This is a genomic window from Pseudoduganella buxea, from assembly GCF_009720835.1.
GTDB classification, from domain to species: Bacteria; Pseudomonadota; Gammaproteobacteria; order Burkholderiales; family Burkholderiaceae_D; genus Rugamonas; species Rugamonas buxea.
In genome coordinates this window covers 55,798-113,283 of record NZ_WNKZ01000008.1, presented here as the reverse complement: position 1 = coordinate 113,283, position 57,486 = coordinate 55,798, and the positions used below count along the sequence as shown (strand labels likewise).

At 64.7% G+C, this 57,486-nt stretch carries 47 protein-coding genes, 1 tRNA gene and 1 pseudogene (1 of these 49 only partly in view); 34 read left to right on the top strand and 15 right to left on the bottom strand.

What is annotated here, in order from left to right; all coding sequences use genetic code 11:
- A pseudogene (locus tag GM672_RS29130) lies at positions 1 to 417 on the bottom strand (flagellar biosynthesis protein FlhF); the annotation flags it as partial.
- A gap of 237 nt (positions 418 to 654) precedes the next feature.
- Here GM672_RS29130 and GM672_RS05230 point away from each other — a divergent pair.
- Together GM672_RS05230 and GM672_RS05225 are read left to right on the top strand one after the other, a co-directional pair.
- Positions 655 to 2,763, top strand: coding sequence for a TonB-dependent receptor (locus GM672_RS05230; RefSeq protein WP_155469462.1), 2,109 nt, complete (start codon positions 655 to 657; stop codon positions 2,761 to 2,763).
- Between the two features lie 64 nt (positions 2,764 to 2,827).
- Entirely contained in the window at positions 2,828 to 3,520 is a 693-nt protein-coding gene (locus GM672_RS05225) for a hypothetical protein (protein ID WP_155469461.1), read from the top strand.
- A gap of 107 nt (positions 3,521 to 3,627) precedes the next feature.
- Here the strand turns inward: GM672_RS05225 and flhA are convergent, their stop codons facing one another.
- From flhA to GM672_RS05205, 4 genes are all read right to left on the bottom strand, one after another.
- The gene (flhA, locus tag GM672_RS05220) at positions 3,628 to 5,778 is read right to left on the bottom strand and encodes a flagellar biosynthesis protein FlhA (RefSeq protein WP_155469460.1); all 2,151 of its coding nucleotides are present in this window, start codon (positions 5,776 to 5,778) and stop codon (positions 3,628 to 3,630) included.
- Positions 5,779 to 5,958: 180 nt separating this feature from the next.
- Positions 5,959 to 7,113 (bottom strand): flagellar biosynthesis protein FlhB, encoded by a 1,155-nt coding sequence (gene flhB / locus GM672_RS05215; protein WP_155469459.1) that lies wholly within the window; start codon positions 7,111 to 7,113, stop codon positions 5,959 to 5,961.
- A gap of 88 nt (positions 7,114 to 7,201) precedes the next feature.
- The gene (locus GM672_RS05210) at positions 7,202 to 8,173 is read right to left on the bottom strand and encodes a fumarylacetoacetate hydrolase family protein (protein WP_155469458.1); all 972 of its coding nucleotides are present in this window, start codon (positions 8,171 to 8,173) and stop codon (positions 7,202 to 7,204) included.
- Positions 8,173 to 8,898 (bottom strand): pseudouridine synthase, encoded by a 726-nt coding sequence (locus tag GM672_RS05205; RefSeq protein ID WP_155469457.1) that lies wholly within the window; start codon positions 8,896 to 8,898, stop codon positions 8,173 to 8,175. Before GM672_RS05205 ends, GM672_RS05210 begins: the two co-directional genes overlap by 1 nt.
- Positions 8,899 to 9,150: 252 nt before the next feature.
- Between GM672_RS05205 and GM672_RS05200 the strand changes: the two genes are divergently transcribed.
- Positions 9,151 to 9,417, top strand: coding sequence for a hypothetical protein (locus GM672_RS05200; protein WP_155469456.1), 267 nt, complete (start codon positions 9,151 to 9,153; stop codon positions 9,415 to 9,417).
- Between the two features lie 286 nt (positions 9,418 to 9,703).
- Here the strand turns inward: GM672_RS05200 and GM672_RS05195 are convergent, their stop codons facing one another.
- The 4 genes from GM672_RS05195 to GM672_RS05180 all read right to left on the bottom strand — a co-directional run bounded on the left by GM672_RS05195 (position 9,704) and on the right by GM672_RS05180 (position 12,978).
- Entirely contained in the window at positions 9,704 to 10,714 is a 1,011-nt protein-coding gene (locus GM672_RS05195; protein WP_155469455.1) for a S49 family peptidase, read from the bottom strand.
- Positions 10,715 to 10,802: 88 nt separating this feature from the next.
- On the bottom strand, positions 10,803 to 11,195 hold the full coding sequence (locus tag GM672_RS05190) for a Rieske (2Fe-2S) protein (protein WP_371867033.1): 393 nt from the start codon (positions 11,193 to 11,195) through the stop codon (positions 10,803 to 10,805).
- Positions 11,192 to 11,854 (bottom strand): HAD-IIIA family hydrolase, encoded by a 663-nt coding sequence (locus tag GM672_RS05185; protein WP_155469454.1) that lies wholly within the window; start codon positions 11,852 to 11,854, stop codon positions 11,192 to 11,194. Before GM672_RS05185 ends, GM672_RS05190 begins: the two co-directional genes overlap by 4 nt.
- Before the next feature lie 92 nt (positions 11,855 to 11,946).
- Positions 11,947 to 12,978, bottom strand: coding sequence for an RluA family pseudouridine synthase (locus tag GM672_RS05180; RefSeq protein WP_155469453.1), 1,032 nt, complete (start codon positions 12,976 to 12,978; stop codon positions 11,947 to 11,949).
- Between the two features lie 696 nt (positions 12,979 to 13,674).
- Here GM672_RS05180 and GM672_RS05175 point away from each other — a divergent pair.
- From GM672_RS05175 to moeA, 4 genes are all read left to right on the top strand, one after another.
- On the top strand, positions 13,675 to 16,902 hold the full coding sequence (locus GM672_RS05175) for an Rne/Rng family ribonuclease (protein ID WP_155469452.1): 3,228 nt from the start codon (positions 13,675 to 13,677) through the stop codon (positions 16,900 to 16,902).
- A 76-nt stretch (positions 16,903 to 16,978) separates the two neighbouring features.
- Positions 16,979 to 18,313 carry a chromate efflux transporter gene (chrA, locus tag GM672_RS05170; protein WP_155469451.1) on the top strand — a complete coding sequence of 445 codons (1,335 nt, stop codon included), beginning with the start codon at positions 16,979 to 16,981 and terminating at the stop codon, positions 18,311 to 18,313.
- Positions 18,310 to 19,422, top strand: a complete 1,113-nt coding sequence (moaA, locus tag GM672_RS05165) for a GTP 3',8-cyclase MoaA (RefSeq protein ID WP_155469450.1) — start codon at positions 18,310 to 18,312, stop codon at positions 19,420 to 19,422. The genes chrA and moaA overlap by 4 nt, the downstream gene beginning before the upstream one ends.
- Position 19,423: 1 nt before the next feature.
- On the top strand, positions 19,424 to 21,328 hold the full coding sequence (gene moeA, locus GM672_RS05160; RefSeq protein WP_260098580.1) for a molybdopterin molybdotransferase MoeA: 1,905 nt from the start codon (positions 19,424 to 19,426) through the stop codon (positions 21,326 to 21,328).
- Positions 21,329 to 21,382: 54 nt separating this feature from the next.
- Here the strand turns inward: moeA and GM672_RS05155 are convergent, their stop codons facing one another.
- On the bottom strand, positions 21,383 to 22,627 hold the full coding sequence (locus GM672_RS05155) for a DNA recombination protein RmuC (RefSeq protein ID WP_371867032.1): 1,245 nt from the start codon (positions 22,625 to 22,627) through the stop codon (positions 21,383 to 21,385).
- Positions 22,628 to 22,745: 118 nt separating this feature from the next.
- Entirely contained in the window at positions 22,746 to 23,144 is a 399-nt protein-coding gene (locus GM672_RS05150) for a group II truncated hemoglobin (protein ID WP_155469448.1), read from the bottom strand.
- Positions 23,145 to 23,264: 120 nt separating this feature from the next.
- On the opposite strand from GM672_RS05150, the gene GM672_RS05145 reads away from it, so the two are divergent.
- A complete protein-coding gene (locus GM672_RS05145) occupies positions 23,265 to 24,542 on the top strand; it encodes a sensor histidine kinase (protein ID WP_155469447.1) in 1,278 nt (425 codons plus the stop codon).
- 7 nt (positions 24,543 to 24,549) lie between these two features.
- Positions 24,550 to 25,563 (top strand): response regulator, encoded by a 1,014-nt coding sequence (locus tag GM672_RS05140; RefSeq protein ID WP_155469446.1) that lies wholly within the window; start codon positions 24,550 to 24,552, stop codon positions 25,561 to 25,563.
- Between the two features lie 78 nt (positions 25,564 to 25,641).
- On the opposite strand, the gene GM672_RS05135 is transcribed toward GM672_RS05140, so the two are convergent.
- On the bottom strand, positions 25,642 to 28,173 hold the full coding sequence (locus GM672_RS05135; protein ID WP_155469445.1) for an ABC transporter permease: 2,532 nt from the start codon (positions 28,171 to 28,173) through the stop codon (positions 25,642 to 25,644).
- An 18-nt stretch (positions 28,174 to 28,191) separates the two neighbouring features.
- Complete coding sequence (locus tag GM672_RS05130) at positions 28,192 to 29,205, bottom strand: adenosine deaminase (RefSeq protein ID WP_155469444.1); 1,014 nt, start codon at positions 29,203 to 29,205, stop codon at positions 28,192 to 28,194.
- A gap of 645 nt (positions 29,206 to 29,850) precedes the next feature.
- On the opposite strand from GM672_RS05130, the gene GM672_RS05125 reads away from it, so the two are divergent.
- The 19 genes from GM672_RS05125 to GM672_RS05035 all read left to right on the top strand — a co-directional run bounded on the left by GM672_RS05125 (position 29,851) and on the right by GM672_RS05035 (position 51,582).
- Entirely contained in the window at positions 29,851 to 31,773 is a 1,923-nt protein-coding gene (locus tag GM672_RS05125; RefSeq protein WP_155469443.1) for a PrkA family serine protein kinase, read from the top strand.
- A gap of 89 nt (positions 31,774 to 31,862) precedes the next feature.
- Positions 31,863 to 33,131 (top strand): YeaH/YhbH family protein, encoded by a 1,269-nt coding sequence (locus GM672_RS05120; protein ID WP_155469442.1) that lies wholly within the window; start codon positions 31,863 to 31,865, stop codon positions 33,129 to 33,131.
- A complete protein-coding gene (locus GM672_RS05115; RefSeq protein ID WP_371867030.1) occupies positions 33,128 to 34,669 on the top strand; it encodes a SpoVR family protein in 1,542 nt (513 codons plus the stop codon). The genes GM672_RS05120 and GM672_RS05115 overlap by 4 nt, the downstream gene beginning before the upstream one ends.
- A gap of 663 nt (positions 34,670 to 35,332) precedes the next feature.
- On the top strand, positions 35,333 to 35,995 hold the full coding sequence (locus tag GM672_RS05110) for an energy transducer TonB (RefSeq protein WP_155469441.1): 663 nt from the start codon (positions 35,333 to 35,335) through the stop codon (positions 35,993 to 35,995).
- Between the two features lie 81 nt (positions 35,996 to 36,076).
- A complete protein-coding gene (locus tag GM672_RS05105; RefSeq protein WP_155469440.1) occupies positions 36,077 to 37,018 on the top strand; it encodes a MotA/TolQ/ExbB proton channel family protein in 942 nt (313 codons plus the stop codon).
- A gap of 4 nt (positions 37,019 to 37,022) precedes the next feature.
- Complete coding sequence (locus tag GM672_RS05100) at positions 37,023 to 37,451, top strand: ExbD/TolR family protein (protein ID WP_155469439.1); 429 nt, start codon at positions 37,023 to 37,025, stop codon at positions 37,449 to 37,451.
- Positions 37,452 to 37,505: 54 nt separating this feature from the next.
- A complete protein-coding gene (locus tag GM672_RS05095; RefSeq protein ID WP_188915915.1) occupies positions 37,506 to 37,940 on the top strand; it encodes an ExbD/TolR family protein in 435 nt (144 codons plus the stop codon).
- A 190-nt stretch (positions 37,941 to 38,130) separates the two neighbouring features.
- Positions 38,131 to 39,360, top strand: coding sequence for a tetratricopeptide repeat protein (locus GM672_RS05090; protein WP_229417559.1), 1,230 nt, complete (start codon positions 38,131 to 38,133; stop codon positions 39,358 to 39,360).
- A gap of 210 nt (positions 39,361 to 39,570) precedes the next feature.
- Positions 39,571 to 40,542, top strand: a complete 972-nt coding sequence (locus GM672_RS05085; RefSeq protein WP_155469438.1) for a bifunctional riboflavin kinase/FAD synthetase — start codon at positions 39,571 to 39,573, stop codon at positions 40,540 to 40,542.
- A 72-nt stretch (positions 40,543 to 40,614) separates the two neighbouring features.
- A complete protein-coding gene (gene ileS, locus GM672_RS05080) occupies positions 40,615 to 43,497 on the top strand; it encodes an isoleucine--tRNA ligase (protein ID WP_155469437.1) in 2,883 nt (960 codons plus the stop codon).
- Between the two features lie 74 nt (positions 43,498 to 43,571).
- Positions 43,572 to 44,078, top strand: coding sequence for a signal peptidase II (lspA, locus tag GM672_RS05075; RefSeq protein ID WP_155469436.1), 507 nt, complete (start codon positions 43,572 to 43,574; stop codon positions 44,076 to 44,078).
- 16 nt (positions 44,079 to 44,094) lie between these two features.
- Positions 44,095 to 45,312, top strand: a complete 1,218-nt coding sequence (gene coaBC / locus GM672_RS05070) for a bifunctional phosphopantothenoylcysteine decarboxylase/phosphopantothenate--cysteine ligase CoaBC (RefSeq protein WP_155469435.1) — start codon at positions 44,095 to 44,097, stop codon at positions 45,310 to 45,312.
- The gene (dut, locus tag GM672_RS05065) at positions 45,313 to 45,762 is read left to right on the top strand and encodes a dUTP diphosphatase (protein WP_155469434.1); all 450 of its coding nucleotides are present in this window, start codon (positions 45,313 to 45,315) and stop codon (positions 45,760 to 45,762) included.
- Positions 45,763 to 45,795: 33 nt separating this feature from the next.
- A complete protein-coding gene (locus tag GM672_RS05060) occupies positions 45,796 to 46,881 on the top strand; it encodes a M48 family metallopeptidase (RefSeq protein WP_155469433.1) in 1,086 nt (361 codons plus the stop codon).
- Positions 46,882 to 46,884: 3 nt separating this feature from the next.
- Positions 46,885 to 47,280: a surface-adhesin E family protein gene (locus GM672_RS05055; protein WP_155469432.1), complete on the top strand. Its 396-nt coding sequence runs from the start codon at positions 46,885 to 46,887 to the stop codon at positions 47,278 to 47,280.
- Between the two features lie 84 nt (positions 47,281 to 47,364).
- Positions 47,365 to 48,387, top strand: a complete 1,023-nt coding sequence (locus tag GM672_RS05050) for an XdhC family protein (protein ID WP_155469431.1) — start codon at positions 47,365 to 47,367, stop codon at positions 48,385 to 48,387.
- A gap of 337 nt (positions 48,388 to 48,724) precedes the next feature.
- Complete coding sequence (locus tag GM672_RS05045; RefSeq protein WP_155469430.1) at positions 48,725 to 49,609, top strand: DMT family transporter; 885 nt, start codon at positions 48,725 to 48,727, stop codon at positions 49,607 to 49,609.
- Complete coding sequence (locus tag GM672_RS05040; RefSeq protein WP_155469429.1) at positions 49,606 to 50,517, top strand: DNA-3-methyladenine glycosylase family protein; 912 nt, start codon at positions 49,606 to 49,608, stop codon at positions 50,515 to 50,517. Before GM672_RS05045 ends, GM672_RS05040 begins: the two co-directional genes overlap by 4 nt.
- Positions 50,518 to 50,550: 33 nt before the next feature.
- Entirely contained in the window at positions 50,551 to 51,582 is a 1,032-nt protein-coding gene (locus GM672_RS05035; RefSeq protein WP_229417558.1) for a MerR family transcriptional regulator, read from the top strand.
- Between the two features lie 99 nt (positions 51,583 to 51,681).
- On the opposite strand, the gene GM672_RS05030 is transcribed toward GM672_RS05035, so the two are convergent.
- Positions 51,682 to 52,380 carry a hypothetical protein gene (locus tag GM672_RS05030; protein ID WP_155469428.1) on the bottom strand — a complete coding sequence of 233 codons (699 nt, stop codon included), beginning with the start codon at positions 52,378 to 52,380 and terminating at the stop codon, positions 51,682 to 51,684.
- A gap of 240 nt (positions 52,381 to 52,620) precedes the next feature.
- Positions 52,621 to 52,697, bottom strand: a tRNA-Met gene (locus GM672_RS05025).
- A gap of 221 nt (positions 52,698 to 52,918) precedes the next feature.
- Between GM672_RS05025 and GM672_RS05020 the strand changes: the two genes are divergently transcribed.
- The 6 genes from GM672_RS05020 to GM672_RS04995 form a co-directional block, all read left to right on the top strand.
- Positions 52,919 to 53,500 (top strand): NUDIX hydrolase, encoded by a 582-nt coding sequence (locus tag GM672_RS05020; RefSeq protein ID WP_155469427.1) that lies wholly within the window; start codon positions 52,919 to 52,921, stop codon positions 53,498 to 53,500.
- Positions 53,497 to 54,225: a leucyl/phenylalanyl-tRNA--protein transferase gene (gene aat / locus GM672_RS05015; RefSeq protein ID WP_155469426.1), complete on the top strand. Its 729-nt coding sequence runs from the start codon at positions 53,497 to 53,499 to the stop codon at positions 54,223 to 54,225. The genes GM672_RS05020 and aat overlap by 4 nt, the downstream gene beginning before the upstream one ends.
- A gap of 139 nt (positions 54,226 to 54,364) precedes the next feature.
- Positions 54,365 to 55,093, top strand: a complete 729-nt coding sequence (locus GM672_RS05010) for an arginyltransferase (RefSeq protein WP_155469425.1) — start codon at positions 54,365 to 54,367, stop codon at positions 55,091 to 55,093.
- 55 nt (positions 55,094 to 55,148) lie between these two features.
- Entirely contained in the window at positions 55,149 to 56,186 is a 1,038-nt protein-coding gene (locus tag GM672_RS05005) for a quinone-dependent dihydroorotate dehydrogenase (protein WP_155469424.1), read from the top strand.
- Between the two features lie 22 nt (positions 56,187 to 56,208).
- Positions 56,209 to 57,255, top strand: a complete 1,047-nt coding sequence (locus GM672_RS05000) for an aldo/keto reductase (RefSeq protein ID WP_155469423.1) — start codon at positions 56,209 to 56,211, stop codon at positions 57,253 to 57,255.
- 153 nt (positions 57,256 to 57,408) lie between these two features.
- Positions 57,409 to 57,486: the 5' portion of a TonB-dependent receptor plug domain-containing protein gene (locus tag GM672_RS04995; protein WP_229417557.1), read on the top strand. The gene runs 2,310 nt beyond the window's last position; only the first 78 of its 2,388 coding nucleotides appear in the window; its start codon is at positions 57,409 to 57,411; the stop codon falls past the right edge of the window.

Below are 57,486 nucleotides of genomic sequence, written 5' to 3'. Positions count from 1 at the left end.
GGCGGGACGGGCTGGCGGACGGGCGGGGGCCGCGGCTTGCAGCCGGGCCTGCATGTCGGCCTGGGCCTGCTCTTCCAGCTGCGCTTCCATTTGCGCCTGCATGCGCGCCTGCATGGCTTCCTGCATGCGCTGCTGCATCGCATCCTGCTGCGACGGGCGCGGCGCCGGACGGGCGGCGGGCGGCGTCATCATCGGCGCCGGGGTGTAGGTGTCTTCGATGTCCAGGTCGGGCGCGCCCAGCGGCGCGTCGTCGACGGGCAGCGCCAGCGAAGCGGCATCGTCATTGGCCAGGGCCAGGATCTCGACCACGCCATCCATCGGACGGTTGGACAAGATCACCGCATCCGGGCCGAGGGCTTCACGCACTTTGCGCAGCGCCTCACGCGACGTTGGCGCGGTAAATTTTTTGACGTTCATCAGCTGCTCCTGCAGGGGGTTTTGCTCGAATGATGCAATTATTGACGATGCCGCGAGGAAACCATCCTTTGAGAAGGGCGGGAAAAACCCTGCAATTCGCGGGCGGTCTCTTCAGTGCCTGAAATGCGGGCAGCCCGGCGTTGCGTGTTGATATGGAACATGCAATAATTCTAATGATAATAATTCGCATTTGCATGTAGCCACGGCCGCGGCAAAGCCCTTCCCGAGAGAACCCACATGTCCATCGCTACCCGCGGCGCCCTGCTGGCGCTGCTCGCGCCCCCGCTCGCCTTCGCCACCCCCATCGACAGCAGCGCCGACGCGCCCGTCAGCGTCGTCACCGTCAGCGGTTCCCGGGGCGACGGCTACAACCCGCAATCGGCCGGCAGCGCCACCAAGACGGACGCGCCGCTGCGCGACATCCCGCAAACCGTCAACGTCATTCCGCAACAGCTGCTGCGCGACCAGGCCGTGGCGTCGATGGAAGATGCGATGGCCTCCGTGCCCGGCGTGGGCCTGTCGCATGGCGACGGCCAGCGCGACCAGGTGACGTTACGGGGCTTTTCCGCCATCGCCGACCAGTTCGTGGACGGCCTGCGCGACGACGCCCTGTATTTCCGCGACCTGTCCAATATCGAGCGCATCGAGGTGCTGAAGGGCCCCGCAGCCGTGCTGTACGGCCGCGGCTCGTCCGGCGGGCTGATCAACCGCATCACGAAGAAGCCGGGCGCGAACCGGCGCGAGCTGGCAGCCAAGGTGGGCAGCGACAACAGGCGCCGTGGCGAACTGGACCTGGCGGCCACGGACGGCAGCATGGCGTTTCGCGTGACGGGCGCCGTCGAGCGCGCGGACAGCTACCGCGACCAGCAGTTCCTGAAACGGGACGCCATCGCGCCGTCGCTGCAGTTCCAGCTGGGCGAGGCGACCACCCTGCTGCTGCAGGCCGAGCACCTGTCGGACCGCCGCGTCACCGACTTCGGCATTCCGTCGTACCGGGGCCGGCCCGTGGATGTGCCGGCAGGCGCCTACTACGGCGCCGCCAACGCCCGCGACGTGGATTATTCGCACGCGGAAGTGACGGCGTTGGGCTTCACCCTGGAGCACCGCTTCAACGACAGCGTCAAGCTGCGCAACGCCTTCCGGCACTATGACTACACCCTGGCGCGCTACAACACGCTGGTAGGCAGCGTCAACGAGACGGCGCTGACGGCCGCGCTGAACCGCACCAACCTGCGCCGCGAGGAAGACGGCTGGTTCAACCAGACCGAACTGACGCAGGTGGCGACCGTGGCCGGCATGACGCACCAGCTGCTGTACGGCATCGAGGTGGGCAAGCAGCACAAGGACCAGGTCACCCGCTCGCAGAACGGCATCGCCACGGTGGCGCTGTTCGCCCCCGTGCTGCCCGTGTTGCCGAAATACCTGGCCGTGGCGCCGTCGACGGACAACCTGGGCATCATGAAGACGGCCAGCGCCTACGTGCAGGACCTGGTCAGCCTGGCGCCCCGGTGGAAGGCCCTGGCCGGCGTGCGCTACGACCGCTTCGACCAGCAAACGCGCGAACGCCGCGCCGGCCAGCCGAACCTGGGCCGGGTCGACGTGGCCTGGAGCCCCCGCGCCGGCCTCGTTTGGCAGCCATCAAGCACGCAGTCGTACTACGCCTCCGTCAGCAAGTCCTTCCAGCCATCGGCCGAGAACTTCGCGCTGGCGGCCAACAACGCCCAGATCGAGCCGGAAGAGACGACAAACAAGGAAGTGGGCGGCAAGTTCGATTTCCTGGGCGGCGCCCTGTCCGCCACGGCCTCGCTGTTCCGGCTGGAGCGCACAAACATCAAGTCGCTTGACCCCGTGACGAACCGCCTGATCCCCATCGGCGAACAGCGCACGGACGGCCTGGAAGTGACGTTGACGGGCCAGTTGCCGCGCGGCTGGCAGGTGGTTGCGGGCTACAGCTTCCTGGACGCGACGATCACGTCCTCGCCCGCGCTGGACAACAGCGACAACGTCGTCAAGCGTGTGCCCGTGCAGGGCAAGCGCGCCACCCTGACGCCGCGCCACGGCGGCAACGTATGGCTGGCGAAAACCTTCGGTAGCGGCCTGCGCGTGGGCGCCGGCGTCAACGCCTTCAGCGCCCGCTTCGCCAATCCGGGCAACACCGTCACCCTGCCCGGCTTCGCCACCGTCAACGCGATGGCGGCGTACCGCCTCGGCGCGGTGGATCTGCAACTGAACGTGCGCAACCTGCTGGACCGCGACTACCTCGTCTCCGGCCACGGCAGCGCCCCCAACCTGAACATGCCCGGCGCCCCGCGCTCGGCTTCCGTGACGGCGCGCTACCAGTTCTGAGCGCTGCCGACCGATCCAAAGCGGTTAATTCCATGTCGCCAAACTCATTCGATTCGTTTATTCCATGACTGCCCCACCCAGCAAACTGACCCGCTTTTTCACGATCGTCAATCGGCTGATCAGCCTGGTCGTCCTCCTGGCCTTGCTTGCCCTGGGCGCGTCGATGGTCCACACCGCGTGGTTGCGCATGCCGGAGCAGGAACCGGGCTCGGTCAAGGTAAAGGTCGAGGATGCGACGAAGGCGACGAGCAGCGCCGTCGCACTGAGTTTCTCCAAGCCCGAGTCGGTCACGTCGGCCGATGTCGAGATCGTTGAACTGCTGGCCGGGAATGACGCCGGCGGCGGCTACGGATCACGCGACAGCAGCGAAGTTCGCAACGCGCTGTTCGTGAGCAATGCGGGCAAGCCGGCGCGCTGGCTGTTCAAGGATCACAAGAACAAGGTGCCGACACTGCAGCAACTGAAGTACGTCCCGACCGGCCAGGACACCGAACATACGGCAGCGATCTATGTGGAATTCATCGCGCCACAGTCCACCTCCCAAAACCTGACCGTCGCGCTGGCCAAGCCTGATGGCAGCGGCATCAGGAGCGTGCTGCCGGACGTGACGCGGGTATTGTCCTACCGGCTCGCCGACACGCGAACGTTGACGGTGCTGTTCCAGCGCGGAGCGGTACTGCGGCAGGCCAGCATTTCGCTGGACGACTTCACCGTCATCAGCGAACGCCAGATCGAAAAGCTGCCGGCCGCGCTGTGACAGATCGGCCGCGGCCGGTGGCGCAGGTCGGTGTCTGGCACTGAATCCGAGGCACCTGCTTGGATTCAGGTGCCTGACCGCTGCGGCGGACCGACCGGATCGACGTTTCAGGTATTGCCCACCAGCGCCGTGACGCGGATGGTCTTCGATTCCGGGATCTCCGCGTGCGACAGCACCTTCAGCTGGGGCAGCGCGCGGCGCAGGAAGCGCGACAGCAGCGGGCGCAGCGGGCCGGGCACCAGCAGCACGGGGGTCACGCCCAGCGCCTCCTGCTGCTGGGATGCCTGCGCGGCCTGCTGGGCGATGGTGTCGGCCAGGCCCGGTTCGATGCCGGCGCCGTCGGCGCCGCCCGTGGCCAGGGCCTGCATCAGCAGGCGTTCCAGGCGGTTGTCCAGGGTCATCACGGACAGTTCGCCGTTGCCCGGGAACAGTTGCTGGACGATGGCGCGGCCCAGCGCGATACGTACCAGCGCCGTCAGCTCGTTCGGGTCCTGCGTGTGGGCCGTGTGCTCGGCCAGCGCTTCGATAATGCTGCGCATGTCGCGGATGTGCACGCCTTCGCCCAGCAGGTTCTGCAGCACTTTCTGCAGGGCCGCCAGGGACAGCATCTTCGGCACCAGGTCTTCGATCAGCTTCGGTGCTTCCTTGCCCAGGTGGTCCAGCAGCGCCTGCACTTCCGTGCGGCCCAGCAGTTCGGACGCATGCGTCGTGATCAGGTGGTTCAGGTGGGTGGCGACGACGGTGCCGGCGTCGACCACGGTATAGCCCATGCCCTGGGCCTGGTCGCGCAGGCCGGCGTCGATCCACGTGGCCGGCAGGCCGAAGGCGGGGTCGGTGGTGGCCAGGCCCGGCAGCGAGCCGCTGGCCATGCCCGGGTTGATCGCCAGGAACTGGCCGTTGAAGGCTTCGCCGGCGCCCACTTCAACACCCTTCAGGGTGATGCGGTAGGCCGACGGCTTCAGTTCCAGGTTGTCGCGGATGTGCACGGGCGGGGCCAGGAAGCCCACTTCCTGGGCAAACTTCTTGCGGATGCCTTTGATACGCTTGAGCAGTTCGCCGCTTTGCGCCTTGTCCACCAGGGGAATCAGGCGGTAGCCCACTTCCAGGCCCAGGGTGTCGACGGCCTGCACGTCGGACCAGCTGGCTTCTTCGTTTTCCGATGGCGCCGCGCCCTGGCCGCCGGCGCCGGCATTGCCGCCCGCCGCCTGACCGCCACCACCGCCACCGCCCGTGGCGCCTCCAGCCGTGCCGTTGGCTTCCTCTTCCTTGCGCTTCTTGGCCAGCATGTAACCGGTGCCGCCCAGCGCCGCGCCCAGCGACAGGAACATCAGGTTCGGCATGCCGGGAATCAGGCCCATGCCGCCGATGATGCCGCCCGTGATGTACATGACCTGGGGCTTGGCGAACAGCTGGCCCACCATCTGGGTGCCCACGTCCGTGTCGCTGGCCACGCGGGAAACGATGATACCGGCCGCGACCGAAATCACCAGCGACGGGATCTGGGCCACCAGGCCGTCACCGATGGCCAGCAAGGTGTAGACCTTCGCCGCTTCACCCACGGGCATGTTGTGCGACAGGACACCGATCAGGAGGCCGCCGACGACGTTGATAACGGTGACCATGATGCCGGCCACGGCGTCGCCGCGCACGTATTTCGACGCACCGTCCATCGCGCCGTAGAATTCCGCTTCCATCGACACTTCGCTGCGGCGCTTGCGCGCATCCGCTTCGCCGATCAGGCCCGCGTTCAGGTCGGCGTCGATGGCCATCTGCTTGCCGGGCAAGGCGTCCAGCGCGAAGCGGGCACCCACCTCGGCGATACGGCCCGCGCCTTTCGTCACGACGACGAAGTTAATGATGGTCAGGATGATGAACACCACGATACCGATGGTGTAATTGCCGCCGATCAGGAAGTGGCCGAAGGCCTCGATGACCTTGCCGGCGGCGGCGCCGCCCGTGTGGCCTTCCGTCAGCACGATACGGGTCGATGCCACGTTCAGCGACAGTCGCAGCATCGTCGACACCAGCAGCACGGCGGGGAACGCCATGAAGTCGAGCGGCTTGACCGTGTACAGCGCCGTCAGCAGCACGATGATGGACAGGGCGATATTGAAGCTGAAGAACAGGTCCAGCACGATGGCCGGCAGCGGCAGGATCATCATCGCCAGCAGCATGATGATCAGGATCGGCGCGGCCAGGCTCTTCGTGTTGGTCCCGCCTATTCCGCTCATCCATGCTGGCAATCGTATGCTGTTCATCAGTTTTCCTTCGGCAGACGGGAGTGTTCCCGGATGTTGAGATTATTGATGATGCAGTGAGGAAATCATGCGGCGAGCAGGACGGGAAATACCCTGCAATTCCGGTGCTGCAACGCGGCTGCAAGGCGCGGCCGGAACCACAACGGCGCCAGGCGGCGCCGTTGTGGTGACAAAAACATCTTACTGTGGCGGTTTCTGCGACGCCGGGTTGTTCGGGTCCATGTCGGCCGGCACGTCGAGCTTGACGGGGCGGTCCGGGTAGCGCCCGCCCGGGCGATAGGCGCGCAGCTGGTAGACATAGGCCAGCACTTCGGCCACGGCCGCGTACAGCCGGGCCGGGATTTCGTCGCCGATGTCCGTGTGCTTGTGCAGCGCACGGGCCAGGGCCGGCGCTTCAAGGATGGCAACCTTGTGCTCCTTGGCCAGTTCGCGGATCTTCGCGGCCACTTCGTCGGTGCCCTTGGCCACCACTTTCGGCGCGCCCTTGGAACCGTCCGCGTACTTCAACGCCACGGCATAGTGGGTCGGGTTGGTGACGACGACGTCGGCCGTCGGCACGTCCTGCATCATGCGGCCGCGGGCCATCTCGCGCTGCATCTGGCGGATCTTGCCCTTGATCTGCGGGTTACCGTCGTTTTCCTTCGATTCCTGTACGGTTTCCTGGCGCGTCATCTTCAGCTTGTTGGCGTAGTGCCACATCTGGTACGGCGCGTCGATGGCGGCAATAAAGCCCAGCGCGCCCACCAGGTAGAAGAAGCTCATGGCCATCATGTCGAGCATGTGGGCGCTGCTTTCGCGCAGGGGCTCGTTGGCCAGGCCGAACATGGCATCCTTGTACTTCATGATGACGATGTAGGCGACGGAGCCGACGACGATGGTCTTGACGATGGCCTTGAGCAGTTCCACCAGCGAGTTCTTCGACACCATATTGGTGATGCCGCTGATGGGATTGAGCTTGCTGAACTTCGGCATGAAGGCCTTCGCGCTGAACAGCCAGCCGCCGACGAACAGGGGCGAGGCGAGCGCGACGAACATGACGGCAATGCCGACGGGCAGGAAGGTGATCAGGACATTGACGATGTCGACGAGGATGCGGGTGATCAGGATATCGGGGTTGTAGACCTGCTCGCGCGTCAGCGACAGGCCGGAGACGAGCGAGGCGCTCAAGGTACGCACCATGCTGCCGCCCATCACCCACAGGCCGGCGCCGGCGGCGATCAGGACGGTAAAAGTGGCAACTTCACGCGAACGGGGAACGTCGCCTTCATCACGCGCCTGCTGGAGGCGCCTCTCTGAGGCGGCTTCTGTCTTTTCTGCATCGCTGTCTTCCGACATTCCCTGCCCCGTTCATCCTGATCGACAGCCGTCATTATCGGACGTGACGGCGCCCGGCCATCGCTCGAAATAAGGGACGAACCCCCGCCTATTCAGGTTTCTCGGCAGAAACTACGGGTGGCGGCACATAGCCCGTCGGCCGCACCGTCTGTTCGATGGCGCCGAACACGGCTTTGCCGTCGGCGTCGAGCATCTCGATGCGCAGGCTGTCGCCGAAGGCCAGGAAGGGCGTGACGGCCTGGCCGTCGACCGCCGTTTCCACGGCGCGCTGGTGGGCGATGGCGCAGTAGCCCTTCTTGCCCGTGCGATTGGCCACCGCACCGGCGCCGACAATCGTACCGGCGCGCAGCCGGCGTGGCGCGGCGGCGCGGGCCACCAGCTGGGCGAAGTTGCAGACCATGTCGCGCGCCGCATCGGGCTGGCCGACATTCCGGCCGTTGCGGGCCACGCGCAAGGCCAGGTGCACCTTGGCGTCGCGCCACGCTTCGCCCAGTTCGTCGGGGGTCACGGCCACGGGGGCGAAGGCGGTGGCCGGGCTGGCATCGAAGGCGGGCAACGGCCGGCGCAAGGCGATGTCGTTGGCCAGGGTGAGCAGGCGGATCTGCTGGAAGGCTTCGTCCGGCGCCGCTCCCTGGGGTACATCGTCCGTGATGACGGCCAGTTGGGCGGCGAAGTCGATGTCGTCTGCCTCGCTGGCCAGTTCGATGGTGGCGCAGGGTCCCAGCAGGTCGCCGCCGCCGCCGTGGATGAGGCGCGGGTCCTTGCGGGCCGGGCCGTCCGGTTCGGCCGGGTCGCGGTAGGCCTGCGCGGCAATCCACGCGAACGCCCGCGGCAGCGGCGCCAGGCAACGGGCCGGCAAAAACTCGAAGCTGCGGCGGGCCTTGCCGTCGTTCAGCTGGCGCGACAGCGCATCCAGCTGGGGCGCGATAAAGGCCCAGTCGTCCAGCGCCCGCTGCAGGGTGGCGGCAATGCCGTCGGCCACCACGGCCGTCTTCAGGTCACGCGCGACGACGATCAGCTGGCCGTCGCGGGTGCCGTCATCCAGGGTGGCCAGCTTCATCAGGCGCCTGTCGAGCCAGCCAGCAATGCCAGTTGCGCCGCATCCAGGAAGCACCACTCGCCCTCTTCCAGGCCCAGTGCACTCAGTTCCAGGCCGCCGATGGCGGAACGGTGCAGGGCGCTGCAGTGGTTGCCGGCGGCGGCCAGCATGCGCTTGACCTGGTGGTACTTGCCCTGCTCCAGCACGATTTCCAGCTGGTGCTCGCCGCGGCGGATGCACACCTGGGCCGCCAGCGGCGCCGGTTCGTCATGCAGCTGGACGCCGGCCAGCAGCTGGGCCACCAGCTCGTCCGTGACGGGCTCGGCGGTGGTGGCCTGGTACACCTTCGGCACGTGCCGCTTGGGCGACGACTGGGCATGGATGAAGGGGCCGTCGTCGGACATCAGCAGCATGCCCGTCGTGTCATGGTCGAGCCGGCCGACAGGCTGGACATCGCGCCACGTGAATTGCTCGGGCAGCAAGGTCAGCACGCCGGGATGGTGGCTGGGTTTGCGCGAACACTCGAAATTGGCGGGCTTGTGCAGGGCGATATAGACGTGCTCGCGATACACCCACTCCTCGTCGAACACCGTCAGCACCAAACTTTCTGTGTCGACCGGCGTCTTATAGCTGTCGTGGACAACGCCGTTGACGGCCACTTCGCCGTCCTCGACGAGAGTGCGGCAGTACTTGCGGGTACCGAAGCCTTGCGATTGGAGGATGCGGTCCAGGGATAATTTGCTCATGGGACAGCATTTTACCGGATTCGGCCGGACCGCCTGCCAACTGATTGATGCATATCAAGCTGCATGGGAGGGTCGTTGATAGACTGAAATTGTCGTAGGAATCTACTGAATGTTACTGGTGACTTCCTAGCTCAACTGTTATGAATTCCTAGCAAGCTTCGTTTCCATGCATCACGAACCGCATGGTCCGATAGCGCAACCGCCACCATCAGTGGCCCCGACCGCGGGAGATGAACGATGAAGCACATACCGATGGAAACGAACACCGACTTGGCCCGCAGCCGGCAGGCTCGTAACGCCGCTGCCCGGCTCGGCGCGACAATCGTGCTGAACCGGGCCCGCGAACGGGCTGCCGTGTGCGCGGACGCCCGCGCCTTTGCAACGATGCCGCAAACGGATTGGCTGACGGCGATGGAGCACGATCTGCTCGCATGGCTGCAGCAAGGCGGATTCGCGGCGAATGAAGGCAAGCAGAACAGGCGCAGCGGCGTGGCAGCAGTGACGAAAACAGCGGCATGAAGCCGCCGTTTTCTTGCCCCATCACGGGACATGAGCGAGGAATTGAAATTCTCTCTGTCCGCATTCACGATGCGGTTAAGTAGTTCCACGGACCCGGCGCATGCAGGATCAACTCCGGCCGAGCATAAGACCGGTTTGCAGTGACGGGCTGTTGCGGATCATTTTTGGATTGACTGACTGCGCCCTCCCTTGGAATGAACTACACGGTAACTATAGTCCAATCTCGATTTAAATCAAGGAATTTGCCGGTTGTTCGCACGACCGCCGTCCACTCTGTTTCCCGGCCCTACTTTACCGACAGCCGCGCCGACTCGCCGATGGCGGCCTTCATCGCGCCGCTGCCCATGGCGGCGCCGAATTTCTTCAGGACCCGCTCCGGCAGGCCTTCGTGCTGGGTGTAGTCGATGATGTCCTCGGCCTTGACGACGTCGCGGGCGACGCTGTCGACGCTGCCCAGGTCGTCCGCCAGGCCCATCTTGATGGCACGCGTGCCGGTCCAGAACAGGCCGGAGAACATTTCCGGCGTTTCATGCAGGCGCTTGCCGCGGCCGGCCCGCACGACGTCGATGAACTGCTCGTGGATTTCGTTCAGCATCACCTGAGCGTGTTCCTTGTGTTTGGCCGACTGGGGGCTGAACGGGTCCATGAAACCCTTGTTCTCGCCGGCCGTCAGCAGGCGGCGCTCGACGCCCAGCTTGTCCATGGCACCCGTGAAGCCGAAGCCGTCCATCAGCACGCCGATGGAGCCGATGATGCTGGCCTTGTTGACATAGATTTCGTCGGCCGAGGCGGCGATGTAATACCCGCCGGAGGCGCAGATTTCATCGACGACGGCATACAGGGGCTTGTCCGGATAGCCCTTGCGCAGGCGCTGGATCTCGTCGACGATCATGCCGGCCTGGACGGGGCTGCCGCCGGGGCTGTTGATGTGCAGAACGACGGCCACCGAGCCCTCGTCGGCAAAGGCCTTGTTCAGCGCGGGAATGACGACATCGGCTGCGCCGCTGCCTTCGGATTCGATATTGCCTTCGATTTCGATCAGGGCCGTGTGGCGCCCCACTTCCGACTCGCCGCCCAGGAAGCTGAGGTTGAAATAGCTGGCGATGGCCAGGAACAGGGCCAGCAGCAGGAAGATCTTGAAGAAGATGCTCCAGCGGCGGTTGGCGCGCTGTTCCTTGATGGTGGCAAAGACGAGCTTTTCCAGCACCTCGCGTTCCCAGTTGATGGGCAGCTTGCCCGCCTCCGGCGGCGGCAGCGGCGATGGGGACGGCGGTGGCGTTTGCAGATTGTCGCTCATGGGCACTCTTGAATAGGCGCGGATTGTGGGTCTGGCAGTGGATGGAACGAAAAAGCGGGGTCGGCGCCGGCCGGCGCCGGCACTCGCATTATGCGCGTGGCGGGCGGACGTATTCGTCCGGTTGCCACCACAGCTTGTCGTCGCGCTCGGTAACGGCGATGGGGCGCAACTTGCCGCCGCGGCACGGCCCGCCCGCGCACTGGCCGGTGGCGGGAATATACACGGCGCCGTGGGTCGAGCACATCAGGTACATCTTGCTGGACTCGAAGAACTCGCCTTCGGCCCAGTCCAGCTCGATCGGCACGTGGGCACACCGGTTCAGGTAGCCGAAGGCCTTGCCGTCGTGGCGGATGACGAAGCCGGTGGCGTCCTCGCCGCCGGCCGTCACGGGAAAGCGCACGCCCCGGCCGCCGTCCTCGACGGCGGCGGCGTCGCAGATCAGGATCTCGTCTGTCATCGCGGTCTCGCTCATCGCCGTCATGCGTTCTCGTTCAGCCACCGGTGCAGCTCCGGCACGGTCTTCGCCGAGAACACGGGCCGGCAAGCCGTCAGCTGGTCGACGGGATGGGCGCCGTACTCGACGGCAATGCCGGCCGAGCCCGCGTTCTGGGCCATCAGCAGGTCGTGTGTCGTGTCGCCGATCATCACGGTGCGTTTCAAGTCCTGGCCCAGTTCGCGGGTCAGTTCCTGCAACATGGCCGGGTGCGGCTTGGAGAAGGTTTCGTCGGCGCAGCGGGTGGCGTCGAAGGTGCTCAGCAGCTTGGCCGCGTTCAGGGCGCGGTTCAGGCCGACCCGGCTCTTGCCGGTGGCCACGGCCAGGAAATAGCCCTGCTGCGACAGCTCATGCAGCATTTCCTCGACGCCGTCGAACAGGGTCAGTTCCTGGTCCTTCGTCAGGTAATGGTGGCGGTAGCGCTCCACCATGCGCTGGTAGATCTTCGGTTCCAGGCCAGGGCCCAGCACGGCCTGCATTGCCTCCGTCAGGCCCAGGCCAATGACGTGCGAGGCCGCTTCGCGGCTGGGAATGGGCAGGCCGATATCGCGGGCCGCGGCCTGGATCGACTTGACGATGGTTGCCGTGCTGTCCATCAGGGTGCCATCCCAATCGAACACGATCAGGTCAAATTGCTTTCTTGCCATGTAGTCCGGCTTGGCCGGCTCCTGTCAGGATGAAATACGGCATCGCGGCCGGGGGCCGGTGCGCGATGCCGCGGAAATGCATTGCCAATTGTTTAACTTTGCGCCGGCCCCAAGCTTACCAAGAAACGCTCGCACTCGGGGGCGAGCGGCGCGTTCAGGGTCAGCATCTTGCCCGTTTCGGGATGGGAAAAGCTGATCTGGTGCGCATGCAGGAACATGCGCTTCAAGGCGCCGCGCGTGGCGTCACCCTTCTGTAACGCTTTGTTCAGCGCGAAATCGCCGTACTTGTCGTCACCTGCGATGGGAAAGCCCGACGATGCCAGGTGAACCCGGATCTGGTGGGTGCGTCCCGTTTTCAGCTCCGCTTCCAGCAGCGCGAACTTGTCATATTTCCTTAACAATGTAAACACCGTGTGCGAGGCCATGCCGTCGGCCTGCACGGACACGCGCCGTTCGCCGTCGGCCGTCGTGTACTTGTGCAGCGGCAGCTTGACGTGCTGGCGTTTGTTTTTCCAGTCGCCCACGGCCAGGGCCAGGTAGCGCTTGTCCGTCAGGCCGTCACGCATCTGTTCGTGCAGCGACGTCAGGGCCGAGCGCTTCTTGGCAAGCAGCAGCAGGCCCGACGTTTCACGGTCGAGCCGGTGCACCAGTTCCAGGAACTTGGCATCCGGCCGCGACGCCCGCAACTGCTCGATGACGCCGAAGGACACGCCCGAGCCGCCATGCACGGCCACGCCGGCCGGCTTGTCGATGACGAGCATGTGGGCATCCTCGTAGATGACGGGAAACTCGGCAGCCGGCACATTGTTCTCGGCCTTTTCGGCCACCCGCACGGGGGGAATACGGACCACGTCGCCTTCGATCAGGCGGTACAACTGGTCGATGCGGCCCTTGTTGACCCGCACCTCGCCGGAGCGCAGGATGCGGTAGATGTGGCTTTTCGGTACACCTTTGCATACCCGCAACAAGTAGTTATCTATCCTCTGTCCGGCCTCTTCTTCGCCGATCGTGACGAATTGCGCTTGCGGCAGGACTGTCCTGGGGGAAGAATCAACGGGTTGCGAGGTGTCCCCCGAGTGGCCCTTTTGCGTTGTCTTCCCAGAAAATCTCTCTAAGTCCTTCATTTTGAATATATAATCGTTTTGCCGTAGCGAAGCTGTACTCGAAGTAGTACTTCAAGCTGCTGCAGTGTAAGAAGAAAACCACAATTCTACACAGGGGCGCATCCGCTGGCCTCGCCTAATTGCAAATTCAGCGGAAATAAATGTATACGCACATTCGGCGCGCGGATCAGGGTTACGACCTCTGTCGTCATCGGATTATGGGGCCTCGATAAACCGCAGTGCGTCGCATTTGCCGTCCGCGACCTGCCGTAGCGATTTTACGGCCGTGCTCGCGGCGACATCTGGCGCCGCCCGGAGGTTTGTTCGACGCTCCTGACGTGCTCGGATGCTGGATTAGATTGGCTGAATTTTAGGATAAGTCCGGCGAGCAAGCACTACAGTCGTTGCTCGCTGGTTGATGGAACCGATAACGCTTGCCGTTTCCGCCAGGCACCATACAAGATGCCCTGGCTCGACGATTTGCGCACGCCCGCACCCTCCCGTCCCGACCTTTCGGTAGACAGGATGCGTTCCAGGTGGTGCGAACTCGGCAGGACGATCGGCCCCATGCGCCCTGCTGCGGCAGCCGCGCCACCGCGCGCTGCCGCACGACGAGGCATTTCCCCGCAGCCTCCTTAATTCTCGCGTATATCCTGTATGGTTGCCGTTTTCACCAGACGGCATTACATGGCCCATGGGTCGCGGAGTTAAATAAAAATGAAACGCATGTTGTTCAACGCCACGCAGCAGGAAGAGCTGCGCGTGGCAATTGTCGACGGTCAGAAACTGATCGACATCGACATCGAGACCGCCGGACGCGAGCAGCGCAAGTCCAATATCTACAAAGGCGTCATCACCCGCATCGAACCGTCGCTGGAAGCATGCTTCGTCAGCTACGGCGAAGATCGCCACGGTTTCCTCCCATTCAAAGAAGTTGCCCGCAGTTATTTCCGTGAAGGCGTCGACGTGCGCAATGCTTCCGTCAAGGAAGCGCTGCGCGAAGGCCAGGAAATCATGGTCCAGGTCGAGAAGGAAGAGCGCGGCAACAAGGGCGCGGCCCTGACCTCGTTCATTTCGCTGGCCGGCCGTTATCTGGTCCTGATGCCGAACAACCCGCGCGGCGGCGGCGTGTCGCGCCGTGTCGAAGGCGAGGAACGCCAGGAACTGCGCGAGACGATGGACAAGCTGGACCTGCCGCAAGGCATGTCGGTGATTGCCCGCACCGCCGGCATCGGCCGCAATGTCGAAGAGCTGCAGTGGGACTTGAACTACCTGATGCAACTGTGGCGCGCCATCGAGGGCGCCTCGAAGGCCGCCTCGGGCGCCTTCCTGATCTACCAGGAATCGTCGCTGGTCATCCGCGCGATCCGCGATTACTACCAGCCCGACATCGGCGAGATCCTCATCGATACGGACGAGATCTACGACCAGGCCCACCAGTTCATGAGCCACGTGATGCCCGACATGGTGCACCGCGTGAAGCGCTACAGCGACGACGTGCCCCTGTTCTCGCGTTTCCAGATCGAACACCAGATCGAGACGGCCTACAGCCGCACCGTGCCACTGCCATCGGGCGGCGCCATCGTCATCGACCACACCGAGGCCCTGGTCTCGGTCGACGTCAACTCGGCCCGTGCCACGCGCGGTTCCGACATCGAAACGACGGCCTTCCATACCAACTGCGAAGCGGCCGAGGAAGTGGCCCGCCAGCTGCGCCTGCGCGACCTGGGCGGCCTGATCGTCATCGACTTCATCGACATGGAAGTGGCGAAGAACCAGCGCGAAGTAGAACAGCGCCTGAAGGACGCCCTGCACCATGACCGTGCCCGCGTCCAGATGGGCAAGATTTCCCGCTTCGGCCTGATGGAACTGTCGCGCCAGCGCCTGCGCCCTTCGCTGTCCGAAGGCTCGCACGTGACGTGCCCGCGCTGCTCCGGCACGGGCCATATCCGCGATACGGAATCGTCCGCCCTGCAGGTGCTGCGCATCATCCAGGAAGAGGCGATGAAGGAAAACTCCGCCGCAATCCACGTGCAGGTGCCGGTCGACGTGGCCGCCTTCCTGCTCAACGAAAAGCGCGGCGAAGTCCTGAAGATCGAGAACCGCCACCGCATCACCGTCATCCTCGTGCCGAACAAGCACCTGGACACGCCGCACTACAAGCTCGAGCGCATCAAGCACGACGATCCGCGCCTGGAAGACACGGCCGCCAGCTACACGATGGCCGAGCAGGCCGATACGGACATGGCATTCGCCAAGCGCCAGAAGGACGAAGCCAAGCCGCGCCAGGAAGCCGTCGTGAAGACCATCACGCCAAGCCAGCCGGCCCCGATGGTGGACCGCAAGCCTGCGGCGGAAGCCGTCGCGCCCGTCGCGCCGCCCGTGGCCCCCGTCGTGGCACCGGCCGAAAAAGGCTTCTTCGCCAAGCTGGTGTCCTTCTTCACCGGCAAGGAAGAGCAGCCGGTGGCACCGCCGACGCCGGCCATCGTGGCCAAGCCTGTCGTTCCCGCCGAGCGCGGCGACAAGAATGCCCGTGGCCCCCGCGGCCGTGGCCGCAACGGCAAGGGTCCCCGCGAGGAACGTGAACCGGGTGCGCGCGAGGAAGGCGTCAAGCCGGCCGTCGGCGCCGAAGGCCGCCCACCGCGTCCACCCCGCCCACCGCGCGAGCCCCGTGAAGTGCGTGAACCGGTCGAAGGCCAGGCCGCCCCGGCAGCCCGCGCCGAACGGCCGGAGCGTGCCGAGCGCCCTGAACGTGCCGAACGTCCCGAGCGCGCCGAGCGTCCGGAACGCGCCGAGCGCCCACCCCGTCCGCCACGCGAGCCGCGTGAGCCGCGCGAACTGAAAGTCGATGTGAAGGCCGAGCCGAAAGCCGTGCCGGTCGAAGCGAAGGCGGAAGAGCTGGCCCTGGCCGCGGCCGGTGTCGGTCCCGTCGGCACGGGCAGCGCGCCGGTGGTGGAAACGCCGGTGCTGGTCAAGGCCGGCAATGCCGGTCCGGAAGGCGAAGAGTTCGAAGGCGAAGGCGACGAGCCGCGCCGCCGCCGCCGTCGTGGCGGTCGCAACCGTAACCGCCGTGAACGCGAAGGCGGCGAAGCCGAAGGCATCGACGGCGCCGATGGCGAAACCGTCAACGAAGCGTCGTTCACCGTGGCCCCGGCCGACGGCGAAACCGCCGCTGCACCAGCCGCCGTGGCAGCCATTGCGCCGGCAGCGGCCATGGTCGCGGAGACGCTGGCCGTCGCACCGGCCGTGGAGTCCGCTGAACCGGTGGCCCAGCAGGAACAGCCCGTGGCCGAAGCGGCACCGGTGGCAGTTGCCGCCGGGCCAGCGCCGGTGAGCGAGCCGGCCGAAGCAGAGATCGTCGATGCGCCGGCCGCCGAACCGCTGCCGCCTGTCGCCGACACGGCGCCCGCAGTGGCTGCAACCCCGGCTGAAACGCGTGACGAAGTGACGGCACCGGTCGTTGCCGAACCACAGGTGTCGCCGGCGCCGGCGCCCATCTTCGCCGAAGCGCCGGTCGCGGCCGAGCCCGTGATCAGCGCACCGGCAGTGGTCGAGCCCGTCGTTGTCGAGCCGGCTGTGGTCGAGCCCGTCGTTGCCGAGCCTGTCGTTGCCGAGCCTGTCGTTGCCGAGCCCGTCGTTGCCGAGCCCGTCGTTGCCGCGCCGGTCGTTGCCGAGGAAAAAGCCGTGGAAGCGCCTGTCGCTGCCGTAGCCGAGACCGCGCCTGCGCCGGCCCCTGCACCAGCCCCGGCCCCGGCACCTGCCGCGGACCTGGACTCGCTGCTGGCCTCGGCCGGCCTGGTGATGGCCTCGACCGATCCGGCCAAGCTGCGTGCCGCCCAGGAAGCGGCTGCCCAGGAGGCGGCACCCGTGGTCGTGCGCCGCCAGCGCAAGCCGGCCCCGGTGATTGCCGACGAACCGCTGGAGCAGGTCTCCACCCGCCACTGATCCGGCGAGCGGCATCGAAAAGGGAAGCCTCGCGCTTCCCTTTTTTTCGCCCGCGCCCCGAGCCCACGAATCGCTCATGTCCCCTGCCCCATCCATTCCCCTGGCAACGGCCCTGCGCTACTGGCTGAAACTGGGCTTCATCAGCTTCGGCGGCCCGGCCGGCCAGATCGCCATGATGCATGCCGAGCTGGTCGAGCGGCGCCGCTGGATTTCCGAGCGGCGCTTCCTGCACGCGCTGAACTACTGCATGCTGCTGCCGGGGCCGGAGGCGACCCAGCTGGCCATCTACATCGGCTGGCTGCTGCACCGTACGTGGGGCGGCATCGTTGCCGGCCTGCTGTTCCTGCTGCCTTCCTTGCTGCTGCTGACAGGGCTGGGCTGGGTCTACATGGCCTACGGCCACCTGCCCGTCATTGCCGCCCTGCTGTACGGGCTGAAGCCGGCCGTCGTCGCCATCGTGCTGGCAGCGGCCTGGCGCATCGGCCGACGCACCCTGCGCAACGGCCTGCTGGCCGGCATTGCCGCGGCCGGCTTCGCGGCCATCCTGCTGGGCCTGCCGTTTCCCCTGCTGGTGCTGGGGGCAGGCCTCATCGGCTGGCTGGGCGGGCGCTTCACGCCCCATCAGTTTACCGTCAAGGCCCCGCCGGCCACGGCCCAGCATCACGGCCCGGCCCTGATCGACGACGACACGCCGACACCCGGGCACGCCCGCTTCAGCCGGCGCCGGCTGCTGGCGGGCGCCGCCGTCGGTGTGCTGGCCGTGGCCGCCAGCTGGGCCCTGCTGGCGGCAGCCACCGGCACCGACGGCCCGCTGGCCAGCATGGGCTGGTTCTTCACCAAGATGGCGCTGCTGACCTTCGGCGGCGCCTATGCCGTGCTGCCCTACGTCGTCGATGGCGCCGTCCACCAGTTCGGCTGGCTCACGCCCGCGCAGATGATCGACGGCCTGGCGCTGGGCGAAACGACACCCGGCCCCCTGATCATGATCGTGGCCTTTATCGGCTTCGTGGGCGGCTGGGCCCAGCAGATGGCGGGCAGCGCGTTGCTGTCCGGCATTGCCGGCGCCTGCGTGGCGGCGTGGTTCACCTTCCTGCCGTCGTTCGTGTTCATCCTGGCCGGCGGCCCGCTGGTGGAGGCGACGCGTGGCAATATCCGGCTGACGGCACCGCTGACGGCGATTTCGGCCGCCGTCGTCGGTGTCATCGCCAGCCTGGCCGTGTTCCTCGCATCCCATGTGTTGTTCGCGGCGGGCAGCGTGCAGTGGCCGGCCGTTGCCATCGCCGTGGCGGCCGCCGTGGCCTTGCTGCGCTATGAGGTCGGCACGGTCAAGCTGCTGCTGGGCTGTGCAATCGCGGGCCTCGTGCTATCTTATCCGGGTGGAACCACTCAAATACTGCAGCAAGCGTCATGACTGAAAAGATCATCATCCTGTCCGACGGGCGTTCGCGCCCGCCGCTCATCCCCGCCACCCTGGTGCCCGCGACGGGCGAGCTGCGCGACGGGCTGGCCCGGCCCCTGCACGACCTGCGCATTTCCATCACGGACCGCTGCAACTTCCGCTGCGTCTACTGCATGCCGAAGGATGTGTTCGACAAGGATTACCAGTACCTGCCGCACTCGTCGCTGCTGACCTTCGAGGAAATTACCCGCATCGCGCGCCAGTTCGTCGCCCACGGTGTCGAGAAGATCCGGCTGACGGGGGGCGAGCCGCTGCTGCGCAAGAATATCGAAAAACTCATTGCCATGCTGGCCGAGCTGCGCACGGTGCACGGCAAGCCCCTCGACCTGACCTTGACGACCAACGGCTCGCTGCTGGCACGCAAGGCCCAGTCCTTGAAGGATGCCGGCCTGAACCGGGTAACGGTGTCGCTCGACGCGATGGACGACGCGACCTTCCGCGCCATGAACGACGTCGACTTCGCCGTCGCCGACGTGCTGCACGGTATCGACACAGCCCATGCCGTGGGGCTGGGGCCGATCAAGGTCAATATGGTCGTCAAGGCCGGTACCAACGAACAGGAAATCCTGCCGATGGCGCGCCATTTCAAGGGCACGCCCCATATCCTGCGCTTCATCGAATTCATGGACGTGGGCGCCTCGAACGGCTGGAACATGCAGGACGTGATTCCGTCGGCCGAGATCGTGCGCCGCATCGGCGCGGAATTGCCGCTGGTGCCCGTCGATCCGAACTACACGGGCGAGACGGCGGCGCGCTGGCGCTATGTGGACGGCGGCGGCGAGATCGGCGCCATTTCCAGCGTCACGCAGGCCTTCTGCAAGGACTGCTCGCGGGCCCGGCTGTCCACCGAAGGCAAGCTGTACACGTGTCTGTTCGCCACCCGTGGCCACGACCTGCGCGCGCTGCTGCGGGCCGGGCACAACGATGCGGAACTGTCCGGCGCCATCGCCGCCATCTGGCAAGGCCGGAGCGACCGCTACTCGGAACTGCGCACCGTCAATACCGACGGCCTGGCGCGCGCCGGCGAGCGCCGGGTCGAGATGTCTTATATTGGAGGGTGATTTGACCAGCAGCATTGCGTATGACGACGTATCGGGCCTGATCCTGGCTGGCGGACGCGGCACCCGGATGGGTCGCGTGGACAAGGGCCTGCAACCGTTCCGGGGCACCACCATGGCGGCCCACGTGCTGCGCCGGCTGGCGCCGCAGGTGGCGGGCGTGACGATCAATGCCAACCGCAACCTGGAAGCCTACGGGGCGCTGGGCGCGCCCGTGCTGCCGGACGAGCTGACCGGCTTCGAAGGCCCGCTGGCCGGCTTGCAGACGGGTCTGCGCCACTGCTCGACCGAGCTGATGGTCACGGCCCCGTGCGATTCGCCGTTCCTGCCGCAGGACCTGGTGCAACGCCTGCGCGAAGCGCTGCTGGCCCAGGAAGCGGACCTGGCGCTGGCCGTGACGATGGAGGCGGACGACGCCGGGGCGGCCCACAAGCAGCCCCATCCCGTGTTCTGCCTCGTGCGGCGCAGCGCCCTGCCCCACCTGGATGCCTACCTGGCCGGCGGCGGGCGCCGCATGGACGGCTGGCACAAGGCCATCAAAGTGGCCGAAGTGCTGTTCAACGATGCCGCCGCCTTCCGCAATATCAATACGCTGGCCGAGCTGCAGCAGGAAGAGGTGGTCCACGGCGAGCCCACCTTGCAGGACGTGGTCGGCTGCCTGTCCGGCTACGACCCCCATGCCGTGCCCGTCAGCCAGGCCCAGCACATCATCCGCGAATTCATCCAGCCAGTGCGGGCCGTGGAAAAACTGGCGCTGCGTGCCGCGCTGGGGCGGGTGCTGGCGGCCGACATCGTCTCGCCCATCAGCGTGCCCGCGCACGACAATTCGGCCATGGACGGCTTTGCCTTCGCCGGCGACGCCCTGGACGGCGAGCACCCCACCACCTTGGCCGTCATCGGCACGGTCTATGCGGGGCGGCCGTCGACCATCGTGCCCGGCCCCGGCCAGTGCGTGCGCATCATGACGGGGGGCGTGATGCCGGCCGGCTGCGACACGGTGCTGCCGCAGGAAATCGCTGCCGGCATCACGGACGACAGCGTCACGGTGGCGCCGCGCTCGGTGCGCACGGGCGACAACCGCCGCTTCAAGGGTGAGGACCTGCTGGAAGGCAGCCCGGCCCTGCAGGCGGGCAAGATCGTCCGCCCGGCCGACCTGGGCCTGCTCGCCTCGCTGGGCATTGCCGAAGTGCCCGTGCGGCGGCGCCTGCGGGTGGCCTTCTTCTCCACCGGCGACGAACTGCGCTCGATCGGCGAACCGCTGGACCAGGGCTGCGTCTACGACAGCAACCGCTACACCCTGCACGGCATGCTGACGCGCCTGGGCGTGGACATCGTCGACATGGGCATCGTCAAGGACGACCCGGCCGCGCTGGAAGCTGCACTGCGCGATGCGTGCGAAAGCGCGGACGCCATCATCACCTCCGGCGGCGTCTCCGTCGGCGCAGCCGATTACACCAAGCAGATCATGGCGACGCTGGGCGACGTGACGTTCTGGACCATCGGCATGCGCCCCGGCCGCCCCATGGCCTTCGGCAAGATCCGCTCGAACGGCCACAGTGCCTTCCTGTTCGGCCTGCCTGGCAACCCCGTCGCCGTCATGGTGACCTTCTACTTCTTCGCCCGCCACGCGCTGCTGCGCATGATGGGCGCCCGGCAAAGCGACGACCTGCTCGTGCAGGCCCGCTCGTTCGCGCCCATCCGCAAGAAACCGGGCCGCACGGAATACCAGCGCGGCATCCTGACGGTGGCCGCCGACGGCACGCGCGAAGTGCGCATCACGGGCGCCCAGGGTTCCGGCATCCTGCGCTCGATGGCCGAGGCCAACTGCATGGTGGTGCTGCCGGACCACCAGGGCAACGTCGCCGCCGGCGACCTGGTCGACGTGCTGCTGTTCGAGGGGCTGGTGTAGCCGGGCTGGCGCTGCTGCATCGTTCTGCTCGTGTCCACCTTGGTGGACACAGGCTCAGCTGTCGGTATCGGCCCCTTCCAGCTCGGGGCCCAGCAGTATCTGCGCCGCCTCGGAAGGCAGCGCTTCCACCGACTTGAGCTTGCGCGCCATCTGCCGGCTGCGCACTTCCGCGTTCTCGATATTCTTGGCGGCCCGCTCCAGGGTCATCTTCGTGGCGGACAGCACGTCGCCGAACTTGCCGAATTCCGTCTTGACGGCGCCCAGCACCTGCCACACTTCCGACGAGCGTTTTTCCAGCGCGAGGGTGCGGAATCCCATCTGCAGGCTGTTCAGCAGGGCCGACAGGGTCGACGGCCCGGCGATGCTGATGCGGTTGACGCGCTGGAGTTCGTCGGCCAAGCCGGGACGGCGCATCACTTCCGCATACAGCCCTTCGGTGGGCAGGAACAGGATGGCGAAGTCCGTCGTCTGCGGCGGGCACACATATTTTTCCGCAATGGTTTTCGCTTCGCCCCGCACGGCCCGTTCCAGCTCGCGGCCGGCCGTGGCCACGCCTTCCGCGTCGGCCCGTTCCGCCGCTTCCAGCAGGCGCTCGTATTGCTCCTTGGGGAACTTGGCGTCGATCGGCATCCACACGGGCGGGCCGCCGTCCTTCTGGCCCGGCAGCTTCAGGGCGAATTCCACCCGCGCGTTGGTGCCCGCCACGGTTTCCACGTTCTTCGCATACTGGTCCGGCGTCAGCACCTGTTCGAGCAGCATTTCCAGCTGCACTTCGCCCCAGGTACCGCGCGTCTTGACGTTCGTCAGCACCCGTTTCAGGTCCCCCACGCCCAGCGCCAGCTGCTGCATTTCGCCCAGGCCCTGATGCACGCGCTCCAGCCGGTCCGAGACCTGCTTGAACGATTCGGTCAGGCGCGATTCCAGGGTGGCGTGCAGTTTTTCGTCGACCGTCTGGCGCATTTCCTCCAGCCGCGCGCCGTTATCGGTCTGCAGGTCGCGGATGCGGGTTTCCAGCGTCATGCGCACTTCGGCCATGCGGCGCGCGTTCGATTCCGTCAGCACCTCGATCTGTCGGCGCATGCCGTCGAGCTGCTGCACGGTGGCGGCATGGCTCTGGCCCAGGGTGTGGGCCATTTCCTGGCGCTGCGCCTGGGCCGTGGCCTGCAGCTGCAAGCGCACTTCGCGCTCGACCCGGTCCAGCCGTTCGCCGATATCGCCCCCGGCGCGGGGACGCAGCAACATCGCCACCTGCAAGGCAACGATCAACAGGGCCAGGCCCAGCAAGATATGAAGTTCCATCATCCGTCATGTTCGTGAATACTGTGTAAATATACAGCATTCCAGAATTGCGGTCGTGGAAATGTTGCTGTAAAAATGGGGACAGACCCCATTTTTTGAGCAACTAATCCTGAAGCAACTATTCAGGCTTGTTGCGCATCCAGTCGGCCGTCTGGTAGAAGGACTGCAGCAGCCGCAGCCGCAGGTCTTCGGCGATGCCGACGTCTTCCATGGCCCAGGCCATCGCGCGCAGCCACTGGTCGCGCTCGCTCGTGCCGACGGCGAAGGGCAGGTGCCGGGCACGCAGGCGCGGGTGGCCGAACTGTTCCTGGTACAGGTCGGGGCCGCCCATCCAGCCCGTCAGGAACCAGAACAGCTTGTCGCGGGAGCCGTCCGTGGCAGGCGGATGCATGGCGCGGATGCCGGCGAATTCCGGCTCCAGCTCCATCAGGTCGTAAAAGCGGTCCACCATGGCACGCAAAGTCGTTTCGCCGCCGATGGTGTCATAAAGCGTGCGAGATTGAGAAGTTTCGGTCATGCGCGACATGATAACCCAGCCTGCACAGCCTGCTTGATGTAGATCAAGCCAAATTCCGATACCCATCAAGACAGACGAGTTTGGGTGGAAGATGGATGCTTGTCAGGAGTAAATCCCTTCATGCGCGACGACCGTATCGAACGCAAAGCCGGCGGTTTCATCGCCGCCCAGCTCCGCCGCCACCGCTCGGGCGAGCGCGCCGCGGTGCAGGCGCTCGTGCTGGGCTGGCTCGGCCTGATCCTGCACCCGCTGTTTTTCGTGCTGTTCACGTGGGTGTTTCCCCAGCCGTATGAAAGCGCCGCCCTGCGCGCCCTCGGCACGGCCGTCGGCGCGGCCGGCATCGCCTCGGAGCGGATGGGACAGCGCTACTGCGAGTGGTACGTGCCGCTGGCCGTCACGTTCCTGTTGCCCTTCTTCGGCACCTACATGCTCATCATGAACGGCGGCGCGGGCGCATGGGCGCAATGGCTGACTGTCATCATGGTCGCGCTGTGCCACTTCCCGACCCGGCTGGCATTGCGGGCCTATGTCGCCGGCACCTTGCTGGCCTGCGCCTGCGCCATCCTGCATGGGCGCGGCGCCACCATCCTGACCCAGCCCATCCTGCAGCAGTTGCCGGTGCACTGGGCCATCATCGCGCTGTTGTGCGTGGCCCGCTTCAGCCGCACGGCATTGGAGCAGGACAAGCTGGCCGGCATGGGCGAAGGCCTGGGCGCCGTGGCCCACGAGATGCGCACGCCGCTGGCCAGCATGGATGCCAATGTGCGCGGGCTGACGCGCATGCTGCAGACGGAGCCGGCGGGCAGCGCGGCGCCGGAGGAAATCCGCCAGGCCATGACGCGCATCCAGTACGAAGTGCGCCATATGAACCACCTGATCGACTTGTTCCTGCTGAGCGCGAATGCCGTGCGGCGCCGGCTCGACCCCACGGAATCCGTGTCGATGGCCGAGGCGGTGCAGGCCGTGCTGCGGCGCTATCCATTTACCAGCCCGGCCCAGCGCGACGCCGTGGCCGTCGAGGTGCGGGGCAATTTCAGTTTTGCCGGGCAGTACGAACTGACGGTAGTGGTGCTGCTGAACCTGCTGCGCAATGCGCTGAAGGCCATCCACCGGGCCGGCAAGGGGCGTGTGCGCATTGTCGTCGACGGCCGCCGCAAGGCGCCCCGGCTGCTGTTCATCGATACGGCCTGCGGCATCGCGGCGCGGCGCCAGCCCTTTATCTTCCAGCGTTTCTACGCGTATCCGGCACACAACGGCACCGGCGTCGGGCTGGCCTTGTGCCGCCAGATACTGCATGCTTGGAAGGCCGACATCCGCTGCGTGTCGCGGGAAAACGGTTATGCCATCTTCGTGCTGGAATTCCCCAACCGGCACGCCAATGTGACTTCAGGTGACTAGGTGACTTATGAGACTTCCGATTTTCGCCCACCCCACCACCACCGTGCTGGTCGACGACAGCGATTCCTTCCTGAAGAGCCTGTCGTTCCAGCTCGACCCCATGTTGCCGAGCAAGACCTTCCATGACACGACGATGGCGCTGGACTGGTTCACGGCCAGCACGCGGCGGGCCGACCTGCCCCTGCACGTCAATTTCGACATCCTGAACCAGACGCCGGACCAGCCCAACGTGGCCGTGGACGTGCGCCGCATCCACGACCTGTGCGCCAGCCCGCACCGCTTCACGATTCCTTCCGTGCTGGTGGTGGATTATTCGATGCCGCAGATGAACGGGGTGGAATTCTGCCGCGCCATCGAATATCTACCGTGCAAGAAGATCCTGTTCACGGGCGCGGCCGACGAGAAGATTGCCGTCAACGCCTTCAACGAAGGCCTGATCGACCGCTTCATCCGCAAGAGCGACGACGATGCGCTGGACCGGCTGGAGCTGGAAATCCTGGCCATGCAGCGGGCCTTCTTCGTCGACCAGGCCGAGACCCTGCGCGACCTGCTGGCCCTGCACGACTATTCCTTCCTGCGCTGCAATACGATGGCGGGCCTCGTGCGCGAGCTGTACCTGAAGCATGGCTTCGTCGAGCACTACCTGCATTCGAGCCCGACGGGCATCCTGTTCTTCGACAAGCACGGCCGCGGCACCCTGATGGTGATCGAGACGGAACAGGGCATGCACGCCCAGTACGAAGTGGCGCGCGACAACGAAGCGCCCCAGTCGCTGCTGACGGCCTTGCAGGAGCGCCGCGTGCTGCCCTTCTTCCCGCCGGCCGAGGCGGGCGACGGCATGTATTCCAACGCGGCCGGAGAACAGTGGCACCGCTACTGCTGCGCGCCTCAGGTGCTGCAGGGCCGCGAGCGCTACTACTGGGCCCTGTTCGAATTCCCCGGCCACCATCTGCAAAGCCCGGCCTACCCGTTCAGCGAGTTCCTCAACTCGCGGCACCCACCCTGCGACCTGGCCGCATAAACCGGGGACAGTCCCCTGTTTCAGGGCAATGTTGCCGAGAAAATGGGGGCTGTCCCCATTTTTGCAGCAACATTGCCGTCAGGCTTCGCGCAGGGTCTGCAGCGGCGGCTGGTTCAGCACGTTGCGCAGGCCCAGCCAGCCGCCGGCGATGGCGCACAGGGCGCCTGCCGCCAAGCCCGCCAGCCACACCACGGGGCTGAACATCCATTCGAACTTGAACTGGTACGTGGCCAGGCCCCAGCCCATCGCAGCCGCACCCGTGGCTGCCAGCAGGCCCGCCAGCGCGCCCACCAGCAGGAACTCGATCAGCTGCGCCTGCGACAACTGCCGGCGCGTGGCGCCCAGCGCGCGCAGCAGGCCCGCTTCGCGGGTGCGCTCGTCCTGCGAACCCATCAGCGCCGCGTACAGCACCAGCACGCCGGAGGCCAGGGTGAACGTGAACAGGAACTCGACGGCCTGGATCACCTGGTCCAGCACGGACGTGATCTGGCGCAGCACGCCGCCCACGTCCACCACGGTCAGGTTCGGGTAGTCGCGCGACAGGGTATTGGCCAGCGCCGCCGCCGCCTTCGGCAGGTGGAAGGCCGTGATCCATGTCTGCGGTGTCTCGGCCATGGCGGCCGGGTTGATGATGACGAAGAAGTTGACCCGCATCGAGCCCCACTCGAGTTTGCGCAAGCTCGTGATCTTCGCTTCCACCGGCGAGCCGGCGATATCGAAGCGCATGCTGTCGCCCAGCTTCAGGTTCAGGGTCTTGGCAAGGCCTTCCTCGACGGAGGCTTCGGCCACGCCGGGCTTGTCCTCGTACCAGCGGCCTGCCACGACGACGTTCTGCGCCGGCATGGTGGCCATCGTCGACAGGTTGAATTCCCGTTCGGCCAGGCCGCGTGCCCGTTCGTCCGTGTAGGTGGCGGAGGTGACGGGCTTGCCGTTGACGGCCGTCAGCCGGCCGCGGATCATCGGATACAGGGGCGCCTCGAGCGCGCCGCCTGCCTTCAGGCGCTGGCCGATCTCGTCCTTCTGGTCCGGCTGGATATTGATGACGAAATGGTTCGGCGCATCGGGCGGCGTGGCGTTGCGCCAGGCGCTCATCAGGTCGCCCCGCACGACCGTCAGCAGCAGCAGCGCCATCAGGCCCAGCGCCAGCGACACCACCTGCACGATGGTGGCGCCGGGACGGCGCTGCAGCGACGTGACGGCGAAACGCCACGCCTGGTGATTGATGCTGCCGCGCACGCGCTTGAGCACCCGCAAACCCACCCAGCCGGCCAGCGCGAACAGGCCGAAGGCGGCCAGGAAGCCCAGCGCCGTCGACGCGGCCAGGGTCAGGTCGCCGGCCTGCCACAGCAGCAGTAAGCCGAAGGCGCCCAGGCCCAGGCCATAGGTGGCCAGCGCCATCGGCTGCGGCGCGCCCTGCTCGCGCCGGATCACGCGGTTGTGCGGCACATTGCGCAGTTGCAGCACGGGCGGCAAGGCAAAACCGGCCAGCAGCAGCATGCCGACGGCCAGGCCCTGCAGCGCGGGCGCGAAGGTGGCGGCCGGCAGCGACACAGGCACCAGGCTGCCCAGCATCTGCAGCAGGATGTAGTGGCTGGCAAAGCCCACCAGCACGCCCAGCACGCTGCCGGCCAGGCCCACCAGCAGGAATTCCGTCAGGTACAGCACCGTCACCTGGTTCTGAGTCAGGCCCAGGCAGCGCAGCATGGCGCAGGCATCCAGGTGGCGCATCATGAAGCGGCGCGCCGCCATTGCCACGGCCACGGCCGCCAGCAGTGCCGACAGCAGGCCCACGAGCGACAGGAAGCGGTCGGCCCGTTCCAGGGTCGAGCGCATTTCCGGACGGCCGTCCTGCAGCGAATCGATGCGCACGCCGCGCGCCGTGCCGGCCTTGATCTGCGCGCGCAGCCAGTCGCCATAGCCATCCACGGCTTCCTGGCCCGCCTTGCCCTGCCCCGCCACCAGCAGGCGGTACGTGACGCGCGAGCCCACCTGCACCAGGCCCGTCGACGCCAGTTCGTCGAAGCGCAACATGACGCGGGGCGCGAAGTTGACGAAGCCCGTGCCGCGATCCGGCTCGGCCGCGATCAGCTGGGCGATGCGGAACGTGCGGTCGCCCAGGCGCAGTGGCGCGCCCACCTGCGTCTTCAGCGCGCCCATCAGGGCCGCATCGAGCCACACGGTGCCGGGCGCGGGAATCTGCGCGGCCGGCGTGCCGATGCTGTCGGCGGCCTGGCCGGCGTCGAGCGTGACCTTGACCCTGCCGCGCAGCGGGTAGGCGGGCGTGACGGCTTTCAGCGAGGCCAGCACCGACTGGGCATTGTCACCCTCGCCCGCCTGCGCCATGCTGGGAAAAACGGCCGTCTCGGCCTGCAGCAGGCCGCGCCGGCTGGCCTCTTCGCGCCAGGCCGGACGGATCGGTGCGTCGCTGGCGATCACCATGTCCGCCCCCAGCAGCTGGTGGGCATCGCGGTTCAGGCCCGCGCGCAGCCGGTCGATGAAGAAGCCGGCCGCCGACAGCGCGGCGACCGCGACGATCAGCGCGACGAGCAGGAAACGCAGCTGGCCGGCGCGCCAGTCGCGCGCCGTCATTCTCAGGGCTTGGAGGAACATGGGCGGTTCAGACTCGTGTCAGACGACGTTGAAGGCGGCGAAGTAGGCATCCACCTCATCGAGGAACTGCTGCTTCTTCTCCGGCTCCAGGAACGAGGCCGTGAAGCTGTTGCGGGCCAGCTGGTGGGCGTGCTGCAGGCCCAGCGGCAGCGACTCGAAGGCGGCCACGAAGTTCTCGTTCAGGTAGCCGCCGAAATACGCCGGATCGTCCGAGTTGACGGTGGCGACCAGGCCGGCGTCGAGCAGTTGCAGCAGATTGTGTTCCTTCATCGTGTCGAACACGCGCAGCTTGATGTTCGACAGGGGGCACACGGTCAGGGCGATGCCTTCGGCCGCCACGCGGCGGGTCAGCGCGGCGTCTTCCAGGCAGCGCACGCCATGGTCGATGCGTTCCACCTTCAGCACGTCCAGCGCCGTTTCGATATAGGCCGGCGGACCTTCCTCGCCGGCGTGGGCCACCAGGTGCAGGCCCAGCTCGCGGCAGCGGGCAAACACGCGGGCGAATTTTTCCGGCGGGTGCCCCACTTCCGAGGAATCCAGGCCGACGCCGATGATCAGGTCACGGTACGGCAGCGCCGCGTCCAGGGTGGCCAGCGCATCTTCTTCCGACAGGTGGCGCAGGAAGCACATGATCAGGGTGGCGCTGACGGGGCCTTCCTGGCACGCGCGGTGGATGCCGTGGATGACGTCGCCGATGGGCACGCCGCGCGCCGTGTGCGTCTGCGGGTCGAAGAAGATCTCCGTGTGGCGCACGTGGTCTGCCTTGGCCTTGGCCAGGTAGGCGGCCGTCATGTCGTAGAAATCCTGTTCCTTCAGCAGCACGCTGGCGCCCGCATAATAAATATCGAGGAACGATTGCAGGTCGTGGAAGTCGTAAGCGGCACGCAGGGCTTCCACGTTGGGGTAGTCGAGGGCCACGCCATTGCGTTCGGCCAGCGCGAAAATCAGTTCCGGTTCGAGCGAACCTTCGATATGGATATGCAGTTCGGCCTTCGGCATGTTCTGCACGATATGAAGTAACTGGGTGTTCATTGTTTTTCCTTTATGGAGCAAGATGGCAACGCTTCGGGAGCATTTACCCGCATCTTATCGCAAGCAGCGGCCCGGCATCCGCCGGCTCTCAGCCGCACGGTTTGTGCGGTGTTCAGCACGGCTTTGGCAACCATGCTACTGTGGCGTAAAGCATGAAGCAATTGGCAACACGATGGTCGATGGCATTCGGCGGCAGCAAACGTGCGGATGTTTTGTCTTCAGGATCAAGCGCTTGGAAGGGGTTCTGGCGATGCTGGATAATGTTTTGACTTCCTGCACCATTAGAGCAATAATAAATTTCACAAGCGTAAGATGCGTTTATACGTACACACACGCACGCCGGGCTTCATCCCACAGCCTGGCCAATAACAACACCCAGCCCGGTACGCGCACCGTACCCATCCCGGAAGCTGGCGACAAGAATAACTCAGGCAGTTTTGTACCCCAGGATCAGGCCAGCAGCCACACGCGACGACTGCCGACCACAGTAGGGCTCTTCGAAGAACCGTCGCGCGCGACATCAGGGCCGGCCGAACGGCGCAGGCGCATGGCTTACCGGTCATGCCGCGGGCACGCGAACCGGACTTGCCGCAGCGGGTTTTTCGAGGGTCCGTGACGAGTAGGTTTACATCAGAGGACATGCATATGACCATCTTTGACAACTACGCAGCACGGTACGAGCGCACCCGGGAAGAAGAGATGTCTCTTTCCGAATATCTTCAGCTTTGCAAGAAGGATCACCTGACGTACGCGTCGGCGGCCGAACGGATGCTGGCCGCCATCGGTGAGCCGACCCTGGTCGATACGCGCAACGACACCAGGCTGTCCCGCATCTTCGCCAACAAGGTCATCAAGATCTATCCCGCCTTCCGCGAGTTCTACGGCATGGAGGAAGTGATCGAGCAGGTGGTCTCCTACTTCCGCCACGCGGCGCAAGGCCTGGAGGAGCGCAAGCAGATCCTTTACCTGCTGGGACCCGTGGGCGGCGGCAAGTCGTCGATCGCGGAAAAACTCAAGTCGCTGATGGAGCTGGTGCCGTTCTACTGCATCAAGGGTTCGCCCGTCAACGAGTCGCCGCTGGGCCTGTTCAACGAACAGGAAGACGGCGTCATCCTGGAAGAGGACTACGGCATCCCGCGCCGCTACCTGCGCAGCATTCCCAGCCCGTGGGCCGTCAAGCGCCTGCATGAGTTCAACGGCGACATCAACCAGTTCCGCGTCGTCAAGCGCTACCCGTCGATCCTGAAGCAGGTCGCCATCAGCAAGACCGAACCGGGCGACGAGAACAACCAGGACATCTCCTCGCTGGTGGGCAAGGTCGATATCCGCAAGCTGGAAGACTATGCCCAGGACGACCCGGACGCGTACAGCTATTCCGGCGGCCTGTGCCTGGCCAACCAGGGCCTGATGGAATTCGTCGAGATGTTCAAGGCGCCCATCAAGGTGCTGCACCCGCTGCTGACGGCCACGCAGGAAGGCAACTACAAGGGCACCGAGGGCTTCGGCGCGATTCCCTTCGACGGCATCGTGCTGGCCCACTCGAACGAGTCGGAGTGGAAGAGCTTCCGCAACAACCGCAACAACGAGGCCTTCCTCGACCGGATCTATATCGTCAAGGTACCGTACTGCCTGCGCGTGTCCGACGAGATCAAGATCTACGACAAGCTGCTGCGCAATTCCTCGCTGGCCGAAGCGCCGTGCGCGCCCGGCACCCTGCGCATGATGTCGCAGTTCGCCATCCTGTCGCGCCTGAAGGAGCCGGAGAACTCGTCGATCTTCTCGAAGATGCTGGTCTACGATGGCGAGAACCTGAAGGACACCGACCCGAAGGCCAAGTCGATCCACGAGTATGTCGACTACGCCGGCGTGGACGAAGGCATGAACGGCCTGTCGACCCGCTTCGCGTTCAAGATCCTGTCGAAGGTGTTCAACTTCGATTCGACCGAAGTGGCCGCCAATCCCGTGCACCTGCTGTACGTGCTGGAGCAGCAGGTCGAACGCGAGCAGTTCCCGCCGGAGACGGAACAGAAGTACTTCTCGTATATCAAGGAGCACCTGGCGCAGCGCTATGTCGACTTCATCGGCAAGGAGATCCAGACGGCCTACCTGGAAAGCTATTCCGAGTATGGCCAGAACATCTTCGACCGCTACGTCACGTTCGCCGACTTCTGGATCCAGGACCAGGAATACCGCGATCCGGATACGGGCGAGAGCTTCGACCGCGAGTCGCTGAACAGCGAGCTGGAGAAGATCGAGAAGCCGGCCGGCATCAGCAATCCGAAGGATTTCCGCAACGAGATCGTCAACTTCGGCCTGCGTGCCCGCGCCAACAACGGCGGCAAGAATCCGGCCTGGACCAGCTACGAGAAATTCCGCACCGTGATCGAGAAGAAGATGTTCTCGAATACGGAAGAACTGTTGCCGGTGATCTCGTTTAACGCCAAGGCCAGCGCCGAGGACGCCAACAAGCATGCGGACTTTGTCGCCCGCATGGTGGAAAAAGGCTACACGGCCAAGCAGGTCCGCCTGCTGTGCGAGTGGTATCTGCGCGTGCGGAAGTCGTCGTAACGCCGGCGGTGCGATAATAAGCCAAAGCCAGTGCGGCCCCGGTCGCGCTGGCGCTTCGCCGGACTCAATGCAGTTGCAGGAGGTTCCTTTTGACTTACCTCATCGACCGTCGTTTGCAAGGCAAGAACAAATCCGCGGTCAACCGCGAGCGCTTCTTGCGGCGCTACAAGAGCCAGATCAAGGACGCCGTCGGGCGCGCCATCAAGGGTCGTTCGATTACCGATATCGAAAATGGCGAAAAAGTATCCATACCCGTCAAGGATGTGAACGAGCCCAGCTTCGGGCACGCCCACGGCGGCGTGTGGGAAGTGGTCAACCCGGGCAACCAGGAATACCAGAAAGGCGACCAGATCGCCCGCCCCAAGGGCGGCGGCGGCGCCGGGCGCGGCAAGGCCGGCAACAGCGACCAGACCACCGAGGATGACTTCATCTTCGAACTGTCGCGCGAAGAGTTCATGAACTACTTCTTCGAGGACCTGGAGCTGCCCAACCTCGTCAAGACCCAACTGACCGCCACCACCGATTTCAAGACCCAGCGTGCCGGCTATACGGTGTCCGGCACGCCGTCGAATATCCACGTGCTGCGTTCGCTACGCGGCGCACTGGGCCGGCGCATCGCCGTCGGCGGGCCGTCGCGCCGCCAGCTGGCCGAGGCCGAGCTGGAACTGGAAACGCTGCTGCTGGATGGTGCCCCGCTCGATGCACCCCGTGTCGTCGAGCTGAAGAAGCTGATCCACCACCTGCATACGCGCCTGCTGGCGATTCCCTTCATCGACCCGTTCGACCTGCGCTACAGCAACCGCATCAAGGTGCCGAAACCGATGACGCAGGCCGTCATGTTCTGCATCATGGACGTGTCCGGTTCGATGGACGAGCAGCGCAAGGACACGGCCAAGCGCTTCTTCATCCTGCTGTACCTGTTCCTGAAACGGGTGTACGACAAGATCGACGTCGTCTTCATCCGCCACCACACGGCGGCGGCCGAAGTGGACGAGCATGAATTCTTCCACTCGCGCGAATCGGGCGGTACCGTCGTGTCGTCGGCACTGAACCTGCTGAACAAGATCATCGACGAGCGCTACGGCGCCGGCCAGTGGAACAGCTACGTGGCCCAGGCCTCGGACGGCGACAACTGGGACAACGACTCCGTGCTGTGCCGCCAGCTGCTGACCAATACCATCATGCCGAAGGTGCAGTACTACACCTATGTCGAGATTACGGATGGGCCGCCGCAGAACCTGTGGGAGCAATACGCCCAGGTGCCTGACCACCACCGCCACTTCGCCATGCAGAAAATTGTCACGCCGGCCGATATCTATCCGGTATTCCGCGAACTGTTCAAGAAGCAGCCAAAATGAACCAGATGACGAAGCGACCACCCCACCCGCGCGCGCTGCCGGAGCAGTCGGAATGGACGTTCGAGCTGATCGAACAGGCGCATGAGGAAATCCGCCGTGTCGCCCAGGGCTTCGGGCTCGACACGTATCCGAACCAGCTGGAAATCATCACGGCCGAGCAGATGATGGACGCCTACACGTCCGTCGGCATGCCCGTGTCGTACAACCACTGGTCCTTCGGCAAGCACTTCCTCGCCACCGAGAAGGGCTACCGCCGCGGCCAGATGGGCCTGGCGTACGAGATCGTCATCAACTCGAACCCGTGCATCGCCTACCTGATGGAAGAGAACAGCCTGACGATGCAGGCGCTCGTCATCGCCCACGCCGCGTACGGCCACAACTCCTTCTTCAAGGGCAATTACCTGTTCCGCACGTGGACGGACGCGGAAGCCATCGTCGACTACATGGTGTTCGCGAAGAACTATATCGCCGAGTGCGAGCAGCGCCATGGCATCGACGCGGTGGAACTGCTGCTCGATTCCTGCCACGCCATCCAGAACTATGGCGTCGACCGCTACAAGCGGCCGGCCAAGCTGTCCTTGGCGCAGGAGCAGCAGCGCCAGAAGGAAAGGGAAACGTATCTGCAGTCGCAGGTCAACGAGCTGTGGCGCACCTTGCCCCGGCGCGACGAGGAAGAAGCCGTCACGCAGGCGCCCGTGCGCTTCCCGCCCGAACCCGAGGAAAACCTGCTGTACTTTATCGAGAAGTACGCGCCCCTGCTGGAGCCCTGGCAGCGCGAACTGGTGCGTATCGTGCGCAAGATCTCGCAGTACTTCTACCCGCAGCGGCAGACCCAGGTGATGAACGAAGGCTGGGCCACGTTCTGGCACTACACGATCCTGAACCAGCTGTACGACGAAGGGGTCATCGGCGACGGCTTCATGATGGAGTTCCTGAAGAGCCATACGAACGTCGTCTACCAGCCGCCCGTCCACAGTCCCTACTACAACGGCATCAATCCGTACGCGCTGGGCTTCGCGATGATGACGGACATCCGCCGCATCTGCGAGAACCCGACAGCCGAGGATCGCGAATGGTTCCCCGACATCGCCGGCAGCGACTGGCGCAAGACGCTCGACTTCGCGATGCGCAATTTCAAGGACGAAAGCTTCATCGCCCAATACCTGTCGCCCCGCCTGATCCGCGAGTTCCACTTCTTTGCCGTGCTGGACGACGACAAGAACGAGAAGCTGAACGTGTCGGCCATCCATGACGAGATGGGCTACCGCTACGTGCGCCAGCAGCTGGCCGACCAGTACAACCTGGGCAACCGCGAGCCGAATATCCAGGTCTGGTCCGTCAACACCCGCGACGACCGCGCCCTCACCTTGCGCCACACGCAGTACAACCGCCGTCCGCTGAACCAGCAGGCCCACGAAGTGCTGAAGCACGTGGCGCGGCTGTGGGGCTTCGATGTGCACCTGGATACCGTGTCCACCGAAGGCAAGCTGATCAGCACTCTCGAGTGCAAGCGGGAGAAGCGGGGTCGCTTGATCTGACCATCTGGCCTTGCAAGAAAAGGGCGCCCGGGTCCACCCCGGGCGCCCTTTGCCTTTTTGCCGCTCCCATCCGGCCAATGCGCCATCGACGCACTATGACGGCGCGAAACCGGGTCAGTTATAAGGCAGATGCCTTCCGGTAACGACAATTTCTCCTAAAACGATCACCGGCCTGACCAGAACAGTGCCGTTCTTCACGGGCGGTCAGGCCAACACCCCCTCCAAAAGATGTAGTGAACTTTCAAACTTGATGAAAAAATACGATCGGAGCGCCCGTGCGCATGGATTTTGCATATACTTCATCGGCAGTTCGACTCATTCAGGCGATTACTTCGGAGAAATAGAGTTGGCCGAATTTTATGCCATTTGAACACCCATTTTAACGCAGAATATTCTGTTTTTCAGCTCGTCAGAAAACTATCGATATGCGCAAAATGGTGTCTTCATAGACGTTTTACGGGGCACAATCGGGTGCGCCAGAATGGTGCGCGGAAGCTTTCGGAACGTGCACTAAAGGCATGAAATTTAACCGGATTTTGGAGATCAAAATTCTATGTAAAATGAAGAATTCGTATGTATAATTCGCCGACGTCCCGGGTGCGGCTGTAGCTTTGTGTCGCCATTTTGGGGGTTCAAGTAGAGTAGGTATTGGAGAAAGCAGGCATGAATTTTAGTGATAACGGGAAGGGCGGCAAGAAAAACTACACCGGCATCGTCGTGGTTGTGGCCTTGCACGTGGTGGCTGCTTACGGGATCGTGTCGGGCTTGGGCAAACGCATGATCACGAAGATGGTCGAACCGGTTGAGACCAAGATCATCGAGGAGGTTGCACCCCCTCCACCAAAGGAGTTGCCACCGCCACCTCCACCGCCAGAAATGAAGGCTCCACCGCCGCCATTCATTCCTCCGGTCGAAGTGAACGTACAGCAACCGCCACCACAGCAGAACGTGATCGCCAACGCGACCAACGTGAAGCCGGCAACGAATCAGTTGACCCCGCCAGCACCGCCGGCTCCGCCAGCGCCGCCAGCACCGCCGGCACAGGCAGTCCGCACCGCCGCAGTGGTCGACTTCAACACTTGCCAGAAACCGGAATGGCCAAAGTCTTCTCTGCGTAACGAAGAGACGGGTACGGTAACTCTGCAGTTCCTGATTGGCGTCGACGGCCGCGTCGCCGACTCCAAGATTCTGAAGTCCAGTGGCTTCCGTGACCTGGACAAGGCCGCGGTAGCTGGTATCAGCCGTTGCAAATTCAAGCCCGCCACGGTCGATGGCAAGCCGCAAGAAGGCTGGCAGAGTATGCAATACGTCTGGACGCTGGAATAAACCAACCGAGACACAGTCTCAATTAGCAATTTCGTTGGCGTTACGTTCAGCGAACTGATCTTTTATCAATTTGGAGGAAGCATGTTTAAGAATACCCGTTTGTCCGCTGTACTGGCCGCTGTGCTGTTCTCGGTGACCGCAGCAACCGCCCTGGTGAGCGCACCGGCCCTGGCCGACGCGCCAGCCCCGGCAGCCGCTGACGCACCTGCAGCCGCGCCGGCAGCGGATGCGGCCGCAGCACCAGCAGCAGACGCAGCAGCAGCACCAGCAGCCGACGCGGCTGCCGCTCCAGCCGCCGCCGGTGGCCACGGTGCCGGCCAGGAAGAAGTCGAGAACCCATTCGGCATCAAGGCCGCCTGGGAATCGGGCTGGGTTCCAAAAGGCACGATCATCATCATGTCGATCATGTCGATCGGCTCCTGGTACATCATCATCACCAAGCTGCTGGACCAGATGAAGATCATGCGTCAAGCAAAAGACGTCCATGCCAAGTTCTGGAAAGCTTCGTCGGTTGCCGCTGGCACCTCGACCCTGGCTGAAGGCTCGCCATTCCGCTTCATCGCCGAAACGGGCATCAAGGCTTCCGGTCACCACGACGGCGCCCTGCTGGAACAGATCGACCTGTCGACCTGGGTGACGATGTCGATCCAGCGCGCTGTCGATAAAGTCCAGTCGCGTCTGCAAGATGGCCTGTCGTTCCTGGCAACCGTCGGTTCGACCGCACCGTTCATCGGTCTGTTCGGTACCGTCTGGGGTATTTACGGTGCACTGACCAACATCGGCATGACCGGTAACGCGTCGATCGACAAGGTTGCAGGTCCAGTCGGTGAAGCACTGATCATGACGGCCTTCGGTCTGGCAGTCGCGGTTCCAGCCGTTCTGGGTTACAACTGGCTGGTGCGTCGTAACAAGAGCGCAATGGAAGAAGTGCGTTCGTTCTCGGCCGACGTGCACTCGGTGCTGATCTCCGGCGCCATGTCCACCGCTGATTCCGCTGCTCGCGCAGCCAAAAAAGTAGGCTAATACCATGTCGATGTCCGTAGGCTCCGATAACGGAGGCGAAGACCAGGTAATGTCAGAGATCAACACGACGCCCCTCGTGGACATCATGTTGGTTCTGCTGATCATCTTCCTGATCACCAGCCCGGTCGTGCTCAAACTGCAGAAGATCACCCTGCCGGAAGAGACGAACCAAGTGATCCAGACGAAGCCGGAAAATGTCAACATCGTTGTGAACAAGGATGGCGACATCTACTGGAATCAGAAGAAAATGCGGGACACCAATGAGTTGTTCGATTTTCTGAAGGTCGAGGCAGTGAAAGTACCGCAACCGGAAGTACACGTACGTGGCGACAAGGAAGCCAAGTACGAGTCCATTGGCCGCGTGATCTTCACGACTCAGCGTGCCGGCATCCAGAAGGTCGGTTTCATTACCGAACCGCCTGACAAGATGTAAGGCCCCTGCCCGGCCGGCCTGCTGGCCGGGCAGTCTTTCATAAGGAACACACCCATGAGTATGAATGTCGGTTCGGGCAGTGCCGCTCCCAATGCGGATCCGGAACCAATGATGGAAATGAACATGACACCGCTCATTGACGTGATGCTGGTGCTGATCATTATGTTGATTATTACGATCCCGAAGGCGAACCACTCGGTGAACCTGAACATGCCGGTGGGTACCCCACCGCCACCGACGAAAGAACCGGTGGTTGTTCAGATCGACGTGGACTTCGATGGAACGGTGCTGTGGGATGGCGCGGTGGTTCCTGACCGTGCCCAGCTGGAACAGAAGCTGATGAACGTGGCTGCACAGGCTGACCAGCCGGAAGTGCACCTGCGTCCCAACAAGCTGGTCAACTACGAGTCCGTCGCAGGCGTGATGGCTGCTGCCCAGCGTCTGGGCGTCACCAAGATCGGCCTGGTCGGCAACGAGCAGTTCCAGTAATGGGATCAGGGAAGTCGGCTGCAGGCAGCTTCCTGCCGCTGTAAGGGGCGCTGTAGAAAATACAGCGCCGCTCGCAACCCGGCAAGATTGCCGCTTCTGCAAAGCTGATTTCCTGGAGTGCATCTCTTTATTTTCCCCGATAGGCAGGTTATCCTGCCTATTCGTTTTTTTGATGAAAGAAATCTCGCCTATGTCCAAGTTCCGTCTCGCTCATCTCGGCCTTGCTATGGCCGCCCTCGGTTTCACCGCCGCAGCACCCCTGGTGGGCCTGGTCCCGGCTGCCTATGCCGCCGACACCGTGCGCGCCGAAGTGGGCAAACCGCTGCAGGAAGCGCAGCGCCTGACCGGCTCCGGCAAGCACCGCGAAGCGCTGGCCAAGCTGAAGGAAGCCGATGCCATCGGCGGTAAGAGCGAATTCGAGAAGTACCAGATCGAACGCGTGCGCGCGTCGGCCGCCGCGGCCGGTGGCGACAACGATACCGCCGCGCGCGCCTTCGAAGCCGTCATCAACTCCGGCCGCCTGTCGGCATCGGAAAAACCGAAGTTTACGGAAGCCCTGGCCGGCATGTACTACCGCGCCAAGGACTACCCGAAGGCCATCACGTGGATCCAGCGCGCGCTGCAGGACAATCCGAACAACGCCACGATGAAGCAGCTGCTGACGCAGACCTACTTCATCAGCGGCCGTTACGCCGAAGCGGCCAAGGAACTGCAGTCGTCCGGTCGCCAGAGCGAGGAAAACCTGCAGATGCTGGCCAATATCCAGCTGAAGCAGAACGACAAGGCCGGCTACGTGCAGACCCTGGAAAAGCTGGCGGGCCAGTACCCGAAAGCCAGCTACTGGGCTGACCTGCTGAACCGCGTGCAGGGCAAGCCTGGCTTCTCGTCGACCCTGAACCTGGACGTGATGCGCCTGAAGCTGGCCCTGGGCCAACTGTCCAAGCCATCCGAGTTCATGGAAATGGCCCAGCTGGCACTGCAGGCGGCCAACGCGCCGGAAGCCATCAAGATCATCGACCAGGGCTACAAGAAGGGCGCCCTGGGCACCGGCACCGACGCGGCACGCCACCAGCGCCTGAAGGACCTGGCCAACAAGACCCTGGCCGAGAACACGGCCAACCAGGCCACCCAGGAAGCCAACCTGATCAAGGAAAAGGATTCCGACGGCCTGTTCAACATGGGTTACGCCCAGGTTGCCGCCGGCAAGGCCGACAAGGGCATCGCCCTGATGGAGCAAGCCATGAAGCTGGGCACGGCCCGTCGTCCGGAAGAGCAGAAGCTGCATTACGGTATCGCCCTGTTCAATGCCGGCAAGAAGCAGCAAGCACTGACGGCCCTGAAAGCCGTCAAGGGCACGGCCGGCGAAGCGGAACTGGCCCGTTACTGGACGCTGTACATCAACAATCCGATGTCGGCCTGATAGTATCCTGCCGGTCCGCGCGACCGGCCAGCTGCAAAGCGCCGCCTGCCCCTGCAGGCGGCGCTTTTTTGTTATCAAGGCCTGTTTTCCCTGCATTTCGGGTCGCAGGGCGCCCGCTTGCTGGTGCAGCGCGGCATTTCCACATGTGAATTGCGCCAACAATCCGTATAATCGCCAGTTCAGGCAACACAATTCGAGCTCGACACCCTCATGAAGGTATTTCGCGGATTACCCAACGCAGCGGCGCGCGCCCCTTGCGCCCTCACCATCGGCAATTTCGACGGTGTCCATCGCGGCCACCAGGCGCTGCTGGCCCGCGTGCGCGCCGCCGCGAACGGCCTGGGCCTGGAAGCGGCCGTGATGACCTTCGAGCCCCACCCGCGTGAGTTCTTTGCCCACAAGGCCGGCGACCTGTCGAAGGCGCCGCCCCGCATCGCCAACCTGCGCGACAAGCTGGGCTCGCTGGCCGCGAACGGCATCGACAGAGTCATCGTCGAGCATTTCAGCGACTCGTTTGCCGCCCTGAGTCCGCAGGACTTCACGGAACGGGTGCTGGTCGACGGCCTGCACGTGAAATGGCTGATGGTGGGCGACGACTTCTGCTACGGCGCCCGGCGCGCCGGCAATGTCGCCATGCTGGTCGAGGCGGGCCGGCGCCACGGTTTCCACGTCGAGACCTTGCCGACGGTAATGAACGGCGATATCCGCATCTCCTCGTCGGCCGTGCGCACGGCCCTGTCACATGGCGACTTCGCCCGCGCCGAGCAATTGCTGGGCCACCCTTATTCCATTTCCGGCCACGTCATCCACGGTGCCAAGCTGGGCCGAACGATCGGCTACCCCACCCTGAACCTGCGCGTGCCGCACCGCCCTGCCCTGTCCGGCATTTTCATTGTCCAGGTACACGGCCTGGCCGACGGCCCGCTGCCGGCCGTGGCCAGCCTGGGCGTGCGCCCCACCGTCGAGGACAGCGGCCGCGTGCTGCTGGAAGTGCACGTGTTCGACTTCGCCGGCCACTGCTACGGCAAGCGCGTGAAGGTCGAGTTCCTGCAGAAGATCCGCGACGAAGCGAAGTTTACCGACCTGGCCACCCTGACCACCGCCATCGACGAGGACGCGCGCCACGCCCGTGCCTTCTTCGAAGAGCACAGCGGCGCCATCACGGCGACCGACCGAATTTGAGTGGCGCAAGCCCCCGGGCCACGCCCGTTCCTGCCGTCACTCGTCAAACTTGAGCATCCTAGAAAATCCGATATGTCCGAAAACAAAGTAAACAAGCCCGCCGGCAAGGCCGAGGGCAAACCCGTCAGCAAGTACCCCGTCAATATGACGGAAACGCCGTTCCCCATGCGGGGCGACCTGGCCAAGCGCGAGCCGAACTGGGTCAAGCAGTGGCAGGACAAGAAAATCTACCAGCGCATCCGCAAGGCGGCCGCCGGCCGGCCGAAATTCGTGCTGCACGACGGCCCCCCGTATGCCAACGGCGATATCCACCTGGGCCACGCCGTCAACAAGATCCTGAAGGACATCGTCGTCAAGTCGCGCACCTTGGCCGGCTTCGACGCGCCCTATGTACCGGGCTGGGACTGCCACGGCATGCCCATCGAAATCCAGATCGAAAAACTGTACGGCAAGAATCTGCCGACGGCCGACGTGCTGACCAAGGCGCGCGCCTATGCACTGGAGCAGATCGACAAGCAGCGTTCCGGCTTCATCCGCCTGGGCGTGCTGGGCGAGTGGGACAACCCGTATATGACGATGGCCTACGGCAATGAAGCCGACGAGCTGCGCGCCCTGGGCAAGCTGCTGGAAAAAGGCTATGTGTACCGCGGCCTGAAGCCCGTCAACTGGTGCTTCGACTGCGGCTCGGCCCTGGCCGAAGCGGAAGTGGAATACCAGGACAAGCGCGATCCGGCCATCGACGTGGGCTTCCCGTTCGCCGAACATGACAAGCTGGCCGCCGCCTTCGGCCTGGAAAAGCTGCCGGGCGAGCGTGGCTTCATCGTCATCTGGACGACGACGCCGTGGACCATCCCGTCCAACCAGGCCCTGAACGTGCACCCGGAAGTGACGTACGCGCTGGTGCAGACCAACCGCGGCGGCGACATGCTGATCCTGGCCGCCGACCTGGTGGAATCGTGCCTGCAGCGCTACAAGCTCGAAGGCACCGTGGTGGCCACGACGACGGGCGCGCAGCTGGAAAACGTGCGCTTCAAGCACCCGCTGCACGCCAGCGACGCGTTCTTCGACCGCTATTCGCCCGTCTACCTGGCCGACTACGTCACCACCGACAGCGGCACCGGCATCGTCCACTCGGCCCCGGCCTACGGCCTGGACGACTTCATTTCCTGCCGCAAGCACGGCATGAAGGACGACGAGATGCTGACCCCGGTGATGGGCGACGGCAAATTCGTGCCGTCGCTGCCCCTGTTCGGCGGTCTGACCATCTGGGAAGCTTCCAAGCCCATCTGCGAAGCCCTGCGCGGCGCCGACGCCCTGTTCGAGCTGAAGATGTTCGACCACAGCTATATGCACTGCTGGCGCCACAAGACGCCGATCGTCTACCGCGCCACGTCGCAGTGGTTCGCCGGCATGGACCTGCAGCCCATCGACGGCGGCCCGACCCTGCGCGAAACGGCGCTGGAAGGCATTGCCGCCACCAAGTTCTTCCCGGACTGGGGCCAGGCGCGCCTGCACGGCATGATCGCCAACCGGCCGGACTGGACCCTGTCGCGCCAGCGCCAGTGGGGCGTGCCGATGGCCTTCTTCATCCACAAGGAAACGGGTGAACTGCACCCGCGCACGCCGGAACTGCTGGAAGCGGTGGCCCAGCGCATCGAAGCGGGCGGCATCGACGCCTGGCTGGCGCTGGACCCGGCCGAGCTGCTGGGCGACGACGCCGCCATGTACGTGAAGAACAAGGATACCTTGGACGTGTGGTTCGATTCCGGCACGACGCACCAGACCGTGCTGCGCGGCTCCCATGAAGACCAGTCCGCCTTCCCGGCCGATCTGTACCTGGAAGGGTCGGACCAGCACCGCGGCTGGTTCCACTCGTCGCTCCTGACGTCGTCGATGCTGAACGGCCGTCCGCCCTACAAGGCGCTGTTGACGCACGGCTTCACGGTCGACGGCGAAGGCAAGAAGATGTCCAAGTCGCTGGGCAACACCCTGGCACCGGACAAGATCTCGAACAGCCTGGGCGCCGACATCCTGCGCCTGTGGATCGCGTCGACGGACTACACGGGCGAGCTGTCGATCTCGGAAGAAATCCTGAAGCGCGTGACGGAATCCTACCGCCGCCTGCGCAATACCCTGCGCTTCCTGCTGGCCAACACGTCGGACTTCGATCCGAAGGTCAACGCCATCGCCATCGACGAGCTGCTGGAAACGGACCGCTACGCCATCGCCAACCTGGCCGTGCTGCAGAAGTCCGTGGAAGAGCATTACGAGAACTACGAGTTCCACCCGATCGTGTCGAAGCTGCAGAACTACTGCTCGGAAGACCTGGGCGGCTTCTACCTGGACATCCTGAAGGACCGCCTGTACACGACGGCTGTGGACTCGAAGGCACGCCGCTCGGCGCAGACGGCCCTGTGGCACATCACGCAAAGCCTGCTGCGCATGCTGGCGCCCGTGCTGTCGTTCACGGCCGAGGAAGCCTGGGCCCAGTTCGCCGGCGCGGAAAGCTACGCCGCCTCGGACGAGACGATCTACACGCAGACGTGGTGGCAACTGCCGGCCGTGGCCGACAGCGACGCCCTGCTGGCGAAATACGCCGTCATCCTGGCCGTGCGCGCCGACGTCACGAAGCGCCTGGAAGACCTGCGCGCCTCCGGTGCGATCGGCTCGTCGCTGCAGGCCGAACTGGAAATCCGCGCCGCCGGCGACAAGTTCAGCCTGCTGGCCAGCCTGGAAGACGACCTGAAATTCGTCTTCATCACGTCGCTGGCGAAAGCCGTCGAAGTGGCGGCCGGCGAGGAAGAAGGCGTCAACGTGGCCGCATCGAATGACGCCAAGTGCGAGCGCTGCTGGCACTACCGCGCCGACGTGGGCAGCCACGCGGACCACCCGACCCTGTGTGGCCGCTGCCACAGCAACCTGTTCGGCACCGGCGAAACCCGCAAGTACGCCTAAGCAGAACCCAGTGAAACATTGCTCGAAAAATGGGGACAGACCCCATTTTTCGAGCAACTTATTGACGACGTCCCATGGCCAAGAACAAGAAAACTTTTTCCAGCAAACCTTCCGGCAGCATGGCCCCGTGGCTCGGCATTGCCGCCGTCATCATCCTGCTCGACCAGTTGACGAAGATCACCGTCTCCCGGCTGTTCACCTATGGCGAAGAGCTGGTGGTGACGAGCTTCTTCAACCTCGTGCTGGCCTATAACAAGGGGGCCGCCTTCAGCTTCCTGTCCAACGAATCGGGCTGGCAGCGTTACTTCTTCACCGCCATCGGCATCGGCGCGGCGCTGTATATCGTCTACCTGCTGCGCAAGCATGCGGGCCAGCGCATGTTCTGCTGGGCCCTGGCCCTGATCCTGGGCGGGGCGGTCGGCAACGTGATCGACCGCATGGCCTACGGCCACGTGATCGACTTCCTCGACTTCCACTGGCGCGGCGTGGGCCACTTCCCGGCCTTTAATATCGCCGACAGTGCCATCTGCATCGGCGCCGCCCTGTTCATCCTGGACGAGCTGCGCCGCGTGAACAAATAACAGGCGGGAACAGAATATGGAACTGACCGGCAAGAAAATCGTCCTCGGCCTGTCCGGCGGCGTGGCCTGCTACAAGGCGGCCGAACTGTGCCGTGCCCTGACGAAACAGGGCGCGACCGTGCAGGTGGTGATGACGGATGCCGCCACCCACTTCATCACGGCCGTGACGATGCAGGCCCTGTCCGGCCAGCCCGTGTTCTCCAGCCAGTGGGACCCGCGCGTGAACAACAATATGGCGCATATCGACGTCACCCGCCATGCCGACGCCATCGTCATCGCACCCTGCTCGGCCGACTTCATCTACAAACTGGCCCACGGCGTCTGCGACGACCTGCTGTCGACCATGTGCCTGGCCCGGCCCCGCCACGTGCCGCTGCTGGTGGCGCCGGCGATGAATGTGGAGATGTGGACCAATCCGGCCACGCAGCGCAATGTGCAGCAGTTGCGCGAGGACGGCATCGCCATCGTCGGCCCCGCGGCCGGCGAGCAGGCCTGCGGCGAGACGGGCATGGGCCGCATGCTGGAACCGGCGCAGTTGCTGGCCGAAATCATCGCCGCCTTCCAGCCGAAAGTGATGGCGGGCAAGCGCATCCTGATCACGGCCGGGCCCACCTTCGAGGCCATCGACCCCGTGCGGGGCATCACGAACCTGTCCTCGGGCAAGATGGGCTATGCCGTGGCCCGGGCCGCGCGCGAAGCGGGCGCCGACGTCACCCTCGTGTCCGGCCCCACGGCCCTGGACACGCCGTTCGGCGTTACCCGCGTCAATGTGCAGAGCGCCCGGCAGATGATGGATGCCGTCAACGCCGCCATCGACGGCCAGCACATCTTCATCGCCGTCGCCGCCGTGGCGGACTGGCGCGTGGCCAACCCCAGCACGCAGAAGGTCAAGAAGGGTGACAGCGGCGCACCGGTGCTGCAGTTCGAGGAAAACCCGGACATCCTGGCCAGCATCGCCAGCCGCACCACCTTGGCGGGCCATCCCTACTGCGTCGGCTTTGCCGCCGAGTCGGAGAACCTGGTGGAATTCGGCGCCGCCAAGCGCGAGCGCAAGGGCATTCCCCTGCTGGTTGGCAATATCGGCCACCACACCTTCGGCCAGGACGACAACACCATCATCCTGTTCGACGAGCACGGCCACACCATTCTGCCCCGTGCCGACAAGCTGACCCTGGCGCGCCAGCTGATTTCCGAAATTTCAAAACGCACCAACAAGCATTCGCTGTTCCAATAAATGAAAACCATCGACGTCAAGATCCTCGACCCACGCATGCAGGACCAGATGCCGGCCTACGCCACCCCCGGCAGCGCCGGTCTCGACCTGCGCGCCTGCATCGACGCCCCCATCACCATCGAGCCGGGCCAGACCGTGCTGATCCCCACGGGCCTGGCCATCCACCTGGCCGATCCCGGCTATGCGGCAATGATCCTGCCCCGCAGCGGCATGGGCCACAAGAACGGCATTGTGTTGGGGAATCTGGTAGGCTTGATTGATTCTGACTATCAAGGTCAGCTCATGGTGTCCACATGGAATCGCGGCCAGGCCAGTTTCACGCTGCAGCCGATGGAGCGGCTCGCCCAACTGATCATCGTGCCGGTGCTGCAGGTGGGCTTCAATGTGGTGGAAGAATTCGGTACCAGCCAGCGCGGAGACGGCGGTTTCGGCAGTACCGGAAAACATTAAGAATAATAGGATTCGTTTATGGCAGGAAGCTTCATGCAACGCACTACTTCATCCACGCGGCCGGCACTGGCTGCATTGACGGTAGCCTTGCTGCTTTCAGCCTGTGCCACCACGCCGCCGCCGGTGTTGCCGCCCGTGACGGAAGCGGGCCCCCCGGCACCGCAGGCGCCCCTGGTGACGCCGCGCATGGTGGCGGCCCGCGAAGCGCTGCGCACGATGGTGGACTTGCAGGACAGGCTGTACCGCGTTGCCGCGCCCCTGCTGATCAATAATGCCGAACTGTGCCGCACCCAGGCCCGCAGCCTGCTGGGCTTTACGGCCAAGAACAAATGGTCCTACCCGGGCGAATACGCCGACGCCGCAGAAGCGGTGCTGGGCTATGGCGACACCTTGCAGGTTTCCGGCGTGCTGGCCGGCAGCGGCGCCGCCCGCGCCGGCCTGCGCAAGGGCGATGCGCTGGTGGCGGCCGACGGCAAGCCCCTGCCGACGGGGCGCGGCGCGGAAACCCAGGCTGCGGCCGTGTTCGGCCCCCTCGTGTCGAAACGGGCGCAACTGTCGATGACGGTGGAACGAGTCGGCAGCACGCAGGTACTGAAGGTGCCAGTCACCCGCGCCTGTGCCATCCGCGTCGACCTGGGCAATGCCGACAACATCAATTCCTATGCCGACGGCAGCCGCGTGGCCATTACCCGCGGCATGATCAACTTCGCCCAGAGCGACGAAGCGATCGCCTACGTGCTGGCGAAGGACATCGCCCATAATGTGCTGGGCCATGCCACGACCCTGCGCAACAGTGCCACCATCGGCAGCATGATCGACAACCTGACGTCCGTGCGGCCCGACCTGTCGCTGCTGATCGGCACCTCCGGCATCCGCCCCGTGCCGGGCGACATGGAAGCGGCGGCCGACACCCTGGCCCTGTACATGCTGGCCCGGGCCGGTTACCCGATCGAGCGCTACAAGGGCTTCTGGCAGCGGGTGGCGGCCCAGTATCCGTCGTCCGTGCTGAACGGTTATATGGCGATCCACCCGAACCTGCCGCAGCGCATGGTCGCCATCGACCGGGCCGTCGCCGAAATCCGGGCCAAGCAGGCCACCAAGAAGCCGCTGGTGCCCTGAGCCATGCGCGCCCTGCCCATCGTCCTGCTGTGCGCCCTGCCCCTGCTCGCTTCGGCCGCGCCGTGGACGAAAGCGGGCGGCGCCAGGGACAGCACCGTGTACCTGGACAAGGCCAGCATCAAGCGCCTCGATGCGGGCCGCAAGGCGTGGACATTGGAATCGTTCAGGAAACCGCAGTCGGCCCCGGACGGCAAGCAGTACCTCTCGGTGCGGGCGCAGCAGCTGTACGACTGCGAGCAGCGCACCGTCACGCTGGAAGCCCAGCTGTTCTATCCTGAACCGATGGGCAAGGGCGAGATCGTCGGCAGCTATAAATTCGAGGCCTTCGACGCCGAGCCCGTGGCGCCCGGCAGCCGCTACGATGGCGCCTTCAAGCAGGTGTGCGCCGGCCGAAAATAGAGCCCAGGCGGGCCGAAAATAGTCCCTGCTGCAGCTCTGCCATGGCGGCCGACGTTGTCGGCCGCACCATAGTATAGTTTGGCCATGGACAGCATCGACCTCGAAGTACTCAAGACCAGCGCCGCCTGGATCGCCGCCGGACACCGCTGCGAACTCGTCACCGTCATCAAGACCTGGGGCTCCAGCCCCCGCCCCATCGGCGCCACGCTGGCCGTGTGCGATGACGGCCGCGTCGTCGGTTCCGTCTCGGGCGGCTGCATCGAGGACGACCTGATCGAGCGCGTGCGCCGCGAAGGCATCACGCGCGAGCGGCCGGAAATCGTCAGCTACGGCATCACGGCCGACGAGGCCCACCGCTTCGGCCTGCCCTGCGGCGGCACCATCGAACTGGCCATCGAACCCCTGCACGCGCAGAGCCGCATCGCCGAACTGCTGGCCCGGCTGGAACAGCACCAGCTGGTGGAACGTCGCGTCGACCTGCGCACGGGCGCCGTCGTGCTGGGCAAGGCCCTGGCCAGCGCCGTGCTGACCTTGACGGAAGACGAACTGGTGACGCAGCACGGCCCCCGCTGGCGGCTGCTGATCATCGGCGCGGGCCAGCTGTCGCGCTTCGTGGCCCAGATTGCCAGTGCGATGGATTACCACGTCACCGTCTGCGACCCGCGCGAGGAATACCGCAGCGGTTGGACCTTGCCGGAAGTGCAGCTGGTGCACGCGATGCCGGACGACCTCGTGCAGGAAATGCGGTTGGACACGCGCAGCGCCGTCATCGCCTTGACGCACGACCCGAAGCTGGACGACCTGGCCCTGATGGAAGCGTTGAAGTCGGACGCGTTCTACGTGGGCGCCATCGGCTCGCGCGCCAACAATGCCAAGCGGCGCGAACGCCTGCTGCAGTTCGACCTGACACCGGCCCAGCTGGACCGCCTGCACGGCCCCATCGGCCTGTATATCGGCAGCAAGACGCCCTCGGAAATCGCCATTTCCATCCTGGCCGAAATGACGGCCGTCAAGAACGCAGTGCCCCGCGCATTGCAGGTCAATCACGCCGCCGCACTGGAAGCGCCGGGCACGGCCGCCTGCGCCGTGACGATGACGGCGCCTTGAAGGAAAGCAAGTTCCGGCTGGTGCCCGCTCCCAATGGATGGGACAATGTCATGGATGGGCCCGTGTCCGATGGGGTCAGACCCCGACACGGACACGTACTCAACTGTAAGCTGCAGCTGAGCTTGTGTCTTGTCCGGGTCTGACCCCTGGGTGGACACGCACACAACTGTAAGCGCAGATGAGCTTGTGTCTGTCCTGGGGTCAGACCCCGACACGGACACGTACTCAACTGTAAGCTGCAGCTGAGCTTGTGTCTTGTCCGGGTCTGACCCCAGGGTGGACACGTACTCAACGGTAAGCTGTAGCTGAGCTCACGGGTTCAGCAATAACGATAATCATGTCCACCAGTAACCTACTCCGCCTGTTCCTGCTCGCCGCCATCTGGGGCGGCTCCTTCCTGTTCATGCGCATTGCCACGCCCGTGCTGGGGCCCGGCTGGCTGATCGAATTGCGCGTCGTATTTGCCGCGCTGTTCCTGGCAGGTATCGCGCTGCTGTTGAAGAAATCGCTGCAACTGGGCCGTTACTGGAAGCACTACCTGATCCTGGGCCTGTTCAACGCGGCCATTCCCTTCGTGCTGTTCGCGTTCGCGGCGAAAACCCTGTCGGCCTCGCTGCTGTCAGTCCTGAACGCGACGGCGCCCATGTGGGCCGCGCTGATTGCTGCCGTCTGGCAGCGGCAGATGGTGACGCCACGCGTATTGCTGGGCCTGTTGCTGGGCACGGCCGGCGTCGCGTTGCTGGTTGGCATGGACCGGCTCAGCACGCAGGACGGCGCCCTGCTGGCCATTGCCGCCGCCCTGCTGGCGCCGTTCAACTACGGCATCGCCACCGTGTACGCCAAGTCGGCGCCAGCGGTCGAGCCGTTTTCGAACGCCCATGGCAGCATGTGGGCCGGCGCCGTGCTGACCTTGCCCACCTTGCTGCTGTTTCCCCAGCCGGCCATGCCTTCGCCCGGCATCCTGGGCGCGGCGGTCGCCCTGGGCGTGCTGTGCAGCGGGGTCGCCTACCTGCTGTATTACGGCCTGGTGCAGGACGTGGGGCCGACGTCGGCGCTGACGGTGACCTTCCTCAGCCCCTTGTTCGGCATCCTGTGGGGCACCGTGTTCCTGGATGAAGCGGTGGGCTGGTACACCGTGGCCGGTGCCGCCATCGTCATTGCCGGCGTCGTCCTCGTCACCGGCTACCGGCCCGCCTGGGCCATGAGGAAGGTGCCCGCATGATCGTGCCCTTCGATATCGACCTGCCCGCCGGCTACCGCGTGGACGACGTGCTGCAGTTCCACCGCCGCGATACGGAAAGCGTGGCCGAACAGGTCACGCAAGGCCTGATCCGCAAGGGCGTCATGCTGGACGGCGTGCCCGTCGTGCTGGCTGCGCCCCTGGCGGACCGGCCCGGCACGATCCGCTGCACGGCCGACGTGGACGGCGCCGTGACGCCAGCCTTAGCAGAGCGCATCGGCGATGCCCTCCTGAATATCCTGGGCCTGCGCATCGATCCCGCGCCGTTTCTCGACGCCGTGCGCAACGATGCCCTGCTGGGCGCCGTGGCGCGCGGGCGTCCGGGCCTGCGAATTGTCCAGTCCGCCACGGTGTTCGAGGCGCTGACGTGGGCCATCATCGGCCAGCAGATCAACCTGCCCTTCGCCATCGTCTTGCGACGAACCTTCATCCTGCAGGCCGGCCGCCGGCACGGCAGCGGCCTGTGGTGCTACCCGGAAGCGGCCGATGCAGCCCGGCTGGCGGCGGATGAGCTGACGGGCCGCAAGTTTTCCCGCGCCAAGGCGGAAACCCTGCTGCGCTTCGCCACCCTCGTTGCCAGCGGCGAACTGGATTTGACGCCGGGGCCGGGCAATCCCATCGAGCGTATCGCGCGCGAACTGCTGGCGGTGAAAGGCATCGGCCCATGGACCGTGAATTACGGCCTGCTGCGCGGCTACGGCTATGCGGACTGTTCGCTGCACGGCGACGTTGCCATCCGCACGGCGCTGCAGCGCCTGCTTGGAGAGGCGGCCAAGCCGGACCTGGCCCGCACGGAAGCCATATTGCAACAATATCAACCGCACCGTACGATGGCGGCGGCTCACCTGTGGGCCAGCCTCGCACCCGAAGAAGACCCGCCAGGTACTTGACCCTGACGCAACGTCAGCCTTCAGGATGCTTCCATGCCGAAGAAGGACACGACGATGCTGAAAGTAGGACAACTTGCGCGACACACGGGCCTGACGGTCCGCACCCTGCACCACTACGACAGTATCGGCCTGCTCTCGCCTTCGGCCCGTTCCGACGCCGGCTACCGGCTGTACAGCCGCGATGACGTGGCCCGCCTGCAGCAGATCCAGGCGCTGCGCCAGCTCGGCATGCCGCTGGCCGATATCGGAACCTGTCTTGCCAGTAGCGGTATTTCACCGTTGACCATTATCGACCGCCAATTGGCCGCACTCGACCGGCAAATCGACGAGGCGGCGAGAGTGCGCGCGCAACTTGTGCACATGCGGCAGCAACTGCGCGACGGCGAAACACCGGAACTGGCTTCCTGGCTGACCACACTGGAGCATATGACCATGTACGACAAATATTTTTCGAAAGACGAGCTGGCAAAACTGGCCCTGTACCAGGACGACGCCGTCAAGAACGAATGGCGGCAATTGGTGGACGAGGTGGACAGGCAAATGAAAAGCGATTCCGCGCCCGAAACGCCGGCGGCAAGGGAACTGGGCATGCGCTGGATGACGATGCTCGAACGCGATACGGGTGGCGATCCTTCCGTAATGGCGCGCCTGAATATAATGCACGAAAAAGAGCCGGGTCTGGCGCAAAGCACCGGCATCACTCCAGCTATCAAGGACTTCATCATGCGGGTAATGGGCGAGATCAAGCTCGATGCCTGGTCCCGGCACTTGACGGCGGACGAACTGGCCCAAATGCGCCGTCACCAGCAAACCCGCGGCAAGGAATGGCCGCCATTGATCGAAGCGATCAGCCGGGAAATAGCGGCCGATCCGACCGCGGCAAGTGTCGACGCGAAATTATTAGCCGGCCAGTGGATGGATTTATTCCACGATATGGTCGGCCATCATCCGGATACCTTGCCGCGATTCCGCCACGCCATCGAATCGGAGCCCCTGCTGCGGGTGGGCAGGGGCATGACGGACGAGATGCTGGCATGGTTGCGGCAGGCCCTGCACCGGGCGTAATCAATCGCTGTCATGCCAGGGTGCGGCGCGTTCGCGCCAAACCCTGGCATGAAAACACCGAATCCGGCCCGTAACCGGTCTGGCAGGGCCAAAGGCTGTCTAGAACCGCTTCGGACAGGAACTCATCTTCGGCTGCCCGAACTGGGCCGAACCGCCACCCTGCCCCATCTTGTTCTTATCGGGGTAATACAGGCAGAAGGTGCCGAAGGCCGTCTTGACCTGGTAAATCTTGGCCGGGTCGTTCGGTGCGCTCCATAATTCGATGCGGGCCGCCTCATACCATTTCGGCGGCACTGCCAATCGGGCGTTGGTAAAGGCGTCGTCGATTTTCTGGCGCAAGGATTTGCCTTCGGGTGTATGGAGCAGGTTTTCCCCGGGAACGCGATTGTCACGGTCGAGTTTTCCGGCCAGCCGGATTAATTCGGCAGGATCGATCTTTTCGGTGCCGGCCAAGCCATCGTCGGCGAATGGGTCACTTGTTTCAAGGATGGGTTCCGCCGGCGTGCTTTTCTCGGCAGCGATATGAGGTTCCGATGCCGGCGGTTTATTCTTCGCCAGGGCTTTCGGTTTGGAAAGGGGCAATGGGACAAGCGGTGCGGCAGGTTTCCGGGGCTCGGCCAAGATGCGGGGCGGCTGGATAAATACGATATCGGTACGGGGACCCATCGCAATACTGTCGCGTATGACAGGCCGCGCTGCTATCTGCCACAGCAGCAATACGTGCAGCGCCAGCACGACAAATATCCCGGCGATACGGGTGCGAGTTCCAGAACGAAAAAAAGCGTCGGCTGCCACCATGGTGCCTGTCCCGGCCGTAGAAACCGCCATTCTAAGGCTTGCCAAGGAAAAAATGTATTAAAGATAATATGCCGTTAGTCATGCCTGGCGCTGGGGGAGGAACGCGAGCGTGGAATCGGGCGGGTACGAAGCGGTGTGGAGACAAGACATGGCCTGGCAGAGCAGACTGACCGCTAAAGCTTGCCCAGGCGACGAACGTAAAAAAACCGCCATGCTTGCACATGGCGGTTTTCTCGAATTTGGTTGCGGGGACAGGATTTGAACCTGTGACCTTCGGGTTATGAGCCCGACGAGCTGCCAGACTGCTCCACCCCGCGTCTGATGAACGTATTATAGGGCACTGCGAGCAATTAGGCAATATCAATCCTCGATTCGCGCATGATAGCCCGGATTTATTTGCTGGCGGACCCTGCGCGGTCGTGCCGGGCGGTACGCGGCGGCGGCCAATCGGTGTAAAGTAAGCGTTAGACAACCAGGACCCGATCCGCCGCGCCATCTCGGCAGCAGGCAGGTCCGGCTCCCACCAATTCCGATGCCTATGAAATTTTGTTCCGAATGTGCTCATCCGGTTGAGCTGATGGTGCCCGCCGGCGACAACCGTCCCCGCTACGTGTGCACCCAGTGCGCCACCATCCATTACCAGAACCCGAAAATGGTGCTGGGCACCTTGCCCGTGTGGGAAGACGACGGCGAACTGAAGGTGCTGCTGTGCAAGCGGGCCATCGAGCCCCGCTATGGCTACTGGACCTTGCCGGCCGGTTTCATGGAAAACAATGAAACCACCGAGGCCGCCGCGCTGCGCGAAACGGTGGAGGAAGCGGGCGCCAATGTCGAGCTGGGTAAGCTGTTTGCCCTGATGAATGTGCAGCATGTGCACCAGGTGCATATGTTCTACCTGGCCACCTTGCGCGACCTCGACTTCGCCCCCGGCGAGGAAAGCCTGGACGTGCGGATGTTTACGGAAAGCGAAATCCCCTGGGAAGAGCTGGCCTTCCCCACCATCCGCGCCACCCTGGAGCTGTTCTTCGCGGACCGGGCGCGCATGCGCGAAGGCGACGCCGGCTACGGCTTCCACACCCAGGACATCACGCGCCCCATGCGCGGCCCCGAAGCGTCATGATCCCGTGGCTGGGCGCTCACACGCCGTTTCCCGATGTGTCCGAAGCCTTGACGACGGAGGCGCCCGGCCTGCTGGCAGCGGGCGGCGACCTGTCGCCGGAGCGGCTCTTGACGGCATACCGGAACGGCATCTTTCCGTGGTTTTCCGAAGGCCAGCCGATCCTGTGGTGGAGCACCGATCCCCGCATGGTGTTGAAGACGGCCGACTTCAAGGTATCCGACAGCCTGAAAAAGACCTTGAAGAAGGTGGAAAAGAGCGGCCGCACGGACGGGCGCTGGCAGGTGCGCTTCGACAGCGCCTTCGAGCAGGTGATGCGCGCCTGCGCCGCGCCCCGCCGCGACGGCCCCGGCACGTGGATTTCCGAGGACATCGTGCGCGGCTATACGGGCCTGCACGCGCTGGGTTTCGCGCACTCGTCGGAAGTATGGCTCGATGGCGAGCTGGTGGGCGGCGCCTATGGCGTGTCGATCGGCCAGATGTTCTATGGCGAATCGATGTTCGCCCGCGCCACGGACGCTTCCAAGGTGGCGCTGGCCTACCTCGTGCACTTCCTGAAACTGCACGGCGTGCAGATGGTGGACTGCCAGCAGGAGACGGGCCACCTGGCTTCGCTGGGCGCGGCGCCGATTCCCCGCGCCGACTTCCTGGCCCACCTGCGCCAGGCCATCGCCAAGCCGCGCATCCGCAACTGGATTCCCGTGCCGCCGTTCACGGCCGCCGCGTGAGGCCGGCCAGGCAGGATTGACAGGGTACGCGTGGGCGAACACATGGTTCGGGCGGAACGCGCTATGATATCTTCATCCGCCGGCAAGAGCGCCGGCCGATCTGTCCCGTCAACCGCCCTACGCTGACCACAGGTTCTGCATGACGCAGCTAAACGACCTTCCATTCGCGGCCCTCCAGTTCTACACGACGGCGCCCTACCCTTGCAGTTATCTGGATTCGCGCCAGGCCCGCTCGCAGGTCGCCACGCCGTCGCATCTGATCAACGCGGACGTGTATTCCGAACTGGTGCGAAACGGCTTCCGGCGCAGCGGCATCTTCACCTACCGGCCGTATTGCGACGGCTGCCAGGCCTGCATTCCCGTGCGCGTCGTGGCCGATGCCTTCGCGCCCACGCGGGGCCAGCGGCGCGCCTGGGCCCGCCACAATGACCTGCGCACCGGTGTTGCCACCTTGTCGTTCTCGGACGAGCACTACGCCCTGTACCTGCGTTACCAGAGCACGCGCCATGCGGGCGGCGGCATGGACCAGGACAGCCGCGACCAGTATGCCCAGTTCCTGCTGCAAAGCCGCGTCAATACGCGCCTGGTGGAATTCCGCGAGCCGGACGGCACCTTGCGTATGGTCAGCATCATCGACGTGCTGTCCGACGGTCTGTCCTCCGTCTATACCTTCTTCGACCCGGACGTGCCGGGCGCCTCCTTCGGCACCTACAACGTCATGTGGCAGATCGCCCAGGCGCGCGAACTGGGCCTGCCCTATGTCTACCTGGGGTACTGGATCGAGGAAAGCCCGAAGATGAGCTACAAGATCAAGTTCCAGCCGTTGGAGGCGCGCCGCAAGGGCGTGTGGAGCGTGCTGGGGCAGTGAGGGCGGGTGGCGCCGCCATGTAAAATGGCGGCACTCCACCAGCACAAGCTCCCACATGTCCGATTTCCTGTACTCCCTGCTGCGCCCCGCGCTGTTCTCGATGGACGCCGAACGCGCCCACCACTTCACCCTGCATAACCTGAAACGCCTGGGCAAGCTTGGCCTGCTGCGCGCCGTCGTGCGCCCGCCCGCGCCGGACCCGCGCACCGTGATGGGCCTGACGTTCAGGAATCCCGTCGGCCTGGCCGCGGGCCTGGACAAGGATGGGGCCTATATCGACGCCCTGGCCGACCTGGGCTTCGGCTCGATCGAAGTGGGCACCGTGACGCCGCGCGCGCAGCCGGGCAATCCGCTGCCGCGCATGTTCCGCCTGCCGGCCGCGCACGGCATCATCAACCGCATGGGCTTCAACAACGGCGGTGTCGACGCCTTCGTCGCCAATGTCCAGGCCTCGCGCTTCTACCGCAACAAGGAAGGCATCCTGGGCCTGAACATCGGCAAGAACGCCGACACGCCCATCGAACGGGCCGCCGACGACTACCTGCACTGCCTGCAGAAGGTCTATCCCTACGCCAGTTATGTGACGGTCAATATCTCCTCGCCCAACACGAAGAACCTGCGCCAGCTGCAGGGCGGTTCCGAGCTCGATGGCCTGCTGGCCCAGCTGAAGGACGCGCAGCAGCGCCTGGCCGACCAGCACAAGCGCTACGTGCCGCTGGCACTGAAGATCGCGCCGGACATGGACGGCGACCAGGTCAAGAACATCGCCGATGCCCTGCTGCGCCACCGCATCGACGGCGTCATCGCCACCAATACCACCCTGTCGCGCACGGCCGTGGAAGGCATGCAGCATGGTGCCGAGGCGGGCGGCCTGTCCGGCGCGCCCGTGTTCGAGCTGTCGAACCAGGTCATCCGCCTGCTGAAGGCGGAGCTGGGGGAAGCCGTGCCCATCATCGGCGTGGGCGGCATCATGCGTGGTCCCGATGCCCGTGCGAAAATCGACGCGGGTGCCCAGCTGGTGCAGCTGTACAGCGGCCTGATTTACGCCGGCCCGGCACTGGTGCGCGATTGCGCGGACGCGCTGCGCCATTGACAACAAACGTAAAGGGTAGCGGATGGAACAAGTCACACTGGGGCGCACCGGCCTGGCGGTCAGCAGGATCTGCCTGGGCACGATGACGTTCGGCGAACAGAACACGGAAAGCGACGCGCACAGCCAGCTGGACCTGGCACTGGAGCGGGGCATCAACTTCATCGACACGGCAGAGATGTACCCCGTCATGCCCAGCGCCGCCACGCAGGGTTCCACCGAGCGCTTTATCGGCACCTGGCTGAGAAAGAGCGGCCGGCGCGCCGACGTGGTGCTGGCGACGAAGGCGGCCGGGCCCAATCCGAACGCCACCTGGCTGCGCGGGGGCAAGCAGAACTTCGACGAAGCGAACCTGCGCGCGGCCGTGGAAGCGAGCCTGCAGCGCCTGCAGACGGACTACATCGACCTGTACCAGCTGCACTGGCCCAGCCGCAACGTGCCCATCTTCGGCGCCACCGTGTTCGACCCGCAGAAGGAGCGCGAGGCCGTCGCCATCGAGGACACGCTGGCCGCGCTGGGCCGCCTCGTCGACGAGGGCAAGATCCGCCATATCGGCGTGTCGAACGAATCGTCGTGGGGCGTGTGCGAATTCGTCAAGCAGGCCGAGATGAAGGGCCTGCCGCGCATCGCCACGATCCAGAACCTGTACAACCTGACGGCGCGTCACTACGAAACGAGCCTGCTGGACGAGACCTGCTTCCGCGAGGACGTCAGCCTGCTGGCCTACAGCCCCCTGGCGTTCGGCCAGCTGACGGCGAAATACCTCGACAACCCGGAAGCGCGCGGCCGCCTGACGATCTTCCCGCCCACGTGGAGCCCGCGCTACCTGCGTCCCGCCGTGCTGTCCGCCGTGGCCCGGTACACCCAGCTGGCCCGGGACAACGGCATGACGCCGACGCAGCTGGCGCTGGCCTGGTGCTACTCGCGCTGGTTCGTCGCATCCACCATCATCGGCGCCACGTCGCTGGCGCAGCTGGAGGAAAACATCGGCGCCTGCACGGTCAAGCTGCCGCAGCACGTCGTCGACGCCGTCGACGCCATCCACGCCAGCCTGCCCAATCCAGGCCAGTAGTGCTGCAAAAGTTGCTCCAAAAATGGGGTCTGTCCCCATTTTTCGGGCAAGTTGTGCATAGATGGAAAATTCATAAGCAAAGCGCTTAGCAATCGTTCGTGTGCGGGGTGCGGGCCTTTAATATAGTGTGATCGAACACCATTCACACTTATGATGAGCACACGCCTGAATCACCGTTCCCTTCTCGTCCTGTCCCTGATCGCCACGGCCACCGCACCGGTGCTGGCGCAG

What these genes read in the sequence shown, in the direction of transcription:
- GM672_RS05230 (WP_155469462.1), top strand. Translation starts at nt 655, where the DNA reads ATGTCCATCGCTACCCGCGGCGCCCTGCTGGCGCTGCTCGCGCCCCCG.
- GM672_RS05225 (WP_155469461.1), top strand. Translation starts at nt 2,828, where the DNA reads ATGACTGCCCCACCCAGCAAACTGACCCGCTTTTTCACGATCGTCAAT.
- flhA (WP_155469460.1), bottom strand. Translation starts at nt 5,778, where the DNA reads ATGAACAGCATACGATTGCCAGCATGGATGAGCGGAATAGGCGGGACC.
- flhB (WP_155469459.1), bottom strand. Translation starts at nt 7,113, where the DNA reads ATGTCGGAAGACAGCGATGCAGAAAAGACAGAAGCCGCCTCAGAGAGG.
- GM672_RS05210 (WP_155469458.1), bottom strand. Translation starts at nt 8,173, where the DNA reads ATGAAGCTGGCCACCCTGGATGACGGCACCCGCGACGGCCAGCTGATC.
- GM672_RS05205 (WP_155469457.1), bottom strand. Translation starts at nt 8,898, where the DNA reads ATGAGCAAATTATCCCTGGACCGCATCCTCCAATCGCAAGGCTTCGGT.
- GM672_RS05200 (WP_155469456.1), top strand. Translation starts at nt 9,151, where the DNA reads ATGGAAACGAACACCGACTTGGCCCGCAGCCGGCAGGCTCGTAACGCC.
- GM672_RS05195 (WP_155469455.1), bottom strand. Translation starts at nt 10,714, where the DNA reads ATGAGCGACAATCTGCAAACGCCACCGCCGTCCCCATCGCCGCTGCCG.
- GM672_RS05190 (WP_371867033.1), bottom strand. Translation starts at nt 11,195, where the DNA reads ATGACGGCGATGAGCGAGACCGCGATGACAGACGAGATCCTGATCTGC.
- GM672_RS05185 (WP_155469454.1), bottom strand. Translation starts at nt 11,854, where the DNA reads ATGGCAAGAAAGCAATTTGACCTGATCGTGTTCGATTGGGATGGCACC.
- GM672_RS05180 (WP_155469453.1), bottom strand. Translation starts at nt 12,978, where the DNA reads ATGAAGGACTTAGAGAGATTTTCTGGGAAGACAACGCAAAAGGGCCAC.
- GM672_RS05175 (WP_155469452.1), top strand. Translation starts at nt 13,675, where the DNA reads ATGAAACGCATGTTGTTCAACGCCACGCAGCAGGAAGAGCTGCGCGTG.
- chrA (WP_155469451.1), top strand. Translation starts at nt 16,979, where the DNA reads ATGTCCCCTGCCCCATCCATTCCCCTGGCAACGGCCCTGCGCTACTGG.
- moaA (WP_155469450.1), top strand. Translation starts at nt 18,310, where the DNA reads ATGACTGAAAAGATCATCATCCTGTCCGACGGGCGTTCGCGCCCGCCG.
- GM672_RS05155 (WP_371867032.1), bottom strand. Translation starts at nt 22,627, where the DNA reads ATGGAACTTCATATCTTGCTGGGCCTGGCCCTGTTGATCGTTGCCTTG.
- GM672_RS05150 (WP_155469448.1), bottom strand. Translation starts at nt 23,144, where the DNA reads ATGACCGAAACTTCTCAATCTCGCACGCTTTATGACACCATCGGCGGC.
- GM672_RS05145 (WP_155469447.1), top strand. Translation starts at nt 23,265, where the DNA reads ATGCGCGACGACCGTATCGAACGCAAAGCCGGCGGTTTCATCGCCGCC.
- GM672_RS05140 (WP_155469446.1), top strand. Translation starts at nt 24,550, where the DNA reads ATGAGACTTCCGATTTTCGCCCACCCCACCACCACCGTGCTGGTCGAC.
- GM672_RS05135 (WP_155469445.1), bottom strand. Translation starts at nt 28,173, where the DNA reads ATGTTCCTCCAAGCCCTGAGAATGACGGCGCGCGACTGGCGCGCCGGC.
- GM672_RS05130 (WP_155469444.1), bottom strand. Translation starts at nt 29,205, where the DNA reads ATGAACACCCAGTTACTTCATATCGTGCAGAACATGCCGAAGGCCGAA.
- GM672_RS05125 (WP_155469443.1), top strand. Translation starts at nt 29,851, where the DNA reads ATGACCATCTTTGACAACTACGCAGCACGGTACGAGCGCACCCGGGAA.
- GM672_RS05115 (WP_371867030.1), top strand. Translation starts at nt 33,128, where the DNA reads ATGAACCAGATGACGAAGCGACCACCCCACCCGCGCGCGCTGCCGGAG.
- GM672_RS05110 (WP_155469441.1), top strand. Translation starts at nt 35,333, where the DNA reads ATGAATTTTAGTGATAACGGGAAGGGCGGCAAGAAAAACTACACCGGC.
- GM672_RS05105 (WP_155469440.1), top strand. Translation starts at nt 36,077, where the DNA reads ATGTTTAAGAATACCCGTTTGTCCGCTGTACTGGCCGCTGTGCTGTTC.
- GM672_RS05100 (WP_155469439.1), top strand. Translation starts at nt 37,023, where the DNA reads ATGTCGATGTCCGTAGGCTCCGATAACGGAGGCGAAGACCAGGTAATG.
- GM672_RS05095 (WP_188915915.1), top strand. Translation starts at nt 37,506, where the DNA reads ATGAGTATGAATGTCGGTTCGGGCAGTGCCGCTCCCAATGCGGATCCG.
- GM672_RS05090 (WP_229417559.1), top strand. Translation starts at nt 38,131, where the DNA reads ATGTCCAAGTTCCGTCTCGCTCATCTCGGCCTTGCTATGGCCGCCCTC.
- GM672_RS05085 (WP_155469438.1), top strand. Translation starts at nt 39,571, where the DNA reads ATGAAGGTATTTCGCGGATTACCCAACGCAGCGGCGCGCGCCCCTTGC.
- ileS (WP_155469437.1), top strand. Translation starts at nt 40,615, where the DNA reads ATGTCCGAAAACAAAGTAAACAAGCCCGCCGGCAAGGCCGAGGGCAAA.
- lspA (WP_155469436.1), top strand. Translation starts at nt 43,572, where the DNA reads ATGGCCAAGAACAAGAAAACTTTTTCCAGCAAACCTTCCGGCAGCATG.
- coaBC (WP_155469435.1), top strand. Translation starts at nt 44,095, where the DNA reads ATGGAACTGACCGGCAAGAAAATCGTCCTCGGCCTGTCCGGCGGCGTG.
- dut (WP_155469434.1), top strand. Translation starts at nt 45,313, where the DNA reads ATGAAAACCATCGACGTCAAGATCCTCGACCCACGCATGCAGGACCAG.
- GM672_RS05060 (WP_155469433.1), top strand. Translation starts at nt 45,796, where the DNA reads ATGCAACGCACTACTTCATCCACGCGGCCGGCACTGGCTGCATTGACG.
- GM672_RS05055 (WP_155469432.1), top strand. Translation starts at nt 46,885, where the DNA reads ATGCGCGCCCTGCCCATCGTCCTGCTGTGCGCCCTGCCCCTGCTCGCT.
- GM672_RS05050 (WP_155469431.1), top strand. Translation starts at nt 47,365, where the DNA reads ATGGACAGCATCGACCTCGAAGTACTCAAGACCAGCGCCGCCTGGATC.
- GM672_RS05045 (WP_155469430.1), top strand. Translation starts at nt 48,725, where the DNA reads ATGTCCACCAGTAACCTACTCCGCCTGTTCCTGCTCGCCGCCATCTGG.
- GM672_RS05040 (WP_155469429.1), top strand. Translation starts at nt 49,606, where the DNA reads ATGATCGTGCCCTTCGATATCGACCTGCCCGCCGGCTACCGCGTGGAC.
- GM672_RS05035 (WP_229417558.1), top strand. Translation starts at nt 50,551, where the DNA reads ATGCCGAAGAAGGACACGACGATGCTGAAAGTAGGACAACTTGCGCGA.
- GM672_RS05030 (WP_155469428.1), bottom strand. Translation starts at nt 52,380, where the DNA reads ATGGTGGCAGCCGACGCTTTTTTTCGTTCTGGAACTCGCACCCGTATC.
- GM672_RS05020 (WP_155469427.1), top strand. Translation starts at nt 52,919, where the DNA reads ATGAAATTTTGTTCCGAATGTGCTCATCCGGTTGAGCTGATGGTGCCC.
- aat (WP_155469426.1), top strand. Translation starts at nt 53,497, where the DNA reads ATGATCCCGTGGCTGGGCGCTCACACGCCGTTTCCCGATGTGTCCGAA.
- GM672_RS05010 (WP_155469425.1), top strand. Translation starts at nt 54,365, where the DNA reads ATGACGCAGCTAAACGACCTTCCATTCGCGGCCCTCCAGTTCTACACG.
- GM672_RS05005 (WP_155469424.1), top strand. Translation starts at nt 55,149, where the DNA reads ATGTCCGATTTCCTGTACTCCCTGCTGCGCCCCGCGCTGTTCTCGATG.
- GM672_RS05000 (WP_155469423.1), top strand. Translation starts at nt 56,209, where the DNA reads ATGGAACAAGTCACACTGGGGCGCACCGGCCTGGCGGTCAGCAGGATC.